Annotated in this window: 46 protein-coding genes; 17 read left to right on the top strand and 29 right to left on the bottom strand. The window is 74.9% G+C overall.

Annotated features, from left to right (window positions below; genetic code table 11):
* Positions 1 to 219: 219 nt before the first annotated feature.
* The 3 genes from ACFCY1_RS10905 (at position 220) to ACFCY1_RS10895 (ending at position 2,778) form a co-directional block, all read left to right on the top strand.
* The gene (locus ACFCY1_RS10905; protein ID WP_074006278.1) at positions 220 to 753 is read left to right on the top strand and encodes a pyridoxamine 5'-phosphate oxidase family protein; all 534 of its coding nucleotides are present in this window, start codon (positions 220 to 222) and stop codon (positions 751 to 753) included.
* Positions 754 to 873: 120 nt separating this feature from the next.
* The gene (locus ACFCY1_RS10900; protein WP_375874223.1) at positions 874 to 1,830 is read left to right on the top strand and encodes a helix-turn-helix transcriptional regulator; all 957 of its coding nucleotides are present in this window, start codon (positions 874 to 876) and stop codon (positions 1,828 to 1,830) included.
* Positions 1,831 to 1,938: 108 nt separating this feature from the next.
* On the top strand, positions 1,939 to 2,778 hold the full coding sequence (locus ACFCY1_RS10895) for an alpha/beta fold hydrolase (RefSeq protein ID WP_375874222.1): 840 nt from the start codon (positions 1,939 to 1,941) through the stop codon (positions 2,776 to 2,778).
* A gap of 43 nt (positions 2,779 to 2,821) precedes the next feature.
* Here ACFCY1_RS10895 and ACFCY1_RS10890 read toward each other — a convergent pair whose 3' ends face one another.
* On the bottom strand, positions 2,822 to 3,562 hold the full coding sequence (locus ACFCY1_RS10890) for a MarR family transcriptional regulator (protein ID WP_375874221.1): 741 nt from the start codon (positions 3,560 to 3,562) through the stop codon (positions 2,822 to 2,824).
* A 242-nt stretch (positions 3,563 to 3,804) separates the two neighbouring features.
* Between ACFCY1_RS10890 and ACFCY1_RS10885 the strand changes: the two genes are divergently transcribed.
* The 3 genes from ACFCY1_RS10885 to ACFCY1_RS10875 all read left to right on the top strand — a co-directional run bounded on the left by ACFCY1_RS10885 (position 3,805) and on the right by ACFCY1_RS10875 (position 7,325).
* The gene (locus tag ACFCY1_RS10885; protein WP_375874220.1) at positions 3,805 to 5,001 is read left to right on the top strand and encodes a serine hydrolase domain-containing protein; all 1,197 of its coding nucleotides are present in this window, start codon (positions 3,805 to 3,807) and stop codon (positions 4,999 to 5,001) included.
* A 67-nt stretch (positions 5,002 to 5,068) separates the two neighbouring features.
* Entirely contained in the window at positions 5,069 to 6,028 is a 960-nt protein-coding gene (locus ACFCY1_RS10880; RefSeq protein WP_375874219.1) for a LysR family transcriptional regulator, read from the top strand.
* A 67-nt stretch (positions 6,029 to 6,095) separates the two neighbouring features.
* A complete protein-coding gene (locus ACFCY1_RS10875) occupies positions 6,096 to 7,325 on the top strand; it encodes an MFS transporter (protein ID WP_375874218.1) in 1,230 nt (409 codons plus the stop codon).
* Between the two features lie 157 nt (positions 7,326 to 7,482).
* Here ACFCY1_RS10875 and ACFCY1_RS10870 read toward each other — a convergent pair whose 3' ends face one another.
* From ACFCY1_RS10870 to ACFCY1_RS10805, 14 genes are all read right to left on the bottom strand, one after another.
* Complete coding sequence (locus ACFCY1_RS10870) at positions 7,483 to 8,160, bottom strand: NAD(P)H-binding protein (RefSeq protein ID WP_375874217.1); 678 nt, start codon at positions 8,158 to 8,160, stop codon at positions 7,483 to 7,485.
* Between the two features lie 130 nt (positions 8,161 to 8,290).
* On the bottom strand, positions 8,291 to 9,085 hold the full coding sequence (locus ACFCY1_RS10865; RefSeq protein WP_375874216.1) for an MBL fold metallo-hydrolase: 795 nt from the start codon (positions 9,083 to 9,085) through the stop codon (positions 8,291 to 8,293).
* Positions 9,086 to 9,269: 184 nt separating this feature from the next.
* Complete coding sequence (locus ACFCY1_RS10860; RefSeq protein WP_375874215.1) at positions 9,270 to 10,202, bottom strand: alpha/beta hydrolase; 933 nt, start codon at positions 10,200 to 10,202, stop codon at positions 9,270 to 9,272.
* Positions 10,199 to 10,900, bottom strand: a complete 702-nt coding sequence (locus ACFCY1_RS10855) for an indole-3-glycerol-phosphate synthase (protein WP_375874214.1) — start codon at positions 10,898 to 10,900, stop codon at positions 10,199 to 10,201. Before ACFCY1_RS10855 ends, ACFCY1_RS10860 begins: the two co-directional genes overlap by 4 nt.
* Complete coding sequence (locus tag ACFCY1_RS10850; protein WP_375874213.1) at positions 10,897 to 11,613, bottom strand: N-(5'-phosphoribosyl)anthranilate isomerase; 717 nt, start codon at positions 11,611 to 11,613, stop codon at positions 10,897 to 10,899. The genes ACFCY1_RS10855 and ACFCY1_RS10850 overlap by 4 nt, the downstream gene beginning before the upstream one ends.
* Positions 11,610 to 12,755 (bottom strand): acyl-CoA dehydrogenase family protein, encoded by a 1,146-nt coding sequence (locus tag ACFCY1_RS10845; protein WP_049656704.1) that lies wholly within the window; start codon positions 12,753 to 12,755, stop codon positions 11,610 to 11,612. The genes ACFCY1_RS10850 and ACFCY1_RS10845 overlap by 4 nt, the downstream gene beginning before the upstream one ends.
* A 168-nt stretch (positions 12,756 to 12,923) precedes the next feature.
* Positions 12,924 to 13,298, bottom strand: coding sequence for an ectoine synthase (locus tag ACFCY1_RS10840; RefSeq protein WP_049656703.1), 375 nt, complete (start codon positions 13,296 to 13,298; stop codon positions 12,924 to 12,926).
* The gene (gene trpA / locus ACFCY1_RS10835; RefSeq protein ID WP_375874212.1) at positions 13,292 to 14,230 is read right to left on the bottom strand and encodes a tryptophan synthase subunit alpha; all 939 of its coding nucleotides are present in this window, start codon (positions 14,228 to 14,230) and stop codon (positions 13,292 to 13,294) included. Before trpA ends, ACFCY1_RS10840 begins: the two co-directional genes overlap by 7 nt.
* Positions 14,223 to 15,251 carry a hypothetical protein gene (locus ACFCY1_RS10830; RefSeq protein WP_049656702.1) on the bottom strand — a complete coding sequence of 343 codons (1,029 nt, stop codon included), beginning with the start codon at positions 15,249 to 15,251 and terminating at the stop codon, positions 14,223 to 14,225. Before ACFCY1_RS10830 ends, trpA begins: the two co-directional genes overlap by 8 nt.
* A 5-nt stretch (positions 15,252 to 15,256) precedes the next feature.
* Complete coding sequence (locus ACFCY1_RS10825; RefSeq protein WP_049656700.1) at positions 15,257 to 15,538, bottom strand: acyl carrier protein; 282 nt, start codon at positions 15,536 to 15,538, stop codon at positions 15,257 to 15,259.
* A gap of 66 nt (positions 15,539 to 15,604) precedes the next feature.
* Complete coding sequence (locus ACFCY1_RS10820; RefSeq protein ID WP_375874211.1) at positions 15,605 to 17,125, bottom strand: AMP-binding protein; 1,521 nt, start codon at positions 17,123 to 17,125, stop codon at positions 15,605 to 15,607.
* A 5-nt stretch (positions 17,126 to 17,130) separates the two neighbouring features.
* Positions 17,131 to 18,051: a MaoC family dehydratase gene (locus tag ACFCY1_RS10815; protein WP_375874210.1), complete on the bottom strand. Its 921-nt coding sequence runs from the start codon at positions 18,049 to 18,051 to the stop codon at positions 17,131 to 17,133.
* Complete coding sequence (locus tag ACFCY1_RS10810; RefSeq protein WP_375874209.1) at positions 18,048 to 19,283, bottom strand: beta-ketoacyl-[acyl-carrier-protein] synthase family protein; 1,236 nt, start codon at positions 19,281 to 19,283, stop codon at positions 18,048 to 18,050. Before ACFCY1_RS10810 ends, ACFCY1_RS10815 begins: the two co-directional genes overlap by 4 nt.
* 122 nt (positions 19,284 to 19,405) lie before the next feature.
* Positions 19,406 to 20,617, bottom strand: a complete 1,212-nt coding sequence (locus ACFCY1_RS10805; protein WP_049659474.1) for an aminotransferase class I/II-fold pyridoxal phosphate-dependent enzyme — start codon at positions 20,615 to 20,617, stop codon at positions 19,406 to 19,408.
* 485 nt (positions 20,618 to 21,102) lie between these two features.
* Here ACFCY1_RS10805 and ACFCY1_RS10800 point away from each other — a divergent pair, with 485 nt between their 5' ends.
* Positions 21,103 to 21,975, top strand: a complete 873-nt coding sequence (locus ACFCY1_RS10800; RefSeq protein ID WP_049659476.1) for a bacterial transcriptional activator domain-containing protein — start codon at positions 21,103 to 21,105, stop codon at positions 21,973 to 21,975.
* A gap of 585 nt (positions 21,976 to 22,560) precedes the next feature.
* On the top strand, positions 22,561 to 22,860 hold the full coding sequence (locus ACFCY1_RS10795) for an ArsR/SmtB family transcription factor (protein WP_375874208.1): 300 nt from the start codon (positions 22,561 to 22,563) through the stop codon (positions 22,858 to 22,860).
* A 46-nt stretch (positions 22,861 to 22,906) separates the two neighbouring features.
* On the opposite strand, the gene ACFCY1_RS10790 is transcribed toward ACFCY1_RS10795, so the two are convergent.
* A complete protein-coding gene (locus ACFCY1_RS10790) occupies positions 22,907 to 23,902 on the bottom strand; it encodes a zinc-dependent alcohol dehydrogenase family protein (RefSeq protein WP_375874207.1) in 996 nt (331 codons plus the stop codon).
* A 182-nt stretch (positions 23,903 to 24,084) separates the two neighbouring features.
* Here ACFCY1_RS10790 and ACFCY1_RS10785 point away from each other — a divergent pair, with 182 nt between their 5' ends.
* Positions 24,085 to 25,053, top strand: coding sequence for a phosphotransferase family protein (locus tag ACFCY1_RS10785; RefSeq protein WP_375874206.1), 969 nt, complete (start codon positions 24,085 to 24,087; stop codon positions 25,051 to 25,053).
* 104 nt (positions 25,054 to 25,157) lie between these two features.
* Here the strand turns inward: ACFCY1_RS10785 and ACFCY1_RS10780 are convergent, their stop codons facing one another.
* The 5 genes from ACFCY1_RS10780 to ACFCY1_RS10760 form a co-directional block, all read right to left on the bottom strand.
* Positions 25,158 to 25,991 (bottom strand): SUKH-3 domain-containing protein, encoded by an 834-nt coding sequence (locus ACFCY1_RS10780; protein ID WP_375874357.1) that lies wholly within the window; start codon positions 25,989 to 25,991, stop codon positions 25,158 to 25,160.
* Complete coding sequence (locus tag ACFCY1_RS10775) at positions 25,897 to 26,319, bottom strand: YwqJ-related putative deaminase (protein WP_375874205.1); 423 nt, start codon at positions 26,317 to 26,319, stop codon at positions 25,897 to 25,899. The genes ACFCY1_RS10780 and ACFCY1_RS10775 overlap by 95 nt, the downstream gene beginning before the upstream one ends.
* Positions 26,320 to 26,542: 223 nt before the next feature.
* Positions 26,543 to 27,805 (bottom strand): MFS transporter, encoded by a 1,263-nt coding sequence (locus tag ACFCY1_RS10770; protein ID WP_375874204.1) that lies wholly within the window; start codon positions 27,803 to 27,805, stop codon positions 26,543 to 26,545.
* Between the two features lie 101 nt (positions 27,806 to 27,906).
* Positions 27,907 to 28,224, bottom strand: a complete 318-nt coding sequence (locus ACFCY1_RS10765; RefSeq protein ID WP_198959518.1) for a helix-turn-helix transcriptional regulator — start codon at positions 28,222 to 28,224, stop codon at positions 27,907 to 27,909.
* A 106-nt stretch (positions 28,225 to 28,330) separates the two neighbouring features.
* Positions 28,331 to 28,717 carry a VOC family protein gene (locus ACFCY1_RS10760; protein WP_375874203.1) on the bottom strand — a complete coding sequence of 129 codons (387 nt, stop codon included), beginning with the start codon at positions 28,715 to 28,717 and terminating at the stop codon, positions 28,331 to 28,333.
* A 380-nt stretch (positions 28,718 to 29,097) separates the two neighbouring features.
* Here ACFCY1_RS10760 and ACFCY1_RS10755 point away from each other — a divergent pair, with 380 nt between their 5' ends.
* Positions 29,098 to 29,460, top strand: coding sequence for a hypothetical protein (locus tag ACFCY1_RS10755; protein WP_049661667.1), 363 nt, complete (start codon positions 29,098 to 29,100; stop codon positions 29,458 to 29,460).
* Positions 29,461 to 29,625: 165 nt separating this feature from the next.
* Here the strand turns inward: ACFCY1_RS10755 and ACFCY1_RS10750 are convergent, their stop codons facing one another.
* The gene (locus ACFCY1_RS10750; RefSeq protein WP_375874202.1) at positions 29,626 to 30,294 is read right to left on the bottom strand and encodes a TetR family transcriptional regulator; all 669 of its coding nucleotides are present in this window, start codon (positions 30,292 to 30,294) and stop codon (positions 29,626 to 29,628) included.
* Between the two features lie 82 nt (positions 30,295 to 30,376).
* Between ACFCY1_RS10750 and ACFCY1_RS10745 the strand changes: the two genes are divergently transcribed.
* The gene (locus tag ACFCY1_RS10745) at positions 30,377 to 31,360 is read left to right on the top strand and encodes an oxidoreductase (protein WP_375874201.1); all 984 of its coding nucleotides are present in this window, start codon (positions 30,377 to 30,379) and stop codon (positions 31,358 to 31,360) included.
* A gap of 460 nt (positions 31,361 to 31,820) precedes the next feature.
* Entirely contained in the window at positions 31,821 to 32,321 is a 501-nt protein-coding gene (gene tpx, locus ACFCY1_RS10740; protein ID WP_375874200.1) for a thiol peroxidase, read from the top strand.
* A 225-nt stretch (positions 32,322 to 32,546) separates the two neighbouring features.
* Here the strand turns inward: tpx and ACFCY1_RS10735 are convergent, their stop codons facing one another.
* Positions 32,547 to 33,599, bottom strand: coding sequence for an alpha/beta fold hydrolase (locus ACFCY1_RS10735; protein ID WP_375874199.1), 1,053 nt, complete (start codon positions 33,597 to 33,599; stop codon positions 32,547 to 32,549).
* A gap of 122 nt (positions 33,600 to 33,721) precedes the next feature.
* Between ACFCY1_RS10735 and ACFCY1_RS10730 the strand changes: the two genes are divergently transcribed.
* Positions 33,722 to 34,390: a TetR/AcrR family transcriptional regulator gene (locus ACFCY1_RS10730; RefSeq protein WP_375874198.1), complete on the top strand. Its 669-nt coding sequence runs from the start codon at positions 33,722 to 33,724 to the stop codon at positions 34,388 to 34,390.
* Between the two features lie 473 nt (positions 34,391 to 34,863).
* Here ACFCY1_RS10730 and ACFCY1_RS10725 read toward each other — a convergent pair whose 3' ends face one another.
* The 3 genes from ACFCY1_RS10725 to ACFCY1_RS10715 form a co-directional block, all read right to left on the bottom strand.
* Positions 34,864 to 35,409 carry an SMI1/KNR4 family protein gene (locus ACFCY1_RS10725; RefSeq protein ID WP_375874197.1) on the bottom strand — a complete coding sequence of 182 codons (546 nt, stop codon included), beginning with the start codon at positions 35,407 to 35,409 and terminating at the stop codon, positions 34,864 to 34,866.
* A 369-nt stretch (positions 35,410 to 35,778) separates the two neighbouring features.
* Positions 35,779 to 36,216 (bottom strand): VOC family protein, encoded by a 438-nt coding sequence (locus tag ACFCY1_RS10720; protein WP_375874196.1) that lies wholly within the window; start codon positions 36,214 to 36,216, stop codon positions 35,779 to 35,781.
* A 258-nt stretch (positions 36,217 to 36,474) separates the two neighbouring features.
* A complete protein-coding gene (locus tag ACFCY1_RS10715; RefSeq protein ID WP_375874195.1) occupies positions 36,475 to 38,163 on the bottom strand; it encodes an alpha/beta hydrolase in 1,689 nt (562 codons plus the stop codon).
* Between the two features lie 269 nt (positions 38,164 to 38,432).
* Between ACFCY1_RS10715 and ACFCY1_RS10710 the strand changes: the two genes are divergently transcribed.
* Positions 38,433 to 38,834 carry an Imm7 family immunity protein gene (locus ACFCY1_RS10710; RefSeq protein WP_375874194.1) on the top strand — a complete coding sequence of 134 codons (402 nt, stop codon included), beginning with the start codon at positions 38,433 to 38,435 and terminating at the stop codon, positions 38,832 to 38,834.
* A gap of 414 nt (positions 38,835 to 39,248) precedes the next feature.
* Here ACFCY1_RS10710 and ACFCY1_RS10705 read toward each other — a convergent pair whose 3' ends face one another.
* Genes ACFCY1_RS10705 through ACFCY1_RS10695 form a run of 3 tightly spaced genes read right to left on the bottom strand, consistent with a single transcriptional unit; the run spans position 39,249 to position 41,289 of the window.
* Positions 39,249 to 40,004, bottom strand: a complete 756-nt coding sequence (locus ACFCY1_RS10705; protein ID WP_049656301.1) for an SDR family NAD(P)-dependent oxidoreductase — start codon at positions 40,002 to 40,004, stop codon at positions 39,249 to 39,251.
* Entirely contained in the window at positions 40,001 to 40,987 is a 987-nt protein-coding gene (locus ACFCY1_RS10700; RefSeq protein ID WP_049656304.1) for a 3-oxoacyl-ACP synthase III family protein, read from the bottom strand. The genes ACFCY1_RS10705 and ACFCY1_RS10700 overlap by 4 nt, the downstream gene beginning before the upstream one ends.
* Before the next feature lie 41 nt (positions 40,988 to 41,028).
* A complete protein-coding gene (locus tag ACFCY1_RS10695) occupies positions 41,029 to 41,289 on the bottom strand; it encodes a hypothetical protein (RefSeq protein WP_049656300.1) in 261 nt (86 codons plus the stop codon).
* A gap of 1,396 nt (positions 41,290 to 42,685) precedes the next feature.
* Here ACFCY1_RS10695 and ACFCY1_RS10690 point away from each other — a divergent pair.
* The 3 genes from ACFCY1_RS10690 (at position 42,686) to ACFCY1_RS10680 (ending at position 49,157) form a co-directional block, all read left to right on the top strand.
* Complete coding sequence (locus ACFCY1_RS10690; protein WP_074006253.1) at positions 42,686 to 43,579, top strand: class I SAM-dependent methyltransferase; 894 nt, start codon at positions 42,686 to 42,688, stop codon at positions 43,577 to 43,579.
* A gap of 44 nt (positions 43,580 to 43,623) precedes the next feature.
* Positions 43,624 to 45,615 carry a flavin-containing monooxygenase gene (locus ACFCY1_RS10685; protein WP_375874193.1) on the top strand — a complete coding sequence of 664 codons (1,992 nt, stop codon included), beginning with the start codon at positions 43,624 to 43,626 and terminating at the stop codon, positions 45,613 to 45,615.
* A 2,066-nt stretch (positions 45,616 to 47,681) separates the two neighbouring features.
* Positions 47,682 to 49,157 carry an FAD-binding protein gene (locus ACFCY1_RS10680; RefSeq protein WP_117485437.1) on the top strand — a complete coding sequence of 492 codons (1,476 nt, stop codon included), beginning with the start codon at positions 47,682 to 47,684 and terminating at the stop codon, positions 49,155 to 49,157.
* Positions 49,158 to 49,170: the final 13 nt, after the last annotated feature.

Genomic DNA, 49,170 nt, shown 5'->3' with positions numbered 1-49,170 from the left:
GCCGGGGGGGGGGGCGCCGCCCCCCCCGGGGCGGGGCGGGGGTGTGGTTACGCCCCCCCCCCCCCCCCCCCACTCCCCCACCAGCGGCCGGGCGCGCGGAAACCGCAGGACACCGCGGGAAATCACGACAGAAGGTGTCGGGTTTCGCGGGGACAGTAGGGGGCGCCGGTCGGTGTCGTGGTGGCACGGGCCGGGACGACGGACAGACAAGGACCCCCCATGCGCGAAACACCCGACGAGCTCCACCGGCTCCAGGCCCTCCTCGACGCCTCGCTCGCCCGCTCCACCGCGCACCTGCGGTCGATCATCAACAGCGAGCGCTCGCTCACCGCCGACCAGCTCACCGGTGTGCTCACCGGCATGTGCACGCTCGCGCTGTCCACGGTGACGGCGAAGGGCGAGCCGCGGATCAGCGGCGTGGACGGGCACTTCCTGCACGGCATGTGGCACTTCGGCACCGCGCGCGGCGCCGCCAAGGCCCGGCACCTCGCCGCCCGGCCCGCCGTCAGCGCCGCGCATCTGCGCGGGGAGGACCTGGGCGTGTTCACCCACGGCACCGCGGAGGTCCTCAACCCGCACGGCGGCGAGCCGGCCGCCGACTGGCCGGAACTGCTCGCCTACTTCCGGGACTTCTACGGCCCCGACGCCTTCGACTGGGACAACGACGTCGTCTACTACCGGCTGCACCCGCAGTGGATGACCGCGTTCGCCCCCGACCCCGCCAAGCTCGACGCGGCGGCCGACGAGGCCTGACCCCGCCCGCACCGGGCCCGGCGACAATGGAGCCGGGCCACCGCACCGCGCAGCCGGCACACACGGGCGGGCCCACCAGGCAACACCAGGCAACACCAGGCAGGCGACGGAAGGGGCGACGTGCGGGCGAGCCGGGCCATCGCACTGCTGCTGCTCCTGCAGAGCCGGCGGACGATGACCGCCACGGAGCTCTCGGCCGAGCTGGAGGTCTCCGAGCGCACCGTGCAGCGCGACGTCGCCGCGCTGGTGGAGGCCGGGGTGCCGGTGTACGCGGAGCGCGGCCGCGGCGGCGGCTACCGGCTCGTCGACGGCTACCGCACCCGCCTCACCGGCCTCGAACGCGCCGAGGCCGAGGTCCTGCACCTGGCCGGGCTGCCGGGCCCGCTGCGTGACATGGGCCTGGCGGGGCAGGCCCTCGCCGCCCGGCTGAAGGTCGCCGCCGCCCTGGGCGACGCCCCCGCGGCCGCCGCCCGGCGCTTCCACCTCGACGCGCCGGCCTGGTTCCGCGACGCCCCGACCCCCGCGCTGCTCGCCGAGGTGTCGCGCGCCGTGTGGGAGGACCGCGTCCTGCACGCCCGCTACGCGGCGCGCTCCGGCACCCGGGAGCGGCGGCTGGAGCCGTACGGCCTGGTCCTGAAGGCCGGGCAGTGGTACCTCGCGGCGCGCGGCCCCTCCGGCCGGGTCGGCTCGTACCGCGTCGACCGCTTCGAGAGCGCCGAGGCCGGCGACGAACGGTTCGAGCGCGACCCGGAGTTCGACCTCGCCGCCTACTGGGCCGCGGCGGCCCGGGAGTTCACCCGCGCCATGCTGCGCGAGCGGGCGGTGGTGCGGCTGAGCCCGTTCGCCGTCGAGAACCTCGCCGCCCTGCTGGAGCCGACCGCCGCCGCCGACGCGCTGGCCACCGCGGGCCCGGCGGACGCCGACGGCTGGGTCACCGCGACCCTGCCGGTCGAGAGCTGGGACATCGGCTACCTCGAACTGCTGCGCCTGGGCCCGGAGGCCGAGGTCCTCCACCCGCCCGAACTGCGCTCCCGCCTGGCCGAGGCGACCCGCCGCGCCGCCGCCCTCTACACCTGACCGCCCCGCCCCCCGACCGGCCCCCGGAGCGGGCCCGCCGCCGTCCGCGCCGCCCGGGATAGGTTTCCCCCTGCCGCACACGGCACTTCGCGAGAGGGCGCGTACGGGATGACGGACGGACCCGCGGACCGGCCCGCCGAGTCGTTCGTCCGGCTCGGCGGACGCCGGTTCGCCTACCTGGACTTCGGCGGCCCCGGGCCGGCCGTGCTCGCCCTGCACGGGCACTTCGGGCGGGGCCGGATCTTCGCGCCGCTGGCCGCCGCGCTCGCCGGCCGCTACCGGGTCCTCGCCCTCGACCAGCGCGGGCACGGACTGTCCGACAACGGGGGCGAGTTCACCCCGGACGCCTACGCGGCCGACGCGGCGGCGTTCCTGGAGGCGCTCGGCCCGGCACCGGCCGCCGTGCTGGGGCACTCGATGGGCGGCGCGGTCGCCTTCCACCTCGCCCGCCGGCGCCCCGACCTCGTGGCGGCGCTCGTGGTCGCCGACATGACGACGCTCAACCGGGAGCCCGAGACCAGCCCCGTCCTGGACGTGTCCGGCTGGCCCCGCCGGGCCCCGACCCGCCGCGCCCTGGCCCGGGCGCTGGCGGAACGCGGCGTCCCGGCCGGCTACTTCATGGACAGCGCCGCCGAGTTCCCCGACGGCTGGGGCTTCCTCTTCGACACCGCCGACATGACGGCCTCCCAGGCCGCCCTCACCGGCGACTTCACGGCCGTCTGGAACGCCTCCGCCCAGCCCGCCCTGCTCCTACGGGCCGCCGACAGCTTCCTCCTCACCCCCGCCACCGCACGCCGGATGGCCCGCGAACGCCCGAACACCCGCCTGGCGGAGATCCCGCACAGCGGGCACTGGCTCTACGCGGACGCCCCCGACGCCTTCGCCCACCAGGTCCGCGCCTTCCTCGACCACGCCCACCCGACGGGCCCCGCGACCGCGGCCGGATGACCCGCACCACCCGGCCGCTCCCCGGCCGGGGCCGGGAGGCCGCTCACCCCGGGGAGGCCGCGCCCGCGTCCTCCCGGCCGCGTCGGCTCTCCTCGTGCCACTGCCGGATGCCGCGGACGATGTCCTGGCCGATCCGGTCCAGCAGCGTGGCCGCGCCGTCCATCCGGGCCCCGGCCGCGGTGGCCGGGCCGAGCAGTTCGGCGCCGTGGCGGGTGATCCCGGCGAGCACCGCGTTGCGCTCGGCACTGGCCAGCAGCGCGCGGTGCCAGACGTCGTCGTCGATGACGTACCGCTCGCGGCGGTTGCGCCCGTCGCGCTCCCGGCGGACCAGGGCCTGGACCTCCAGGTAGCCGACCGCCTTCGAGACGGACGCCGGGCTGACCCGCAGGCGCCGCACCAGCTCACCCGCCGTCAGGGCGCCGTCCTCGGTGAGCTGGAGGCAGACCAGCACCCGCGCCGTCATCCGGGGCATGCCGCCGAGCGCCAGGAACTCGGCCAGCCGGTCACCGAACTGGCGGACCTCCTCCGTGTCGCGCCCGGGCACCGCCGGCTCCGGCACCGCCTCCCGGCCGGCCGCCGCCCGCCCGCGCCGGGAGCGCTGGACGGTGGCCCGCTGCGCCCGGTCGGCGCGGTAGCCGGACGGACCGCCGTTGCGGGCGATCTCCCGGGTGACGGTCGACGTCGGCCGCCCGAGCTGCCGGGCGATCTCGCCGTACCCCCACCCCTCGGCCAGCCCGGTGGCGATCCGGTGGCGCTCCTGCTGGGTCAGCCTGGCTCCGGGCATCCGTCCCCGCCCCTCCTCGCTCGGACTCGTCGGACTCGGTCGGCCCAGTATCGGCCGCCCCCGGCGACTGTTGCAATGGAACGCGGGCAGCTGTTGCATTCGTCGGCACGACCATTGCAAGGATGTCCCCGCTCCCACCTGCACAGACCGTGCACGGCAATGGAGTTGACGTTGACCCGACCGTGAAGCGGCTCCTAGTTTCTTCCCAGGCCACGAACACCACGCCGAGGGGGAACACCAGCATGGGAATCACCAGGCGCGCCACCGCGCTGACCGCCACCGCCCTGACCGCCGCCCTGATCGCGGGCGGCACCGCCACCGCCGCACCGGCGCCCGCGACCCCGGACGCCCGGAACGGACACCCCGGCGTCCAGCGGGTCCTGGAGCGCGCCGTGACCGAGGGCGGCGTGCCCGGCATCGTCGCCGAGGTCCGCGACGGGCACCGCGCCTGGTTCGGCACCGCGGGCGTCGCCGACCTGGCCACCGGGCGCCCCCGCCACGCCCAGGAGCGGTTCCGCATCGGCAGCACCACCAAGACCTTCGTCGCCACCGTCGTCCTCCAACTCGCCGCCGAGGGCCGGCTGGACCTGGACGACAGCGTGGAACGGTGGCTGCCCGGCCTCGTCGACGGGCCCGGCTACGAGCCGGACCGGATCACCGTCCGGCAGCTGCTCGGCATGACGAGCGGGGTCTACAACTACGCGATGGACGCGAAGGTCCGCACCGAGAACGAGGGCACCGGCTTCCTGCTCCACCGCTTCGACACCTACACGCCCGAACAGCTCGTCCGCACCGGCACCGCCAACCGCCCGGACTTCGCCCCCGGCGCCGGCTGGACGTACTCCGACACCGGCTACGTCCTCGCCGGGCTGATCGTCGAACGGGCCACCGGGACCAGCCTGGCCGAACAGGTCGACCAGCGCGTCATCACCCCGCTCGGCCTGAGCGGCACCTACACCCCCGACCCCGACGACACCGCCCTGCGCGGCCCGCACGCACGCGCCTACTCCCGCCTGGGCGACCCCTCCCCCACCGCCCCCGTCCACGACGTGACCGAGCTCAGCCCCTCCTGGGGCTACGCCGCCGGCGACATGGTCTCCACCGCCCGCGACCTCGACACCTTCTTCGCCGCCCTGCTGGGCGGACGGCTGCTGCCGCCCGCCCAGCAGCGGGAGTTGTTCACGACGGTCCCCACACCGCCCGGCGCGTGGATCCCGAACGCCGCGTACGGCCTCGGCGTCGGCTCCGTCACCCTGGCCTGCGGACCGACCCTCTGGGGCATGGGCGGCGCCATCAACGGCTCCTGGACCTACACCTTCGGCACCCGCGACGGCGGCCACCTGCTCACCACCAACATCAACGGCGACTGGACCAACGGCAGTTGGCCGATCGCGGTGTTCACCTCCGAGCTGGAGGCCGAGTTCTGCCCCCGGCCCTGACCCGCACCGGGCCCCCGGCCGGTACGGCCCAGGGGGACGGCCGGGGGCCGGGCGTAGCATCGGGCGGGTGTGGGAGCGACTGGAGATCGAGGGTTTCGTGGTCCTGGCCGAGGAGTTGCACTTCGGGCGGACGGCCGAGCGGCTGGGGGTCTCCAGGGCGCGGGTGAGCCAGACGATCCAGCGGCTGGAGCGCCGGGTGGGCGCGCCGCTGTTCGAGCGGACCAGTCGGCGGGTGCGGCTGACGGAGCTGGGGCGGCGGCTGCTGGAGGACGTCGGGCCGGCGTACCGGCGCATCGGGGACGGGCTGGAGCGGGCGCGGGCCGCGGCCCGGGGCGTCGAGGGGGTGCTCACGGTCGGCTACCTCGGCGGGGCGGCCGGGGAGTTCGTGATGGAGGTGATCGGCGCCTTCGCCCGCCGGCACCCGGGCATCGACGTGCGCATCCACGAGACGCAGGTGGCGTCCATGTTCGAGCCGCTGCGCGGCGGCGGGGCGCAGGTGCTGGTCACCCAGTTCCCGGTGGAGGAGGAGGACCTCGTGCGGGGCCCGGTGGTGCTGCGGGTGCCGCGGATGCTGGCGGTGCCGGCCAACCACGTGCTGGCCAGGCGGGAGTCGGTCGGGGTGGAGGACCTGGCGCGGGACCGGGTGTTCGCCTGTACGGGGCACGTCCCCGGGTACTGGCAGGAGTGGTTGGCGCCGTCCGTGACGCCCGGGGGGCGGGTGGTGGAGCGCGGGCGGTCGGCGGCGACGCTGGCGGAGACCCTGGCGATGGTCGGGGCGGGGCAGGGCATCTCGCCGGTGGGGGCGGACGTGGCGGTGCACTCGGCGCCGCCGGGGGTGGTGTTCGTGCCGTTCGTGGACGCCGAGCCGCTCGAGTACGGGCTGGTGTGGCGGGCGGGCGGGGACAGTGCGCGGGTGCGGGCGTTCGCGGCGGTCGCGGTGGAGCGGGCCCGGGGGTGGACCCGGGAGTGGGCGGAGCCCCCGACGGCGGCGGTGGGGGCGGTGGGGGCGGCGGGCCGGGACCGGTAAGCCTGGCTTACCGGTCGTTGCGCGTTCGGGGGCTGATCAGCGGGTCGGCGGCGGCCAGGCTGGTGCCATGACCAGCGATCTCTCGGCGCGCCGCGCCCCCTGCCTCGCGTCCGCCCCCTCCCCCACCAACGCCCGTGCGCCTGAACTTCCGGCCGGGGCCGCCCTGTTCGCGCTCGCCCTCGGCGCGTTCGCGGTGGGCTCCGCCGAGGTGGTGGTCGCCGGGCTGCTGCCGCGGATCGCCGAGGACACGGGGGTGTCCCTGCCGACGGCGGGGGTGCTGGTGTCCGGGTACGCGGTGGGCATGGTCGTGGGGGCTCCCCTGCTGACCGCGCTCGGGGTCCGTGTCGCCCGCCGGCGGATGCTGCTGTACCTGGTCGGCCTGTTCATCGCGGCCGGCCTGGTCACCGCGCTCGCGCCGGGCTTCGGCGCGCTGCTGGCGGGGCGGGTGCTGTCCGCGCTGGCCGGCGGGGCGTACGTGGGGATCGCCTCCGCGGTGGCGACCTCGCTGGTGCCCGCGCGGCGCAGGGCCGGCGCGATCGCCGCCGTGTTCACGGGGCTCGGCCTCGCCAACGTGCTCGGGGTGCCCGGCGGTACCGCGCTCGGGCAGGCGCTGGGCTGGCGGGCCACGTTCTGGGCGGTGACCGCGCTGGGCGTGGTGCTGCTGGTCGCGCTGGCCGTCCTGCTGCCGCGCGGGCCGGCGGCCCCGCGGGCCGGACTGCGGGCCGAGCTGCGGGTGTTCCGGCGTGCGGGGGTGTGGCTCGCCCTGGCCGCGACGGCCTTCGGCTGGGCGCCCTTCCTGACCGTCCTCACCTACGTCTCGCCGCTGCTGACCGAGGTCACGGGCTTCGGGTCCGGCGCGGTGCCGGTGGTGCTGATGCTGGTCGGCGTGGGCATGGTGGTCGGCACCCCGCTGGCGGGCCGGCTGGCCGACCGGGCGCCGGCGGCCGCGCTGTACGCGGCGCTGGCCGGGGTGACGGCCGTTCCGCTGCTGCTGCTCGCCGCCGTGCACAGCCGGGCCGCCGTGGCCGCCGCCTTCCTGCTGTTCGGCCTGGCCGGCGGGGCGGTCATCCCGCCGTTGCAGGCCCGGGTGCTGGCGCGGGCGAGCGGCGCGGACAACCTCGCCTCGGCCGCGAACATCTCCGCCTTCAACATCGGCAACGCGGGCGGCCCCCTGCTGGCGGGCGCGGCCCTGTCCGCCGGGGCCGGGTACACCGCACCGCTGGGGATCGCCGCCGCACTCGGCGCGGTGGGGCTGGCGCTGGCCTGGGCGGCGCAGCGCAGCGACCGGCGCGGGTAGCGCCCGGGCCGGCGGGCGGACCGGCCCGTCTGCGGGGTGTGATGCGACCGGTGGGCCCGAGCGGTCGCGTCACGCCGCCGCGCGTGCCCGACACCGGCGCCGTCGATCGCGGGCCGGCGGGCTCGGCGGCCGGGTGGCTCAGTGGTCGGGGGGGGGTTCAGTGGTCGGCGACGAGGCGCAGGGCGGTGCGTGCGACGGCCTCGTGGACGGGGACGGTGCCGGAGACGAGTTCCAGGACGCGCGGGGCCGTGGCGGGTGTGGTGAGCAGGTCCGCGAGGACGGCCGCGACGTCGGCCCGGTCGATCTCGCCGGGGCCGGTGTGTTCGGCGAGGTGGACCAGGCCGGTGCCGGGCCCGTCGCGGAACCAGGCGGGGCGCAGCACGGTGCAGTCGAGGGCGGGGCGGGAGAGCAGGTCCTGGTCGGCTCTGCCCTTGGCCTGGAGGAAGGTCTCGACGAGGGGGTCGGGCGGGTAGTGGATGGCGGGGTCGGCGCCCATGGTGGAGAGCATGACGAAGCGTCGGACTCCGGCGAGTTGGGTGGCGTCGGCGAGGGTGAGGGCGGCGTCGTGGTCGACGGGGTCGGCCTGTCCGGGGGCGTTGCCGCGGCCGGCGCCGGCGGCGAAGAGCACCGCCTGGGCGCCGGTGAGCAGGTGTGCGAGGTGGTGGGGGGTGGTGTGGGCCAGGTCGGTGACGGCGGGTTGGGCGCCGGCGGCGCGTACGGTGGCGGCTTGTTCCGGGCGCCGGATGATCCCGGTGACCGGTAGGCCCCGGGTGGTGAGGAGACGGGTCGTCAGGAGTGCGACCCTGCCGTGGCCGCCCGCGATCACAACCGACATGCCGGTACCTTACGGGGCCGGTGCCCGCCCGACCGCGACCGGCGCGCGTCTCGGGGCGGGGCGGGCGAGGCGTGGCGGCGGCGCGCGGGGCGGGCGGAGCGCAACGGCGGCGGGCGGGGCGGGTGGTGTGTCAGACGGCGACGAAGCGGCGGTGGCCGTCGGCGGTGAGGATGCGGCCGAAGCGCATGCCGGGGAAGTGGGCGGCGACGAGGAGGTCGTCGGTGTCGGCGGCTTCGTCGGCGATGCGGTTGCGGACGGCGGAGGCGGCGGCGGGGTCGAGGTCCCAGATCACCTGCCAGTCGCGTTCGCCGAACTGGACGACGGAGTGGGCGATGTCGCCGAGCAGCAGGGCGCGGCGTGCCCCGGAGGACAGGACGTAGGCGGTGGTGCCGGGGGTGTGGCCGGGCAGGTGGAGGGCGTCGATGCCGGGGGCGATGGTGAAGTCGGTGTCGAAGAGCTCGAGTCGGTCTTCGACGGGGGTGAGTTTGGCGACGGCTTCGGGGGTGGCGGCGGGGCCGGTGACGAAGTGCTGCCAGTCGGCGCGGTGGGCGCGGTAGACGGCGTTCGGGAAGACGGGGCGGCCGTCGACGGCGGCCCAGCCGACGTGGTCGAAGTGCAGGTGGGTGAAGAGCACGTCGGTGACGTCGGCGGGGGTGACACCGTGGGCGGCGAGGGAGTCGAGCAGGGCGCCGCCGTGGTAGCGGCCGTGGTCGTGGGGGCCGACGCCGGCGTCGACGAGGACGGTGCGTGCGCCGCTGCGGACCAGGAAGCCGCCGAGGGGCAGGTGGAGGGTGCCGTGCGGGTCGAGGTGGTGGGCGTGGCAGGCCCAGGGGTCGTCGGTGCCGGGGCGGGTGAGGATCTCGGCGGCGGTCTCGGTGCCTTCTCCGTCCATGACCGCCAGGACCTCGATGTCGCCGATCCTCATGTGCTGCCCCTCTCGTGACGGTGCGTCGTGGGGCCCGTGGGGAACGGGGGTCCGTTCGTGGGCCATCGGTGGCAACCGTGCCGGGCGGGCGGGGATTCCCGCCGGTGGGGGGCCGGGCCCCGCCGCCCCTTGCCCGAGGGGGCGGCGGGGCCCTTCCACCCGCGCCAGATGGTCTGTGGGGCCGTCAGACGGCCGCGAGGAGGGGCCCCGGAGCCGCGTCGGCCGGGGCGGCGGCGGGTGCGGCCGCGCCGGGGGCGGGGGCGGGGCGGGTGAGGCAGTCGTCGGTGAAGGCGAGGGCCCGCAGGTGGTAGGGGCGGGCGGCGTGGCCCAGGGAGAGGTTGTGGCCGGCGCGGCGGGCGGTGGCCAGGTGGGCGAGGCCGTCGGGGAAGGCGGCGGTCAGGGCGGCGCGGTGGGCCGGGTCCAGGCGCCACCAGTGCTCGTGGTCGGCGAGGGTGAGGCGTACGGGGACGCGTACGCGGGCGGCGAGGGCGTTGTAGCGGGCGGGCCAGGTGGCCAGTTCGCGGGATTCGAGGGCGGGGACGGGGGTGAGCAGGGTGCGGGCGGCGTGGAAGGTGCCGGGCGGGTAGAGGTGGAGGGGGCCCCAGTTGAGGCGGCCGCCGCCGGCGAGGTCGTCGGGGCGGTCCCAGGCGCCGGGGGCGTAGTGCTGGGCGAGGCCGGAGATGTCGCAGCCGAGCAGGGGCAGGCGGGGGTCGTCGGGCCAGTGGGCGGCGAGTTGGAGGGCTATTTTGCCGCCGAAGGAGTGGGCGAGGAGTTGGACGCCGGCGCCGGTGGGGTGGGCGCGGGCGTAGTCGGTGAGGGCGGCGTGGAGGGTGGCGGCCTGGTCGGCGATGAGCTGGCCGTGCGGCAGGCGGTGGGCGGAGGCGCCGTGGCCGGGGCGGTCGACGGCGAGGACGGTGTAGCCGAGGTCGGCGGCGAGGGTGAGCAGGCTGGTGTCGGGGTGGGCGGGGCCGGCGAAGTAGGCGGCGCGCATGCCGCGGCCGTGGATGGCGAGGACGACGGCCTTGGGGGCGTGGTGTTCGGGTTCGGCGACCAGGGCGGAGACGGGGATGCCGGCGGCGTCCAGGACCAGGGAGCGGGTGCGCAGGTCGTTCTTCACGCGGCGACCCCCGCTCTGGCGGCGTCGAGGTCGGCGAGCCAGCCGGTGAGGTCGCCGGTGCGCATCAGGGAGGTGCCGATGAGCAGGGCGGCGTAGCCGGCGTCGAGGAGGCGGGCGGCGTCGTGGGGGTCGGTGATGGCGGAGGCGGAGACGGGGGCGCGGCAGCCGGCGGCGCGTAGGGCGGGTAGCAGGCGCAGGCTGCGGCCGAGGTCGCCGCGGTCGCGTTCGCGGGTGCGGATGTCCTTGTTGTTGACGGCGACGACGCATTCGGCGATGCGGGGCAGGGTGTCGAGTTCGCGTTCCTCGGTGATCTCGACGAAGGGGGTCAGGCCGAGGTCGAGGGCGGTGGTGACGAGGCGGGTGAGGGAGGTGGCGGGCAGCAGGGCGGCGGTGAGCAGGACGGCGGAGGCGCCGAGGGCTCGGGCGGCTTCGAGTTGGGCGGGGCGGGTGAGGAAGTCCTTCTGGAGGACGGGGAGTCGGGTGGCGGTGGTGACCTCGCGCAGGAGGCGGGGGGTGCCGCCGAACCAGCGGCCGGTGACGACGGACAGGCAGGGGGCGCCGGCCTGTTCGTAGCGGGTGACGAGGTCGGTGACGGTGCGGGGGCCCAGGAGGTCGGCGCCGTGGGGGTCGCGGAGTTTGACCTCCATGACCAGGGGGCGGGGGGCGGCCAGCAGGGCGTCGATGAAGCTCGGGCTCATGCGGGGGTCTCCTGGAGGCGCGGGTGCCAGGCGCGGGTGAGGGCGGTGACGGCTTCGTGGGTGAAGCGGCCGGTGCGGTCGCGGGCGGCGGTGTCGATGTCGGCGCCGGCGTACAGGGGGTGGTCGGTGACGGTGCGGTAGGTGTCGCGGTTGGTGGTGTTGAGGCCGCCGGCGAGGAGGAAGGGGATGGTGAGGCGGGGCAGCAGGGCGTGGACGTGGGCGGGGTCCAGGGCCTGGCCGGTGGAGCCGACGCGGCCGTCGTCGGTGACGGTGTCCAGGAGGAACAGGTCGCAGCCGGCGCGTTCGAAGGCGCCGGTGAAGGCGCGTTCCAGGCAGCGGCCGCGGGAGAGGTGGAGGACTTTGACGAGGACGGCGTACGGGAGCTGTTCGCGCAGGTCGGCGACGAGGGCGGGGCTCTGGTAGGCGTGGAGCTGGATCCAGCGGATGCCGGTGGCGCGGGCGAGGGCGGCGATCTTTCGGGCGTCGTCGAGGAAGGTGACGAGGACGGGTTCCAGGCCCAGGCGGATGGCGGTGGCGGCGAGGTCGGCGAGGCGGTCGGCTTCGAGGTCGGCGGGGCCGCCGGGTACGCCGTGCCACAGGCCCACCAGGGTGGGGCCGGTGTCGGCGAGGAGGGTGAGGTCGGCGCGGGTGCGGGCGCCGCAGACCTTGAGGTGGCCGGCGCGCCGGGGGGCCAGCAGGGCGGGGGCGGTCATTTGCCGAGTCCGAGCATGGCGGCGATGCGGTTGTACTGGATCTCGTTGCTGCCGGAGTAGATGGTGCCGGCGACCGCGTTGCGCACGTCCTTCTCCAGTCCGTACTCGGACATGTAGCCGTTGCCGCCGAAGACCTGGACGGCGGCCAGCGAGGTGGCGAGGTTGGATTCGCTGGTGAGGAGTTTGGCGATGGCCATGTCGACGGTGACGTTGTCGCCGGCCTCCAGGCGCTGGGCGGTGTCGTACAGCCACTTGCGGGCGGTCTCGAGGCGGATCTTGGTGTCGACGATCTTGTTGGCGACCGACTGGTAGGAGCCGATGGGCTTGCCGAAGGACATGCGGGTCTTGGCGTAGTCCAGGCAGCGGGTGAGGCGGTGCTGCATCTCGCCGGTGTTGACGATGAAGGTGTAGAGGATCTCGCGTTTCATGACGTGGTCGAGGACGAGGAAGCCGCCGCCGACGCGGCCCAGGACGCGGTCGGCGGGGACGCGGACGTCGTCGAAGTAGAGCTCGGAGAGCGGGGAGGTGCGCAGGCCCATCTTCTTGATGGGGTTTCCGGTGGTCAGGCCGGGGGTGTCGGCGTCGACGAGGAAGGCGGTGACGCCGAGGGCGCCGCCCTGGGGGTGGGTGCGGGCGTAGACGACGACGACGTCGGCGACGGGGCCGTTGGAGACGAAGGTCTTGGCGCCGTTGAGGACGAAGTGGTCGCCGTCGCGTACGGCGCGGGTGCGCATCTGCATGGCGTCGGAGCCGGACTCGGACTCGGTGATGGCGTGGGCGCCGATGGCCTCGCCGGAGGCGATGCGGGGCAGGTAGGCGTCCTTGAGGGCGGGTGAGCCGAAGGCCTGCAGGGGGACGCCGGTGGAGGCCATGGAGGTGGTGACGGAGAAGTTGAGGCCGCCGTCGCGGCAGGTGTGGCCGAGGCCTTCGAGGACGTACATGGTGGTGAGCAGGGACTGGCCCAGGCCGCCGTAGCGTTCCTCGAAGGGCAGGGAGAGGATGCCGGTCTTCTGGATCATGCGCCACTTGTCGTGGGAGAAGGCGGCCTGTTCGTCGCCTTCGATGTGGCCGGCGCTGAGGTCGTCGCCGAAGCGGGCCAGGCCCTCGCGCAGGGCCGTCTGGTCGGCGTTCCAGCGGATCATGGGATGTGCCGCCTTCCTCCCGGGCCGCCGGTGCGGGGCGCGGGGTGGCAGGCCGGCGCCCGGTGGCGCCGGCTCACGTCGGTTCCTGGGGCCCGTCCCGGGGGCCCGGGCCCCCGGGGGTGCGGGGGCGGCGGGCCCCGGTGGGGGCGCGGGGTGCCTCTGGTGCCTCTAGTAGGCGGAGGAGGAGTGGGCGTCGAGCTGGTGGACCTCGTCGCCGCGCAGGGCCGGGGAGAAGACGCACACCAGGCGCAGGTCCTCCTCGGGGCTGGCGACGAGGTAGTGGGCGTCGTGCTCGTCGAGGGCGTAGAGGCGTCCGGGGGTGATGGGGTGGGAGGTGCCGTCCATGTCGATGACCTCGCCGGAGCCGGCGATGCAGTAGCAGGCCTCGAGGTGGTTGCGGTACTCCAGGCGGGACTTGGTGCCGGCGTTGACGACGGTGTCGGTGAGGCTGTAGCCGAGGCCGTCGCTCTCCACCAGGAAGCGGCGGGACAGGCCGTTGCCCCACTCGACGGTCTTCACGTCGGCCAGGTCGCGGATCAGCATGCGGGTTGTTCCTCTCGGGTCGTGGTGCCGGCGGGGGTGGTGCGGGTGCCGGTGGTGCCGGGGGTGGTGCCGGTGGTGCTGATGGTGGTGCCGGGGGTGGTGCGTGGGGTGGTGCGGGGTCCGCCGGGCCGCTCCGGGAGGGCGGGGCGGGGGCGGAGGTCGGTGAGGTAGGCGCGCAACTCCGCCACGGGGTCGAGGCGTTCGGTCAGCGCGTGCTCGACGCGGGCGACGGCGGCGGAGCCGACGATCGCGGCGTCGGCTCCGGCGGCGGCGACGGCGGCCAGGTCGGCGGCGGCCTTGACGCCGAAGCCGACGGCGACGGGGGTCGCGGGGGCGGCGGTGCGCAGCGCGGTGACGGTGTCGGCGAGGGCGCGGTGGCCGTGTGCGGGGGTGGTGCCGGAGCGGCCGTAGTGGGCGACGAGGTAGACGTAGGCGTCGGTGGCGCCGTGGGCGGCGGCGGTGAGGACCTCGGGGGTGGAGGCGGGGTAGCAGGTGGTGACCTGGGGCAGGCCGGTGTGGTGCAGGGCGTGCTGCCAGGCGGGGCGCAGGCGCGGGGGCAGGGCGTGGACGAGCAGGGCGCGGGCTCCGGCGTCGCGGATGGCGGTGGCGGTGGCGGTGGGGTCGCGGTGGCGCAGGCTGTGGCTCCAGTCGGCGAGCAGGGCGACCTTGAGGTGGGTCAGGCGGGGGGTGAGGTCGGCGAGTTCGGCGAGGACGGTGTCCAGGGTGGTGCCGGCCTGGAGGGCTCGGGTGGCGGAGCGGCGGATGACGGGGCCGTCGGTGGGTGAATTGGGGAAGGGGACGGCGAGTTCGAGGACGTCGACGCGCTGGTCGTCGAGCATGAGCGCGAGGTCGGTGAGGCGGCCGGCGGGGTCGCCGGCGTTGAGGAAGAGCGCCAGGCCCAGGTCGTCGCGGGGGAAGAGGGGTTCAGACACCGGCGGTCTCCCTGGGGCGGGTGGCCAGGCGCGTGGCCAGGGCGTGGGGGGCGCCGTCGGCGAGGGCGTCCAGGGCGGTGGTGTAGGCGGTGTGCCAGCGGGTGTGGCGGCCGGAGGCGAGGGCGAGGGCGGCGGCGTTGAGGGCGATGGTGTGGGTGGCGGTGGTTCCGGCGCGGCCGGCGAGGGCGCGTAGGAAGTGGCCGGTGAGGTCGTGGGGGTGGGGGGCGAGGTCGGCGAGGGTGCCTTCGGCGGGGGCGACGGCGCCGGCGGGCAGGTGGATGTCGCCGTCGGGGGTGTGGAGGGTGTTGTCGGCGAAGGGCAGGAGTTCGTCGGCGCCGGCGCTGTTGTGGGCGAGCCACACGGTGCGGGTGGTGGTGTTGGCGGCCAGGGGGCGCAGGGCGGCGAGGGCGGTGGGGGTGGCGGTGCCGGTGAGCTGGGCGGTGACGGGGACGGTGGCGAGCAGGGGGCCGAGGGTGTTGAGGAACGCGCCGAAGGGTTTGAGGGTGAGCGGGTAGAGGGTGCGGGCGAGGCGGGTGAGGGCGGGCGGGTAGACGTGGGGGCCGGCGAAGGCGATGTTGTGGCGGGCGAGGTGGTCGGCGGTGGCGGTGTGGCTGGAGGTGAGGGTGATGCCGAGGCGTTCGAGGAGGTCGACGGAGCCGGCGGCGCTGGTGTAGGCGCGGGAGCCGGTCTTGACGACGGGGATGCCGATGGCGGCGGCGGTGAGGGCGGCGGCGGTGGAGAGGTTGAAGGTGGCGGGTCCGCCGCCGGTGCCGACGATGTTGACGCTGCCGGGGTGGGCGGGGCCGGGGTCGGGGGTGCGTTCGGTGAGCGAGGTGTGCAGGGCGGTGAGGGTGTCGGGGTCGGGCAGGCGGGTGGTGAGGGCGGCCAGCAGGGCCGCTGCCTGGGCCCGGTCGCTGTCGGCCGGGCCCAGGGTGCGGTGTTCGAGCTGGTCCCACCACGAGCGCCAGGCCGCCAGGTCGACGGGGCGGGCGGCGAGGAGCGCGGTGAGGGCCTGGTGCATGGCTGTCAGCCGCCCACGGTGACGCCGGCCGCGGTGGCGGCGGTGGTGCGGCGTTCGGTGATGAAGGCGTCGATGGCGGCGACGGAGCGGAAGTTGTTGGGGTCGAGGTCGGTGTCGTCGACGGGGAGGGTGAAGTGGTCCTCGACCCAGGCGATGAGTTTGAGGACGCCGAGGCTGTCGATGACGCCGTCGGAGAGCAGGTCGTGGTCGTCGGCGAGCTGGTCGGGGGTGATGTCGGGCAGGAACTCGTCGATGAGGAACCGCTTGATCTGGGCGATGTTGCTCATGTCGGCAACTCCCTTGCGTCGGTGGCCTGGTGGCCGCTGGATGGGGTTGGGTGGTGGTGCGGGGTGTTACGGGGCGGGCAGGACGGCCTTGCGGTCGACCTTGCCGGTGGCGGTCTTGGGCAGAGGGGCGTCGTGGATGGCGAGCTTCTCGGGGACGGCGGCGCGTGGCAGGTTGCGGGCCAGGTACTCGCGCAGGACGAGGCTGTTGAGGGTGGAGCCGGGGGTGCGCTGGACGGCGGCGTGCAGGCGTTTGCCGGTGAGCGGGTCGCTGGCGGCGGCGACGGCGGCTTCGCGCACGTCGGGGTGGGCGAGCAGGACGCGTTCGATCTCGGCGGTGTTGACGGCGACGCCGCGGACCTTGACCTGGAAGTCGGCGCGGCCGGTGAGGTGGACGCGTCCGGCCTCGTCGCGGGTGACGAGGTCGCCGGTGCGGAACCAGCGGCGGCCTTCGCCGGCGCCTTCGGGCTGGGTGGTGAAGCGTCCGGTGTCGCGGGAGCGGTCGAGGTAGCCGGCGGCCTGGAAGGGGGTGGAGACGTAGAGTTCGCCGCTGCCGGGGCCGTCCAGGGGGGTGCCGTCGGCGGTGGCGACCAGGGTGCGCACGCCGGGCAGCGGGGTGCCGATGGGCACGGGCAGGGCGGCGGCGGCGTCCAGGCGGTCCAGGCGGTGCAGGAAGCTGTCGTTGGTCTCGGTGCAGCCGTAGATGTTGTACAGCTCGGCGCCGGGCAGCAGGGCGGGCAGGGCGGCGAGGGTGCGGGCGTCGATGGCGTCGCCGGTGAACGCGGCGTGCTCGACGCTGTCCAGGACGTGGGCGCCGGCGGCGGCCTGGACGAGCAGGGCGTAGGCGAGGGGGACGGCCTGCAGGACGTGGGGGCGGTGGCGGATGAGCTGGGCGAGCAGGTGGCGGGCGTTGAGGGCGTGGGCGGGGTCGATGAGCAGGCAGGTGCCGCCGGCGGCGAGGGTGGCCCACACGTCGAGCAGGGCGAGGTCGAAGTTGAGGGGCGCGTAGTTGGCGACGGTGCGGCCGGGGCCGAGGTCGAAGGTGTCGTGGGCCCAGGCGGTGAAGCGGTCGACGGCGCCCTGCGCGAGGGGGACGATCTTGGGCAGGTCGGTGGAGCCGGAGGTGGTGAGCATGAAGGAGGTGCCGGCCGCGAGGGTGGGCACCGGGGCGGGGTGGGGCAGGGCGGGCAGCCGGGGGGCGTCCTGGCCCAGGGGGGCGAGCAGGCGCCGCGCGCCGGCCTGGGCGAAGAGCGCGGCCAGCAGGGCGGGGGCGAGCTGCGGGGAGGGCAGCAGGAAGGGGCGGCGCTCCATCAGGCAGGCCAGCACCAGGGCGACCGCGGCGGGTGACTTGACGGCGTACAGGCCCACCGGTTCGCCCGGTGCCAGGTCGAGGGCGTTCAGGCGGGCGCGTTCGGCGTCGGCGGCCTCGGCGAGCTCCCGGTAGCTGACGCTCTGGTCGTGCCAGAGCAGGGCGGGGGCGTCGGGGCGGGTGCGGGCGTGGGCGGTGAACGCGTCGGGCAGGGCGAGCGGCGGCAGCGCGGTGTCCTGGACGGGGCGGCCGAACGGGGCGCTGCTGGGGGTGGTGGTCACGGCGTTCACTCCCCCACCGGTGCGATGCGCGCCCAGCCGGCCTTGACGGCGGTGCCGGCCTCGGTGGCGATGGTGAAGCGCACCACGGTGCCCCGGTCGTGGGGCTGGAGGGTCAGGCGCAGTTCGGTGCCGGGGCGGGTGGGGGCGGCGAAGCGGGCGCCGAGCGCGGTGACGCGGGCGGGGTCGCCGCCGGCGTGGCGGTCGGTGATCTCCTCGGCGGCCAGGGCGACGAGGTGCATGCCGTGGGCGATGACGCCGGGGAAGCCGGCCGCGCGGGCGGCGTCGTCGTCGAGGTGGATGGGGTTGAGGTCGCCGGAGGCGTGGGCGTAGGCGCGGGTGTCGCCGGCGTCCAGCACGTGGGTGAGGACCTGGGGCGGGCCGTCGGGCACGGAGCCGGGGTGGGCGGCCGGCGGCAGGGCGCCGTACGGCTCGGCGCCGGTGGCGCCCAGCAGGAGCGCGGCGGTGGCGAGGTCGGCGAGCGGGGCGCCGGTGGCCGCGTCGGTGAGGCGGGTGGTCAGGGCCAGGCGGGTGCCGCGGGCCTCGCGGCGCACGGCGGCGACCTCGACGGCGACGTCGACGTCCCCCGCCGTGAGCGGGGCGTGGGTGCGGATCTCCTGGGCGAGGTGGACCACGCCGGTGAACCCGTGGTCGCCGGCGGTCAGCGCGCTGACGGTGTGCTGGGCGAGGGCGTGGGCGGCGACGAAGGGGTGCGCGGGGCCGGCCCCGGCGCGGGCGGGGGCGCCCAGGCGGGCCCGGGCCGCGGCCCGGTAGGCGGCCAGGTCCCGGTCGGTGACGTGCAGGCGGGTGCGCGACACCGGACCGGCGGGCGCGGTCACGGCGGGTACGGCCTGTCCGGCGGGTGCGGCGGGTGCGGCTTGTGCGGCGGGGGCGGCTTGTGCGGCGGGTGTGGTCGTGGGTGCGGTCATAGCGGGGTCACCACCAGGGTCGTGTTGTGGCCGCCGAAGCCGAACGAGTTGGACAGGGCCGCGCCGGCGCGCACCGGGCGCGGCGCGGTGTGCACGACGTCGAGGTCCAGGCCCTCTTCGGTCTTCTCGTGGTTGGCGGTGGGAGGGACGGTGCGGGCGTTCATGGCCTCGATGGCGGCGATCAGCTCGACGGCGCCGGCGGCGCCGATCAGGTGGCCGATGGCGCCCTTGGTGGAGGTGACCGGCACGCCGTGGGGGCCGAACACGGCGCGCAGGGCGGCGGCCTCGGCCCGGTCGTTGTGCACGGTGGAGGTGCCGTGGGCGTTGACGTGGGCGATGTCGCCGGGCGCGAGGGCCGCGTCGGCGAGGGCGGCGCGCATCGCGGCCACCGCGCCGGCGCCGTCGGGGCGCGGGTTGGACAGGTGGTAGGCGTCCGCGCTCGCGCCGTACCCGGCGAGCAGCGCGTACGGGGTGCGGCCGCGGGCCCGGGCGTCGTCCAGGCGTTCCAGGACGAGGAAGCCGGCGCCCTCGCCCATCACGAAGCCGTCGCGGTCGGTGTCGAAGGGCCGTGAGGCGCGCCCGGGTTCGTCGTTGCGCAGGGAGTGCGCGCCGAGGTTGCCGAACGCGGCCAGGGTGACGGGGGTGAGGGTGGCCTCGCAGCCGCCGGCGATCACCACGTCGGCGCGCCCGGTCTCCAGCAGCAGGGCGCCGTGGCCGATCGCGTCCGCGCCGGAGGCGCAGGTGGTGGCGATCGTCAGGGCGGGCCCGTTCCAGTGCAGGCGCATCGCGATCTGGGCGGCGGCCGCGTTGGGCATGGTGACCAGCGGCATCAGCGGGGAGACCCGCAGCGGCCCGTGCTCGGTGTACAGCGCGGACTCGCGGTCGCTGGTGGTGCGTCCGCCCACCGCGGTGCCCACCACGATGGCGCTGCGCCCGGGTTCGGGTTCGGGGCGTCCGGCGTCGGCGTGGGCGGCGAGTGCGGCGAGGGTGCCGTAGTGGGCGAACGGGTCGAGGCGGCGGGCGTCCTTGGCGGGGACGAGGTCGTTGTCGGGCAGGTCGGTGACCTTGCAGCCCAGGCGCACCCGGTGGCGGGCCAGGGCGGGGTCGGTGAGGGCGGTGGCGGTGGAGCGCCCGGAGGCGACGGTGCGCCAGAGGTCCTCGACGGTGTGGCCGGCGGGGCTGACCACGCCGAGGCCGGTGACGGCGATCGGCGGCCGGTGGTGGGGGGCCATGGCTTCGTCTCCTTAGCGCGGTCGCGCGGGCGGCCCGGCGGTGGCGGCGGGGGCGGGGCGGGCTGGTCCGGGCCGGCCGGATCAGGCGGGCGGGGCGGGCCGGATCGGGCGGGCCGGGCGGGTCAGATCAGGCCGGTCTGGGCGGCGGCGGTCAGGAACGCCTCGGCGGCGAAGTCGATGTCGGCGGCGGTGTGGCGGGCGGTGACGGCGATGCGCAGCCGGGCGAGGTCGTTGGGCACGGCGGGGGTGACGACGGGCAGGCCGATGACGCCGGCCTTGCGGCAGGCGGTGGCGTAGTCGTAGGCGGCGTCGTCGCTGCCGGCGATGACGGGCAGGACGGCGGTGGTGGAGTCCATGGTGGAGATGCCGGCGTCGTTGAGGCGGGTGCGCAGGCGCTGGGCCTGGGTCTGGGTGTGGGTGACGCGCTCGGGTTCGCGGCGCAGGATGCGCAGGGACTCCAGGGCGGCGCCGGTCTGGGCGGGGCCGAGGGCGGCGGAGAACAGGAACGGGCGGGCGGCGTAGCGCAGGTGGCCGATGAGGTCGTGGCTGCCGGCGATCCAGCCGCCCATGGAGGGGATGGCCTTGGAGAGGGTGCCGAGTTTGACGTCGACGCGGACCTTGTGGTCGAAGTGCTCCTCGATGCCGCCGCCGGTCTTGCCGATGACGCCCAGGGCGTGGGCCTCGTCGACCATGAGGAGGGCGTCGTAGCGGTCGCAGACCTCGCGCAGTTCGGGCAGCGGGGCGATGTCGCCGTCCATGGAGTAGACGCTGTCGACGATGACCAGGCGCACGCCGGTGGGGGCGGCGGCCTTGAGGCGGCGCTCGAGGTGGTCGACGTCGTTGTGGCGGAAGCGGGTGACGGTGGCACCCGACAGGCGGCAGCCGTCGACGATGGAGGCGTGGTCGTACTTGTCGATCAGGACGGTGTCGCCCTGGCCGACGAGGGCGCCGACGGTGCCGACGTTGGCGGCGTAGCCGGAGCCGAAGACCAGGGCGCGTTCGCGGCCGGCGAAGCGGGCGACCTCGGCTTCGAGTTCCTCGTGCAGGGGGATGGTGCCGGCCAGGGCGCGCACGCCGTGGTTGCCGGTGCCGTAGACGTCGACGGCGGCCTTGGCGGCGGCCACGACGCGTTCGTCGCCGGCCAGGCCGAGGTAGCTGTAGCCGGACATCATGAGCAGGCGCTCGCCGTCGAGGTCGCAGTAGGCGCTGTCGCGTTCCATGGTGTAGGCGACGAAGCTGTTGCGCCGGGAGGGGTCGGACTCCAGTGCGGCCACGCGGGCGTTCGTTGCGGCGAGCTTCGGCTCCAGGCGGTCCCATGCTCCGGTGGCGTTCACGGGTTTCTCCTTCACGGCGTCACGGTGTTCACGGCTTTTCACGGTTGTTCGCGGCTGTTTCGCGGTTGCGTGCGGCTGTTTCGCGGTTGTTCGGGGCTTTTCGCGGCTCGGGGTGTTTCTCGAAGCCTTCACGCGGGGTGCTCAAGGATGGCTACATTTCTACGGCAGGATGCGCAAGGCGTCCGCAATAGGCGCTTTCCTGGCCTGCGGGAACGCTCTGACGTGCGGAAACCTTGCGTCCACGACGCATTGACCGGCCGGTGGGTATGTTTCCGCAACCGGTGTTGACACCGCGCGATGCGGCGAATGTATGGTCGAAATCCGCCGAAACCGAACGGCTGGTCGGCGGTTTATTGTTCCGATCCGCAATTTCCCACGCCGACGGCCGGAACGGGCCGTCACTTCCGCTTTGGCTCGAGGGGGTTGGAGCTCGTGTTGAAAGGCTTCAGGGAAGACGGTCCGTCCGGTAGATCGGGGGCCCGCGCATGCTGATCCGCCTGACCGGTCTGGTGGCCGTCGAGCACGAGGACGGCGCCCCGCAGCACCTGTCCAGCGCCCAGGCCCAGGTGGCGTTCGCCCGCCTGGTGCTGGAGCGCTCCAGCGGCACCAGCCGCGACCAGCTGGCCGACACCATCTGGCCCGACGGGCTGCCCGACACCTGGGCCTCCGCGCTGCGCAGCGTGGTGAGCCGGGTGCGGGCGTTCGTCACCGATCCGGGGCAGGGGCCCGGTGCGACCCCGCTGATCTCCCAGGGCGGGCGGTACGTGCTGCGGCTGCCCGCGGACGCGGCGGTGGACCTGGAGGCGGCGGCCTCGGCGGTCGGCGAGGCCGGCGAGGCGCTGGCCGCGGGCGGCCACGCGGTGGCGCAGCAGCTGGCCGCGGGGGCGCTGGCGAACCTGCGCGGGGCGTTCCTGCCCGACCACGAGGGCGAGTGGGCGCAGGGGGTGCGCGAGCACGTGGAGGAGCTGCGCATCAGCGCGTTGGAGACCGCGAGCCTGGCGGCGTCGGCGCTGGGCGAGGAGCACCACGCGCTGCGCTGGGCGGACGAGGCGGTGCGCCGGGCGCCGTTCCGGGAGAGCGCCTACCGCTGCCGGATGGAGGCGCTGGCCGCCTCCGGCAACCGGGCGGAGGCGCTGCGCTGCTACCAGCAGCTGCGCCAGGTGCTGGCCGAGGAGCTGGGCATCGACCCGGCCGCCGAGACCCAGGAGCTCTACCTGGCGATGCTGCGCTCCCCCGTGCCGGCGGCGCCGGCGCCGGCGGCGGTGCGGGCGGTGGACCCGGTGCTGATGGGGATCTTCGAGCCGCTGGCGCTGACCCGCCTGGCCCGGGCGGCGCCGGCGCCGGTGCGCGCGGCCTGAGCCCGGGGCCCCGCGCCTGCGCCCGCGCCTGCCGCTGCCGTTGTGCCGCTGCGGCGTGCCCCGCCGGTCCCCGGTCCGGCGGGGCGCGCCGCCTGTCTTCGCGGGCCCTCTCCTTCCGGCCGCCGCCCCGGGCCTCGCGCCGCCGTGCCCGGCGGTCTTCGGCGGTCCCCGGTCGTCCTCGGCGGTCCGTCACGGGGCCCTCCCCGGCGCCGCGTCCCTCCCCCGCCGTGCCGCGCCGCGCATCCCCTCTTTCCGGCCGTCCTCGGCCGCGCGCCGTCGTGCCCGGCGCTCCCGCGCGGTCCGCGGCCGGCCCCCGTGCCGGGCGGCGGGGCGTGTTGCGCGGGTGTTGCGGTGGGTGTGGGCGGCGGGTGGGGCGCGGGGGCGGTCCGGGGGTCCGGCGCGCCTCCCGGGGGCGGAGGCCGGGGGCCGGGCGATCGTCCCTGGTAGCGTCGTGCTCGTGAAGTCGCGCACACGGCGCGGTTTTTGACTGTCGGACAGACGGGGGTCGAGTGTTGGGAAGGGGTGGTGGGTGTGGGGCGGGCACGCGTGGCGGCGCGGGTGATCGTGCACCCTGGTGTGGAGGACGTGAGCGTCCAGCAGGTGCTGGAGGCGCTCGCTGATCCGGCCCGCAGGACGGTGGTGCGCACGCTCGCGCACTCGGGAGCCGATCTCAGCTGCGGTTCCTTCGACCTGCCGGTGGGGCGTTCGACCTCCAGCCACCACTTCAGCGTGCTGCGCGAGGCGGGGCTGCTGCGCCAGTACTACGTGGGCACCACCAAGATGAACGCGCTGCGCAGCGAGGAGTTGGAGCGGCGGTTCCCGGGGCTGCTGGCGGCGGTGGTGGCCGCCGCCGACGCGGAGGCCCGCCGGGCCCCGGGGGCCTGAGGGCCCGCCGGCCCCCGGCGGCGGCGGTTCGGCCTCCGGTGGTGGTTCAGTCGCCGACGGCCAGGACGATCTTGCCGATCTGGGTGCCGGCCTCCAGGTAGCGGTGGGCCTCGGCGACGGTGTCGAGGCCTTCGAAGACGCGGTCGACGGCGGGGGTGAAGGAGCCGTCGGCCAGGCCGGCGGTGACGAACGCGTGGGCGCGGCGCAGGCGTTCGTCGTCCCGGGTGACCTCGTGCATGGAGAAGAAGCGGCTGGTGACGGGGGCGAAGGTGTCCTGGCCAGGCATCGGGGTGTCGCGGGGGTCGAGGCGGCCGTAGACGGTCAGGCGTCCGCCGGGGGCCAGGGTGCGGGCGAGGGTCAGGACGCCGGGTCCGGCGACGGGGTCGAGGACGGTGCGCACGCCGGATCCGCCGGTGGCCGCGTCGACGCGGGCGAGGAGGTCGTCCTCGCCGGTGACGACGACCTCGGCGGCGCCGGCGTCCAGCAGGTGCCGGGCCTTGGCGCGGGTGCGGGTGGTGGCGATCGGGTGGGCGCCCAGGCGGCGGGCGGTGCGGATGGCGGCCAGGCCCACGCCGGAGGCGGCGGCGGTGATCAGCACGTGGTCGCCGGGGCGCAGGTGGCCGTCCTCGGCGAGGGCGCCGTAGGCGGTGAGGTAGGGCATCCACACGGCGGCGCCCTGGGCGGGGGTGAGGCCGGCGGGGTGGGGGACGGCGGCGCGGGCGGGGACCAGGACGTGGGTGCCGTAGACGCCGTAGTCGTTCTGGGAGAACGCGGGCACGGTGTCGACGCGGTCGCCGGGCGTGAAGGCGGTGACGCCCTCGCCGACGGCCTCCACGGTGCCGCTGGCCTCGTAGCCGAGGGTGGCGGGCAGGCGCGGCCGCTCCAGGTAGGTGCCGGCGCGGAAGAGGGCCTCGGCGCGGTTGAGGCCGATCGCGGCCACGCGCAGGCGCAGTTCGCCGGGCCCGGGTTCGGGCAGGGCGCGCTCGCGTACGGCCAGTACCTCCGGTCCTCCGGTGGTCTCGAAGACGACGGTCCTGGGCATGGCGGGCCCCTCCCCCTGGTGCGGTGCGGATCGGCGTCCAGCCAACCCCGGGCGCGCCCCGCCTGTCAAACTTCGACACCTGTCGGAATAGAGGCCTTCTTTCCCTGGTTGTACGGGAGTTGACTCTTCGTCAGGCCTGCCCGGGGCGGGTCGGGCGGGGGCGGGGCGTAGGCTTGCCGTCCATGATCGACGGTGGGGACTGGGGCCAGGGGTGGGACGGCACGCGCCGGTGGGTGGAGGGGCTCCTCGCGCCCGGTGAGCGCGTCACGGCGGTGAGCGCGCTCACGGGCGGGTGGACCTCGCGGATGCGCCGCGTGGACGTGGAGCGCCCGGGTGGCGCGGGCCCGTACGCGCTGGTGCTGCGCTCCTTCGTCAAGCCGTTCTACCGCCGCCACGCCCCGGGGCTGCTGGCCCGCGAGGCGGCGGTGCTGCGCCTGCTGGAGGGCGGCGGCGTCCCGGCGGCGCGCCTGCGCGCGGTGGACGGGTCGGGGGCGGTGTGCGAGCACCCGTCGCTGCTGATGACGCACCTGCCCGGCACCGTGCGGGTGGCCGAGGACGGCGGGGCGGGGCGGCGCGCGGGCCTGCTGGCCGCGCAGCTGGCCGCCGTGCACGCCCTCGACGTCGCCGAGGAGGACCGGCCGCGCGCCTGGCAGGCGTGGACGGCCCCCGAGCGCGTGGAGGTGCCCGGGGGCACCGCCCGCGCCGGGCTGTGGCGGCGGGCGGTGGAGGTGATCGGCGGCGCGGTGCCCGCGCACCGCTCCTGCTTCCTGCACCGCGACTTCCACCCCGGCAACGTGCTGTTCACCGGCGCGGGCGCCGACCTGGCCGTCAGCGGGGTCGTCGACTGGGTGGAGACGTCCTGGGGGCCGGCCGACCTGGACGTCGCCCACTGCTCCACCGCCCTGGCCCTGCTGCACGGCCCCGAGGCGGGCCTGGCCTTCGCCGACCGCTACACCGCCGCCGGCGGCCGCACCCTCGCCGGCGGCCGCGACCACCTGTACTGGCGGCTGCTGGACGCCCTCGTCTTCGCCCCGGACGCGCGGAAGGTCGCCGAGCCCTGGCGCGAGCTGGGACGCGCCGACCTGACGCCGGCCGTGCTGACGGGACGCCTGGAGGACTACCTGCAGGCCCTGTTCGACCGCTACGCCTGAACCCGGCCCCGCGCCCCGGATCCCCGGGGGTCCGGGGCGCGGGGTGCCCGGGCGGGTGCCGCGGTGCCGCCGCGACGCGGGCGGCGGGACGTGCCGCCGGCGCGTCAGCGGGCCGGGTACCACGCGCGGTACATGTCCAGGACGCGGTCGGCGGGCAGGGCGGGCATCTGCGTGACGAGGCCGTTGCGGCGGTCCACGACCAGGCAGCCCGCGCCCACGTTCACGAGCGGGTCCGGGTCGGCGAAGACCGGGAAGGCCGGCCAGCCGAGCTCGAACTCCCGGAGCACGACGTCCACCGCGCCGAGGGGGCCGCCCCGGACGGCGCGGTGGCGGGCCAGGTCGCGGGCCCTGGCCTCGTCCGCCGGTTCGCCGGGGGGAAGCGGGGCCGGCGCGGCCGGGTCGAGGCGCCTCGGGCGCCGGCCCTCGACCAGGGCGACCAGGGCGCCGTCGAAGGAGTCGGCGACCTTCCACAGGTCGCCCCAGAACAGGTGGACGGCGCCCTCGGCGTCCATCGCGAGCCGCCCGCGTCCCAGGTCGTACTCCCCGACGGGCACCAGGTCCGGGCCGTACCTCGCGCCGTAGGCGCGCAGGCTCCGGTCCGCGTGGAGCCCGACCCCGGGATCGATCCGAAACGGCATCCGGGACATGTCCGCACCCGGCCCGTACTGGTGGACGGTCATGCCGCCGAACTCCCGCAGCACGGCCGTCACGGGGGGCGGGAAGTACGCGGCCGGGTCTCCCCACGAGCGCAGCCGGGCCCGCAGTTCGTGCTCGGGCAGGCGGACGCCCTCGTACCAGCCGGCCGCGGTCAGGGCGTGGAGGACGGGGCGGGGAAACGGGACGTCACAGCGCGGGCGCCTCCACGACCCGCACGCCGAGCGCGTCGAGCGCGGGTGCGCACGACGAGCAGGGCGGGATCGGGCGCTCGTGCGCCGGATCGCCGGGCTCGAGCAGCAGGATGCCCGCGATCACCGCCCCGGACAGCAGCAGGCCCATGCGCTCGATGACCCGGTCGTGCCCGGGGTCATGGACGCCTTCGGCGACGAGCGCCGCCCGCGCCTCGGCGGCGACCCGCGACAGCAGGACGACCTCCGGGCAGCGCCCGTGGAACAGCGAGCGCATCGCGGGCGCGGTCCGGTCCAGCAGGCTCCGCACGGCCGGGTGCGCGTCCGTCGTGGCGGTGTGCGTGCTGGTCGCCGTCACCGCCTCGGCCCCGGGGCGCAGCAGTGCGGCGCCGACGCCCGGCGGTATGTCGTCGTCGGACATGGTGCGGCATCAACTCGTCTCGTGTCGTGGCCGGGTGCGGCGCGCGGGAGCGCCGCGACGGCCGGTGGCGGGGGCCGGTGACACGGTAGCGGCGGGCCGCCGGGGTTCCCGCGTGCGGGCCGCGCGGGCGGTGCGGGTACGGCCAGGGGTCGGGGGTCGGGGGCCGGCGGGCGGGTGCGCCCCCTGCCCGGGGCGGGGCAGGGGGCGCGGGCCGGCTGGGCGGTCAGGGGGCCGGGACGGGCCGGGGCTCCTCGTGCCGCGGCTCGTCCTGCCGCGGCTCGTCGTGCCGCGACTGCTGGTCGGGCTGCGGCTGGTCGGGCTGCCGGGGCGGGTCCAGGCGGCGGCGCAGGAGGACGGCGGCCAGGGCGGCGGCGGCGAGGGCGGCGCCGGCCAGGGGCAGGTGGCGGGGGCCGGCGGTGGTGACGACGGCTCCGCCGAGGGTGGTGCCCAGGGTGATGCCGAGGTTGGAGAAGGAGATGAAGAGGCTGTTGCCGAACTCGGGGGCGTCGGTGGCGTCGCGGGCGAGCCAGGCCTGGGCGACGGCGAGGCCGCCGGAGTGGACGGCGCCCCAGGCCAGGACGGCGGCGAGCATGGGCAGGGGGTGGGGGCCGGCGGCGTCGATCAGGAGGTAGAGGGCGAGGTAGAGGAGCGGGTAGGCGGTGACGGTGCGTACGAGGCCGCGTTCCAGCAGGCGGCCGAAGAGGATGTTGCCGGCGGTCATGACGACGCCGAAGGCCATCAGGACGGGGCCGGTGAGGGAGGGGGCGAGGCCGGTGACGCTCCCCAGGTACTCGGCGATGTAGCCGTAGCCGCTGAACATCGCGGCGAACACCAGGGTGACGGCGGCGACGGCCAGCCACAGCCGGGGCCGGCGCAGGATGCCCAGCTGTCCGGCGTAGGTGGGCGGCGCGGTGTCGGGCAGGTCGGGGAAGAAGGCGAGGACCCCGGCGCAGGCGAGGAGGTTGACGGCGCCGGCGGCCCAGAACGCGGCGGGCAGGGAGATGTGCTCGGCGAGGTAGGAGGTGACGGGCACGCCGAACGCGAAGCCGGCGCTGACGCCGGCGAAGACGGTGGTGGCGGCGCGGGCGGCCTTGCCGGGCGCGGCCAGGCGGGTGGCGGCGGTCAGGGCGAGGGCGAAGAAGACGGGGTGGAGCAGCGCGGGCAGGATCCGGAACGCCAGGACGAGCGGGAAGGAGTGGCCGAGCGCGTAGACGGCGTTGGAGACGGCGAAGAGGGCGAGCGCCGCGGCCAGGACGGTCTTGCGGCGCAGCCGGGAGGCGAGCAGGACGCCGACGGGGCCGGTGGCGGCGACGGTGAGGGCGAAGGCGCCGACCAGCCATCCGGCGGCGGCGGGGGTGACGTGCAGGCGTTCGGCCAGGGAGGGCAGGACGCCGACGACGCCCATCTCGGTGGTGATGATGCCGAACACGCCCAGTGCCAGGACCGGGACGGCCAGGGCGTTTCGGGCGGGAGCGGTGCGTGGCACGACAGCCTCCATTGGATATACAAATCTAGATAGTTGGATGCGTTTGGGTCGAAGAAAAGGGGGCGCCGGGCGGGCGCCCCCCGAAGCGGGGTGGGGCGGGGTCAGAGTTCGTCGCGCACGTACGCGGCGAAGGCGGCGATGGTCTCCTCGTCGCGCCGGTAGAACGTCCACTTGCCGACGCGCTCGGACACCAGCAGCCCGGCCTCGCGCAGGATCTGGAGGTAGCCGGAGACCACCGACTGGGACAGCCCCGAGCGCTCCTGGATGTCGGTGACGCACACGCCGATGTGGAAGCCGACGCCGCGCTCGCGGTAGTACGGCTCGTCGAAGTAGCGCTCGGGCGTCTTGAGCCAGCGCAGGAAGTCCGCGCGCGCCGGGTTGGCGAGCGCCTTGTGCACGGCCAGCGGGTCCAGGTCCACCGCACACGCTCCTTCCGCCGTCCGGCCCCTCGGGGACGTATCTAATATTCTGGATACGATCCGGGGTGTCAAGGCGGGGCGCCCTCGGGGGCCGTGCGGGGCGGGGTCAGTGGTACTGGGCGATCTGGAGGAGGTTGCCGCAGGTGTCGTCCAGGACGGCGGTGGTCACCGGCCCCATGGCCAGCGGCGCCCGGGTGAAGCGCACGCCCAGGGCGCGCAGGCGCTCGTACTCGGCGTGCACGTCGTCCACGGCGAAGGAGGTGGCGGGGATGCCGTCGGCGGCCAGGGCCGCGACGTAGGCCCTGGCGGCGGGGTGCCGGTCGGGCTCCAGGAGCAGCTCGGTGCCGTCGGGCTGTTCGGGCGACACGACGGTGAGCCAGCTGTGGTCGCCGAGCGGGACGTCGGCCTTCTTCACGAACCCCAGCACGTCGGTGTAGAAGCGCAGGGCCTTGTCCTGGTCGTCGACGAAGACGCTGGCCAGGTTGATCCTCACGGGGGGCTCCCTCGGGTGGTCCGGGCCCGGGCGGGCGGGTGGGCGGCGGTGCGCGCGGGCGGGCGGGGCCGCGCGGCGCGTTTCGCACTCCACCGTCGGCCACCGCCCGGCCGCGGGCAAGCCGCGCGGGACACGGGGCGGGGTGGGACGGGCCGCGGACTGACGGGTCGCCAGCCGGCGGGCGGTGCGCGCCGGGCGACAGGCGGGTGGCGGGCGGTGCGCGCCGGGCGGCGCGCGGCCCGGGGCCGTGGTGGCGCGGGTGGCACGGCGACGCGCCGGTGGTTCACTCGCACGAGTGATTGTGACGCTGTGCGCAACGGCGGACACTCTGGGTATCCGGAGGGCTCGTGGGGGGCTCTCCCGGCGCAGGGAGTGCCGCCATGGCCGCAGTCGAACCTTCCGCCTCCGAGGTCCCGCAGATCACGCACAGCTCGCTGCCCGCCGGCCGGGACGAGGGCCTCGCGGCCATCGGCGGCAACGTCGGCTCCGTGAACCGGGCCTGGTGGACGTGGAGCCCGGGCAACGGGACCTTCAACCTCCAGCTGTCCTGGAACGTCATCGGGATCGACTCGACGGTCGTCATCACGGCCTCCGAGATCGACTCCAACGGCAACCGGTTCGTCGGCGCCGCGGCCTTCCAGGTCTCGAGCATCGCCCCGGGCAACGGCGTGGTGACCTTCAAGATCAGCATCGGGTGGAACAGCCCGCTGCCGATGCGCACCGACGTCGTGGTCTTCAACTGAACCGGCCGCCCGGACCGGCGCCCGCACCCGTACGGTGACGGCCCGTCCGGCAGGCGCCCGCCCCGTGGCACCCGCGGACCCCTCCGCGGGCACCGCGGGGCGGGCGCCTTGCCGGATACCGCGGGGCGACCGGGAGGGCGGCGCGGCCCGACGGCGCCGCAGGGGTCAGGCCGTGGCGGGGGCGCCGCCGGGGGCGGGGGTGCGCACGACGGCGTCCAGGGCCGGGGCGATGACGGCGAAGCAGCTCCCGGTCAGCGCGGCGGGGTCCACCGCCGCGCCGCCGCCGGAAGCGCCGGCGTCGTCGTCGGCGCTCCAGCGCTGGAGCACCGTGTGGAAGGCCGCCAGCGCCATGTCCGCGGCCAGCCGCGGGTACAGCTCGCGTCCGGCGTCCAGGCCGAGGCGGGCGGCGAGCTCCTCGGCGAGGTCGTCGCGCCACTGCGCCTGGCGCTCCAGGAAGCGCGCGAGCAGGGCGGGGGTGGACAGGACCAGCCGCACCACCTGGCGGGCTCGCTCCTCGTGGCCGGCGCAGTCCTCGACACTGCGCCACACCGCGTGCCGCAGCGCCACCGAGGGCGCCTCCCCCGCCGGGCGGCGGGCCAGCTCCTCGCGCATCGCCGCGCCGAGCGCGCCCAGGAACCGGACGACCACGTCCTCCTTGGACGCGAAGTAGCGGAAGAACGTCCGCTTGGACACCCCCGCGGCGGTGGCGATCTCGTCCACCGTGACGGCGTCGAACCCGCCGCCCGCCAGCAGCTCCAGCGCCGCCCGCGTCAGCTCGTCGGCCACGAGCTGGCGTTTGCGCTGGGCCAGGGTGGCGGCGGGTCGGGAGGTCACCGCCCCATCCTAGCCCCCACGCCACACACGACGCCCAATGCCCACCTTGACACTTGGTGACAGGAAGGGCACCTTGAGCCGTATGAGTCGTACGCCCCGAAGCAACCACGCCCCCGACCACAGCCCCGCCCCCGCCCCGGGCCCCGGCCCGGAGCCGCAACCGGACCTGGACGGGCGGGTGTTCGTCGTCACCGGCGCCGCGAGCGGCCTGGGCCTGGCCACCACCGACGCCCTCGCCCGCCGCGGCGCCCGCGTCGTACTCGCCGTACGCGACGAGGACAAGGGCCGGCGCGCCGCGGCCCGCGTGAGCGCCGCCCACCCCGCCGCCCGCCTGGAGGTACGCCGCCTGGACCTCGGCGACCCCCGCTCCGTGCACGCCTTCGCCACCCGCCTGCGCGCCGACGGCGTCCACCCCGACGTCCTGGTCAACAACGCCGGCGTCATGGCACCCCCGCGCACCCTCACCCCGCACGGCCACGAGCTCCAGTTCGCCGTCAACCACCTCGGCCACTTCGCCCTCACCGCCCACCTGATCGACCTGCTCGCCCAGGGCCGCGACCCGCGCGTCGTCACCGTCACCTCCGCCAACCACCGCCGCGCCCGCATCGACTTCGACGACCTCACCGGCGAACGCGCCTACTCCCCCATGGGCCACTACAACCAGTCCAAACTCGCCAACGCCCTCTTCGCCCTCGAACTCCACCGCCGCCTGAGCGCCGCCCGCAGCCCCGTGCGCAGCGTGCTCGCCCACCCCGGCTACGCCGCCACCGCCCTGCCCCGCGCCGGCGCCGTCGCACCGGTACGGCTGCTGTTCGGGCACCTGCTGCGCCCGCTCGCGCAGACGCCCGCCCGCGGGGCGCTGGCACAGCTGCACGCGGCGACCGCCCCCGGGGTGCGCGGCGGGGAGCTGTACGGGCCGGGCGGGCCTGGCGAACTGCGCGGGGCCCCGGCGCTGACCTCGCCCGCCCCTCGCGCCCAGGACCCGCGGGCGGGGCGGCGGTTGTGGGAGGTGTCGCAGGAACTGACCGGGCTGCGGTTCACCGTGCCCGCGGCGGACGGCGCCTGACCCCGGAGCGGGAGGGGGCGAGGGGAGGTCACCGCCCCCGGGGTGCGCGGCGGGGCGCAGCGGGGCAGGGGGGACCGCGCTACGGCAGCGGACACGGCCCGACGGCGACGGCGGCCGCCCGGCCCGCCCGGCACCCCGCCCGCGTCCGCCGGGAACGCCGGACCGGTCCCGGCCAGGGGAGCGGCCGGACACCGCCGGCGCAGGGCGCGGCCGTACGGCGGGCGGGCGGGGGCGTGTGGTGGGCGGGTTGACGGTCTGTGCGGCGGGGCCTGCGGGGTGGGTCCCGTGCGGGCCGGTTCGCCGCTTCCCTGTCCGGGTCCCTGTTCCCGCTTCCCGCTGCCGTTTCCTGTTCCGGCCGGTCGGGGTGTCCGGTATTGGTGGTCGCCCCGGGCGGGGGTGGGGGCGGGCAGTAGGATCGGCGGCGTTGCATCCCGTACACACTGCTGGTAGGAGGCTTTTCATGGCTCAGGTCACGCTGAAGGGGAACCCGGTGCAGGTCGGTGGCGCGCTGCCGGCCGCCGGCAGCCAGGCGCCGGCGTTCACGCTGGTCGGCGAGGGGCTCGCGGACGTGTCGCTGAAGGACTTCGCGGGTCGGCGCAAGGTCCTGAACATCTTCCCCAGCATCGACACCCCGACCTGCGCGACCTCGGTGCGCACGTTCAACGCCAAGGCGGGTTCGCTGGAGAACACCGTGGTGCTGTGCGTGTCGGCGGACCTGCCGTTCGCGCAGGCCCGGTTCTGCGGCGCGGAGGGCCTGGAGAACGTCAAGACGCTGTCCACCCTGCGCGGGCGGGACTTCCACGACGTCTACGGTGTGGCGATCGCCGACGGTCCGCTGGCCGGGCTGACGGCGCGCGCGGTCGTCGTCCTGGACGAGAACGACACCGTCCTGCACACCGAGCTGGTCGCGGAGATCGCCGACGAGCCGAACTACGAGGCCGCGCTCGCCGCCCTCGTCTGACCGGCCGGCACCGCGCCCGCGGTGCCGACCCCTTTTGTGGTGCGGCGGCCCGCCCCCCGCGTCCCGCCCGTCCCCGCTCCGGCGGGACGGGCAGGACGGGGGGCGGGCCGCCGTCGCTTTTGCCCGTCCCGGACGCGCCGGGCGGAGGACGACCGCCGTGGCGGGCGTCTCGTGGCGGGCGTCTCGTGGCGGGCGTCTCGTGGCGGGGGCGCCGGGGCAGCCGGTTCAGGCGGCCAGGGTGTCCTTCAGCCAGGGGGCGATCAGGGCCATCGCCTCGTCGAAGCGGGAGACGGCGCAGTGGCCGGTGTCCGGGATCAGTTCGACGCGGGTGTCGCGGCGGCCCTCGAACACCAGGGTGTCGGCCTGGGGGACGTGGACGTCCTCGGTGCCGTTGACGACCAGCATCGGCCCGTTGGCGTCCCGGTCCAGCAGCGGGCGCAGGTCGAATCCGGCGAAGGCCGCGTCGAGTTCGGCCCTGGTGGGCGCGGTGTCGAAGCCCAGGGCGTTGCCGACGATGCCGTCCATGCCGAAGGCGAAGCCGCGGCCGGGGGCGAAGGCGCGCTCGACCGGGCCGCCGAGCACCACGGAGGCGTCCACCGCCCCGGTCAGCCCGGTGCGGGCGGAGTAGTAGCCGCCCATCGAGATGCCGAAGTGGCCGACCCTCCCGTTGCCGGCCGCGCGGGCGAAGGCGACCAGTGCGGCGATCACCTCGTCCCCGCCGTGCGGGGTCATCGGCAGGTGGGCGCTCTCGCCGGTGCCGGGGAGGTCGAACAGCAGCAGCCGCGCCGGCAGGGCGAACGCGAGCTGCTCCCACATGCCGTGCAGGTCGGTCTTCCAGGAGTCCACGCCGCCGCTGGCCAGGACGAGGGGCGCGTCGGCGGGCAGGCCGGGGGCGGCCATCAGGTGGACCGGCACGGCGGCCTCGCCGCCGCGGTGGGGGACGGTGAGGATACGGCGCTCGAACTCCACCGGGAAGCCGGGGGCGGCGAGGACGTACTGCTCGACCTGGCGGGCGAGCGCGGTGCGCTTGGGCCCGTCGGCGAGGGAGGGGAACTTGGCCCAGCCGTACGCCTGCGCGGCCTCGCGGTGGCGCCCGGCGGCGGCGTGGCGGGCGGCGAGGGCGGACCACTCGTACACCCAGCCGCCGGGCCGGTCGGGCCACATCACGGTGACGGCGGCGCGGACCGCGTCCACCTCGCCGGCGGGCAGGCCGAGGGTCATCTGCGGGTAGCGCTCGACGAACAGGTCCCGCGGGTCCAGGGGCCAGGTGAAGGACATGGTGGTGCCTCCTGTCGCACTCAAGCTTCTTAAAGCCGGAACACTTGCGTTAACGACTATGCGCCCGCACCGACGCCTAACGCAAGCGGCCCTGCGTTAGTGTGGTGGCCGAGGTGATCGACATGACCGAACACGAGCCGCACCCGGAGTCGGAGCCGCAGCCGCACCCGGAGTCGGAGCCGCAGCCGGTGCGCCGCCGCCCGGGCGGGCGCGCCGCGCGCGTACGCCAGGCCGTCCTGGACGCCGCCGCGCAGGTACTGGCCGAGGAGGGCGTCGACCGGCTCACCGTCGCCGGGGTCGCGGCCCGCGCCGGCGTCAACGAGACCACCGTGTACCGGCGTTGGGGCACCCGGGAGAAACTCGTCCTGGACGCCATGCTCACCGGCAGCAACGAGGGCGTCCCCGTCCCCGACACCGGGGCCGTCCGCACCGACCTGGCCGCCTTCGCCCGCGCCCTGGCCCGCTACCTCGCCACCCCCACCGGCCGCTCCGTCGCCCGGGCCGCCGCCCTCAGCGCCGACGACCCCGACCTCGCCGAGGCCTGGCAGACCTTCTGGCACTCCCGCCTCGACCAGGCCGGCGCCATCATCGCCCGGGCCGTGGACCGCGGGGAACTCCCCCCGGACACCGACACCGCCCTGGCACTGGAACTGCTCTGCGCCCCCCTCCAGACCCGCTGCCTGCTCGGCCACCGCCCCGACGAACCGGACCTGCCCGAACGCCTGACGGACCTGGTCCTCGACGGCCTGACGGGCGGGAACCGGGCCACCGCCCCCCGGCACCGCCCCTGACACCGGCCGCCCCTCCCCCGGCCCCGGCCCGGCGAAGGGGGCGCCGTCAGGTCGACGGCATGCCCGCGCACACCGGGCAGGACGACCACTCCCCCGGAACCGGACGAGCGGCCCCGGAACAAGGCCCTGGCCCACGCTCTGCGACCGGTGACGGTACGCAACGGGTCACGTGTTCCCACCGGGCCCGTAGCGGGTTCCGGCGGCCAGCAGCCGGCGGCCGCGACGCAACCACGCTCCCTGTTCAGGGAGTTGCCGTTCCCGTCGGCACCGGAGGCGACCGTCGCCGGGGGTGGGACCGGACGCCGGGAGGCGGCGGGCGCGGTGAGCGGGATGCGGCGGCCGGCCCCGATCGTGGCCGCCCGCCGCCGAGCGGACCCGGGAAAGCCAACGGGGCCGGGAGGAAGGACCGTTGACCACCGGCAGCCCCGCTCAGGCCACCGGCAGCCGGCGGCCGCGTGCGGACGCCGTGCGGGTCACAGCGGCCGGCGCCAGTGGCGGTAGGTGTGCGGGGTCCTGGTGAAGCCGCTGTCGCCGAAGGGGTTCGGCAGCGTGCCGTCGAGGGTTCCGGCCAGGAAGTCGCCGAAGCCCGCCGCGAAGCGGACCCAGCGTTCCTCCCGGTATGCGGGCTGGCGCTTGAAGACGACGACGTCCCAGCCGTCCGGGTCACGGGTGTCGCAGAGCCAGAAGACCACATCGCCATTGGCGCTGCCCGCGAAGGGCAGGAGCCTGCCCTTCTCCAGGTCCTCCGGGGCGGCGCCGGTGGGTGCGGCCGGCTCCTGCCGGGGGTCGAAGTCCAGTGCGTCGAGGAGGTCGCCGTACGGGGAGCCGTCCACCGGCGGCGTGCTGACGCCGAGGTACTCGTCCAGCTCGCCGCCGCCGTAGAGCGCGACGAAGTCGCGGTAGTCGGCGGGCAGGCGCAGGCCCGTGGTGCGGGCCAGTTCGTCCCAGTCGACGCTGTCGCCCGGGGTTCCCGGCTCCCCGATCAGGGCCGAGAGGCGGGTGACGGCCGGGTGGACCATGGCGGTGTCCCCTTTCGTGGGTGGCGGGTTCCGGTCGGTCACCGTACTGCCCGGCGTCCCGCCCGGTGAAGGTCGAGCGGGCTGTCGGACCAGCGCCCGTCGCGCCGGGCCCCGACCGCCCAGGGCAGCGGACCGGCGGACTTCCGGGCACCCGCAGAGCGCGCCATACCGCGCGTCGTGAACCGCGAAGACCTGACGGCCGCCCTCGAACGACACGGGACCGACGGCACCGGCCGGGGCCTCCTTCCGGGTGTGGTCCGCACCTCGACGTCTCAAGAGCTCTGGTCGCCGCAGGCCGCGGCCATGCCCGCGGACCAGGTCCTTCGAGACGGGAGAGCCGCGACCGGGCCGGGAGGGGAATCCCCGCGGTCAGACCACGCAGAACTCGTTGCCCTCCGGATCGGCCAGCACCACATGGTCGGGCCTGCCCCGCAGCTCCTCCTCACGGACCACCGTCGCCCCCGCGGCGGTCAGCCGCTCCACCGCCTCGACCACGCGCGGCCACCGCACCTCCCACGGCGTCCCACGGCCGCCGCCGGCCTGCACGTCCACGTGCACCCGGTTCTTCACCGCCTTCGGCTCCGGCACCTTCAGGAAGGACAGGGCGGGACCCGTCCCCTCGGGATCGCAGAGGTACGCGCCGTCGTCCCACTCCTCCCGCGGGACCCCGTGACGGGAGAACCACTCCTCCCAGCTCCCGAACCCCGCCGGCGCGGGCCTGTGCACGTAGCCCAGCGCCAGCGCCCAGAACCCGGCCGGCCTCGCCGGGTGCGCGCAGTCGATCGTCAGGCTCCACCCGGTCGCCATGCGGCCCTCCTCACTCGGATGCCGCGACCGTACCGCCCGCCGCCGACACCACCGCCGACACCACGGCCACACCACCGGCGGGCGCCCCGCACGACGCGGCCCGCGACCCGCAACGACCCGCCCGGGCCCCGGAACCGACACGCCCTCGGCAGGGGGCGGGCCCGCGCCGCGCAAAGGAGGGGAACGGGCACCGCCCCGACCGCGACCGCGACGGCGGCGACGGCCCGTGCAGCCGCCACCGCCGCCGTCCCCGGAGCGCTACGCGCCCTGCGGGGCGAACGGCCGGCGGTCCGGCGCGCAGACCGTCCCGGGCGCCGGCAGCCGCCCCTCCACCAGGTAGCGCTCCTGCGCCCCGGCCGCGCAGGCGCTCGGGTTGCCCAGGACCGTGTGCCCGTAGCCGTCGACGGTCAGCAGACGGGCCCCGGCGAGGGTGTCCGCCATCGCGCGCGAGCCCTCGTAGGGCCAGGCCGGGTCACCGGTGTTCGCGACGACCAGCACGGGCGCGGCGGTGCGGCGGTCCCACGGCCCGTCGTACCGGTCCCGGGCGGCCTGGGAGGGCCAGGACGCGCAGCGCTGGGTCTGCCACACCCAGTACGGGCCGACGGCGCCGGAGCGCGTCTCGGCGAGGGCGGCCAGGGCCGGGTAGTCGGCGCCGGCGGGCGGGTTGACGGTGTCCGCGCACAGGGCGCCCAGGGTCTGCGCCTGCCCCGACAGCGCGCCCGGCGCCGGTGCCGGGGCGGGGGTGGGGGCGGGGGCGGGCGGTGCGTCGGGGGCGGTCCACAGCTGCTGCAGCCACGCGCCCAGGGCCGCCCAGCCGCTGTCGGGGACGCCCGGCAGCGGCGCGGCCGTGTACAGCATCGACGCCACGGTGGACACCGCAAAGGCGTAGGTCACCTCCCGCGCCGGCGTGCCGGGCGCGAGCGGCCCGCGCCGCAGCCGCTCCAGGAGGGCGGCGAACCTGGCGCGGGTCGCGTCCGCGTCGCCCGCCGCGAACGCGCACGCCGCGGGGCCGGCCGCGGCGCAGCGGTCGAGGAAGGCGTCCAGGGTGCGGGCGGAGGCGAGGTCGCTGCCGGTGCGCAGGAACGGGGGCAGGGCGCGCTGCTGGGGGGTGCGGCCGGTGGACCAGGCGCGCGGGTCCAGGGCGCTGTCCAGGACCATCGCGCGTACCCGGTCGGGGAAGAGGTTGGCGTAGACGGCGCCGAGCAGGGTCCCGTACGAGGTGCCCCAGTAGGTGAGGCGCCGGTCGCCGACGGCCTGGCGCAGCACGTCGAGGTCGCGGGCGGTGTCGGCGGTGGACAGGTGGGCGAGCAGGCCGGTGGTGTCGTTGTCGGCGCAGTGGCGGGCGAGGCCGGTGTAGGCGCGGGTCCAGGCGCTCTGCTGGTCGGCGGCGGTCGGGAAGCCGGCGGGCAGGCCGTCGAGGAGGGCCTGTTCGGCGGCGGGGTCGGGGAAGCAGTGGAGGGTGGTGGAGGCGCCGGTGCCGCGCGGGTCGAAGCTGACGATGTCGAAGCGCCGGCGGACCTGTTCGGGGAAGAGGCCGTAGACGGCGGGCAGGGCCGCGGTGCCGGGGATGCCCGGGCCGCCGGGGTTGAAGAACAGCGAGCCGATGCGGTGGGCCGGGTCGGTGGCGCGGTGGCGGATCAGGGCCAGGTCCAGCGGTGTTCCCCGCGGGTCGCGGTAGTCCGTCGGCACGGCGGCGGTGGCGCACTCGAAGCCCTGGGCGCAGGGCCCGTCCCAGTGCAGGCGCGGCACGGGCGCGGCGGGCGCGGCGGTGTCAGCGGGCGCGGCGGGGTTGTCGGCGGTCGCGGCGGTGTCGGCGGGCGCGGCGGTCGCGGTGTGGGCCGGGGCCAGGGCCGCCAGCACGAGCACGGCCGTGGCGGCACGGAACGCGGTACGCGAAGCGGTACGCAAGGCGGTGCGGAAGGCGGTGGCGGGCCGGGGTCGGGGCACGGGCGGCTCCCTCGTCGTCGTGTGTTCCTGATCGGGCGTCACCGAGTCTTGCGTCGACCGCTGTCGGCACACCGGCAGGACGCTGTCCCGCCACCGACACACCACCGTCACCACCGGCACCACCGACAGCACGGGCGGCGCGCGGGGACGGCGGGCGGCCGCGGGTGCGGACCTGCGCTCCTCACGCGGCTGACGGCTGGACACCGCGGGCCCCCGGGTGGACGGGAATCGAGTGGGGCGCCGGTCGACCGCTCAGTAGGCTGCGGCCCATGTTCGAGTACCACGGCTGGATCAAGGTTCTGGAGAGCGCCGGCGCCGACGACGAGGAGTACGACGACGACCGTCTCCGGCTGATCGTCGGGGGTATCGAGGAGCGCATCCGGGAGATCGGCAGCCCGTACCTGCTCGATCTGCGGTGGATGAACGGGGAGGTGTTCGTCCACTTCGGCGGCTTCTCGAACCACCGTGACGCGCGGATCCCGGCGTTCTTCCGCGAGGTCGGTGAACGGGCGCCGGGCTCCTACGGCCTGCTGCACGTACGCGACGACGAGGACCCCGGCCGTGAGAACGAGGTCCTCGTCCACAGGATGGCCCGCGGACGGGTGAGCGAGCACGCGGATCCGCTGCTGTCACCCTGCATCCCCGTCCTGGAGGACCCATTCCAGGGGTAGGACGCGAGGCCGGCCGGACCCTCCGCGAGGGGAACGACGCCGCCGGCCGCGGGACGGCCAGGCGGGCGGGCGGCTTCCGGAGCGGCCGGCGGGCGGTAGCGGGCGGGGCGGGGCTGCCGCTGCCGCGTGCCCGGCCGGGGCCTGCCGCGACACCCCCGAGCGGGAACGCGGGTGCGCCCCCTCGGCCCCCTGTCCGGCACGGGGCCGGACAGGAGGCCGAGAGGGCGCGGCACGAGGCGACCCGCGGACCGGGAACCGGCCACCGGCCACCGGCCACCGGCCACCGGCCACCGGCCACCGGCCACCGGCCCGGAGCGGACCCGGGCGGACGGACCCGGGTACCCGGACGGACGGGTCCGGCGGCCCGGTCCCGGGCGGACACACCCGGGGCGGCCGGGTGCCCGGGGCACCGGGTCAGGTGATGGAGGCTCCCGAGTCGATGCTGATGACCTGGCCGGTCATGCAGTCCTGGTCGAGGAACAGCGTGATCGAGCGGGCGACCTCGCGCGGGGTGACGAACCGCGGCACCGGGACCTTCTCCCGCATGCCCGCCACCACGTGCTCGGGCAGGGTGTCCGTCATGCCGGTGATCATGAAGCCGGGTGACAGGGCGTTGACGGTCACCCCCCGGCGGCCGCACTCCGCCGCGAGCGTGCGGGTCAGCCCGATCAGGCCGGCCTTGGACGCCGAGTAGGCGGTCTGCCCGGCGGTGGCGATCAGCGCCGACGGGGAGACGATGTTCACCACCCGCCCCCAGCGGGCGCGCAGCATCGCCGGCACGCACGCCCTGGCGGTGTGGAAGGAGCCGACGAGGTTCGTGTCGATCACCTGCCGCCACTCGGCGGGGTTCTGCATCGCCATCAGCGCGTCCTTGCGGACCGCCCCGTTGTTGACGAGCACGTCCACCGGCCCCAGCGCGGCCTTGACCTGCTCGTACATCGCGGTGACCGCGTCCCAGTCGGCGACCGAGCCGCTCACCAGCACGTGGTCGTTGACCAGCTGGGCGGCGACCTTCTCCGCCCCGGCCCGGGAGCTGTTGTAGTGCACCGCGACCCGGCAGCCCGCCGCGTCCAGCGCCAGCGCCAGCTCGCTGCCCAGCCCCCCGGAGGCGCCGGTGACCAGCGCCACCGGGGAGTCGGGCCTGGCGCCGAAGGCGTCCTTGCCGCTCACCGCGCCACCCCTCCCCACGTCAGCAGGACCGAACCCCACGTCATGCCCGCGCCGAACCCGGCCAAAAGCACCGTGTCGCCGTCCTTGACCCGACCCGAGTCCAGGGCCTCCGCCAGCGCGATCGGGATCGACGCCGACGCGGTGTTCCCGTAGCGCTCCAGGTTCGTCACCAGCCGGTCCGCGGGGATCCCCGTGTGGGAGAGCACCGAGTTGATGATCCGGATGTTCGCCTGGTGCGGGATGACGTGGTCGACGTCCTGCGGTGTGATCTTCGCCTGCTCCAGCGTCTCGCGGATCGTGCGCACCGTGTAGCGCACGGCGTTCAGGTAGATCTCGTTGCCGTTGATCTGCGCGTAGTGCAGGCCCTCGGCGACGGTCCGCTCGGTGGTGGGCATCCGCGAGCCCCCGGCGAGGACCTTCAGGCTGTTCTTGCACGAGCCGTCCGCGCCCAGGTTCCACGCCCGGATGCGGTCCACCGCGCCCGGCCGCAGGACTACCGCGCCCGCGCCGTCGCCGACCAGGATCGACAGGTCCCGGTCCCGCGGGTTCGCGGTCAGCGTGTGGGTGTCCGAGCCGATCAGCAGGATCGGGCGCGGGTCCATGCGCAGCAGGCCCGCCGCGGTCACCAGCCCGTACACGAAGCCGGCGCACTCGGAGTTCACGTCGTGGGCGCTGCCCGCGATGCCCAGCTCGTCGTGGACGAACGCCGACGTCGCCGGCGAGGGCTGCTCCGGGGTCGCCGTCGCCACGATCAGGTGCGCGATGTCCGCGCCCGTCAGGCCCGCGCGTTCCAGGGCCCGGCGCCCGGCCTCCACGGCCATCGACGCCGTGGTCTGCCCCGGGCCCACCGCCCTGCGCTCACGGATCCCGCACCGCGAGACGATCCAGTGCTCGTCCACGCCGAAACGCTCCGCGAGCTCGGCACTGGTCACCACCCGTTCGGGCACCGACATGCCCCAGCCGGTGACGTCGAAACCGCTCACCACCCGACCCCTCTCCTCGTCCGCCCGCCCGCGCCGGGTTCTCAGTTGGCCTCGGCCGGCACGAGCGCCAGGATCCGCTCGTGGACCACCCGCAGCGTCGTCGTGTCGTCGATGTCCGCGAACAGCGACTCGTCCGCCGGGATGTGCGGGTACTGGTTCTGGAAGCCGTACAGCCACTCCATCAGGTCCAGCGAGTCGACGTCCGCGATGTGCTGCAGCGCGGCGTCCGCGTCGATCTCCTGCGCGCCGGAGACCGCCTGGAGCTGCTGGGCCAGGTCCTCGATCGTGGGAATCTGAGACATCAGTGATCGTTCCTCTCCTCGCCCACCCCCGTTTCCCGGGTGATGGGCACGTCAACGCGTCGAATGAACATGCCAGGAACAACCGCCGCCACCCCGCCCCGCACCCGTACCCCGACCACCCCACCCACCGGCCGGCCGACAAACACGGACGGGCGGGCAGGCGAACTGGCGGACGAACGGACACAAGCGGGCCGGCAGACGGGCAGACGGAACCGGGCGCCTCGGCGACACCCCGCACAGGGCCCGGGCGAACCCGTACAGGGCTCGGGCGAACCCGTACCCGCGGACCCGCACCGCACCGCTCCGGAAAACCCTCCCGGCCACCCGCACCACCGCACCACCACCCGCACCACCGCACCGCCACCCCCGGCCGGCCGGCCCCCGCACCCCGCCCCCGCACCCGCACCCCGCCCCCGGGAACACACCACACACGGCACCGAGGGGACGGACGAACGAGCGGACACACGGCCACGACGAACGGACGGACGGACAACAAGCAGGCGGAACAGACGCAACGGGCGGAACTGGTGGGACAGCCGGCGGGAGAACCCTCCGGAACAACACGGCACGACCCCCCGGGAACAGCGGTCGACACCACCCGGGAACCGAAGCACCCCCCGCGACAGGCCGTGGGGGCCGCGTGTCTTGCCGAAACCGCATGAAACCCGCCCCCACGCAACCGGCCCGCAACCCACCCACCCCCCGCCCCCTTGCGCACCGCTTGCGAGACACACGCTTACCTGACCCACAACACACCGCACCCGCACGCACACCACCCCGAGCCCCGCCCCCGCACCACCCCGCCCGTACCGGCCCGCACGGCGACCACCGCGCACCACCGGCCCGGCACCGCACCAGGCGCCACCGACCACCCGGCCGGACACCGCACCCGCCACCCCGGACGGCACCAACCACCCGGGGACACGGCCGAGTTCAGCAAGACCACCCGGGCGTCACCCAGCCGCCCGACACGGCAGACACCGAAGAACCGCGAACGGCCGCACCGCCCGCCCCGGACGACACCAACCACCCGGGACAGCGGCCGAGTTCAGCCGGAACCACCGCCGCACACCGGACGGCACCCAGCCGCCCTGAACGACGGCCGGCCCAGCACCACACCACGCGGCACCGAACGGCCCGACCGTTCTCCCGGACGGCACCAACCACCCGGGACAGCCGCCGAGTTCAGCAAGACCACCGTCGGACACCGGACGGCACCCAGCCGCCCACCGCCGGCACCAGGACAGCGGCCGGACCTGTCACCCCGGCCCGCACCGGGCCGACCACCACGGAAACGGCCCGACCGGGCCGCCCACCCGCCCACCCCACCCCGGCCGACCCACCACCGTCCGACAACCCCACACACCCACAACCGTCAACCGAGGGGCCCCATCCCATGACCACCGTCGAAGCCCGCACCATCAACCCCGACGTCGAGGCCATCCGCCACCACTACGAGGTCCCCAACGAGCTCTACCGGCTCATCCTCGGCCCCACCATGATGTACTCCGGCGGCTACTGGGAGGACGGCGAGGACCTCGTCGCCGTCCTCGACGAGGCCCAGGAACGCAAACTCGACGCCTTCACCGACCTCGCCCGCGCCGCCCACACCGACACCGTCCTGGACATCGGCTGCGGCTGGGGCACCATGCTCAACCGCCTCACCACCGTCCACGGCGTCAAGAAGGCCGTCGGCGTCACCCTCTCCCGCACCCAGGCCGACTTCGTCGACGCCCTGAACAACCCCGCCATCGAAGCCCGCGTCGAAAGCTGGGAAGACCACCGCCTCGCCGACGGCCAGGCCCCCTACGACGCCGCGTTCTGCATCAACGCCCTCGAACACTTCGTCCTGTCCTCCCTCACCCCCAAAGAGCGCACCCAGCGCTACCGCGTCTTCTTCAAGCAGGTCCACTCCCTCCTCAAACCCGGCGCCCGCTTCGTCCTGCACACCATGACCGTCGAGAACCCCCCACTGCGCCGCCAGCTCCTCGACGACCTCAAATTCCTCCAGCGCGAAGAGTTCGAAGGCTGCCACATCCCCCGCCTGCCCGAACTCGCCGCCGGCCTCGACGGCCTCTTCGAGGTCACCGAGATCCGCAACGAACCCGAGTCCTTCGCCCGCGCCTGCCGCGCCTGGCTCCAACTCCTCGCCGCCCGCCGCGACGAAGCCGTCACCATGACCGACGAGACCACCGTCGCCCGCTTCGAGCGCTACCTCGACATCTTCGCCTACACCCTCGAAGACCACATCTTCAACAACTTCCGCGTCACCCTCACCCGCCGCGCCTGACCCCCGGGCCCACCCAGGACACCCGAGACAAGGACACCGACGCCATGACCACCACCCCCGCCCCCAACCGCACCACCAACACCACCACCACCGGCACCGGCACACCCACCGACGCCAGCACCGGCACAGCCCCGGCGGCGGGGGTGGCCCCCACCCCCACCACCAACAACACGGGCACCAACACCGCCAACACCGCCACCGGCACCGGTAGGGCCGGCACCGGTACCGGTACGGGCACGGCCGCCTCCGGCACGGCCACCGGCAGCGGCACCGCCAGCACCGGAAAGGCCGGCACCGGCGCGGGCACGGCCACCGGAAGCAGCAGCAGCACGGCCACCGGCAACGGTACGGCCACCGGTACGGGAACCAGCACGGGCACGACCGGCAGTGCCTCCGCCTCCGGCACGGGCGCCACCACGACCGCCCCCCGCACCCCGGCCCGCACCACCGGCACGGGCACCCGTACGGCCACCGCCGCGGCCATCACCGTCGCCGCCGCCGGCACCACCGCCGGCACCGAGCACGCCACCGCCCCCCACCCCACCGGCGACCTCGCCGTCCGCCACCTCAAAGTCGCCGTCATCGGCGCCGGCATCTCCGGCCTCGGCACCGCCATCGGCCTCCTCAAAGCCGGCATCGACGACTTCCTCGTCTTCGAACGCGCCACCGACCTCGGCGGCACCTGGCGCGACAACACCTACCCCGGCTGCGCCTGCGACGTCCAGGCCCACCTCTACTCCTACTCCTTCGCCCGCAACCCCGACTGGAAGTCCACCTTCGCCACCCAGGCCGAAGTCCACGCCTACCTCAAGGACTGCGCCACCCGACACGGCGTCGACCCCCACCTGCGCTACGACCACGAACTCCTCGACGCCACCTGGAACGACACCCACCACCACTGGGACATCCGCACCAAACACGGCCGCTACACCGCCCAAGCCCTCATCACCGGCACCGGCTACCTCTCCGACCCCGCCATCCCCAACATCCCCGGCCTCGACACCTTCACCGGAACCGTCTTCCACTCCTCACGCTGGAACCACGACCACGACCTGACCGGCCGCAACGTCGCCGTCATCGGCACCGGCGCCTCCGCCATCCAGTTCGTCCCCGCCATCCAACCCGACGTCAACCGCCTCGACCTCTACCAGCGCACACCCCCCTGGGTCGCCGCCAAACCCGACAAACCCAACACCCCCCGCCACACCTGGATGCTCCGCCACCTCCCCGGCTACCAGCGCTTCCGCCGCACCTTCAACAAACACGGCCGCGAAATCGTCGCGTTCTTCATGTCCCGCCCCTCCCGCACCACCGGCATGAAGAACATGGCCGCCGGCCACCTCAAGAAATCCGTCACCGACCCCGCCCTGCGCAAGCGCCTCACCCCCGACTACACCGTCGGCTGCAAACGCCTCCTCTTCTCCAACACCTGGTACCCCGCCATCCAGCAACCCAACGTCGACATCGTCTCCGACACCATCACCCGCATCGGCCCCACCCACATCACCACCACCGACGGCACCACCCGCCACATCGACACCATCATCCTCGCCACCGGCTTCACCGCCACCGACCGCCCCGTCGCCCACCTCATCCACGGCCGAAACGGACACACCCTCGCCGACACCTGGAACCGCGACGGCATGACCGCCCACCGCGGCACCACCATCCACGGCTTCCCCAACCTCTTCATGCTCCTCGGCCCCAACACCACCCTCGGCCACTCCTCCCAAACCGTCATGATCGAAGCGCAGATCACCTACATCCTCGCCGCCCTCAAAACCCTCCACACCCACCACCTCACCACCCTCGACGTCCACCCCCACGCCCAGACCACCTACAACAACACCCTCCAAAACCGCCTCAAAAACACCGTCTGGAACACCGGCGGCTGCACCAGCTGGTACACCGACACCAAAGGCAACAACCCCTCCATCTGGCCCACCTACACCTGGCGCTTCCGCCACCAAACCCGCACCTTCGACCTCACCAACTACCAAACCACCACCCACACCAACCACACCCCCAACCCCTAACCCACCCCCACCCCCGGCACCCGCGCACGCCAACGGCCCACACGCGCCCACACCCGCACGCACGCGCCCACGGCCCGAACCCACACGCCCACACCCGCACACGGCCACGGCCCGCCCGAACAAGGACGAGGACACGCGGACAGGGACACAGGACAGAGACAACCGGCACCGGGAACAAGAACAACGGGCAAGGGACAACGAGCAAGGGGACAAGGGGAACAACGGACAGGCCGGCCCACACCACGGACCGGCCACCCACCCCACAACAACACACAGCACCGGGCACGGGCCCAGCGGGCAGCGGCAGCGGCAGCGGCAGCGGCAGCGGCAGCGGCAGCGGCAAAAGCCAGCACGGCCAGGACCAACGAAGCCAAATGCGCTGAGACCCGAAGACCCGCAGGAACACCCAGCACGGCCAGCTGAAGCACAACAGCAACAAAGCTGGCCCCCCGCCACCACAACCAGTACGACCAGCGAACAGGCAGCGCCGGGACAACCGGGCCAGCAGCGCCAACCGGGCAGCTGCCAGGACCAAGCCGGTGACGCCGACAAGGCCGGTAACACCAGCAGGAACCAGCACGGACGCAAGCACTCACAGCACGGCACGACCGACCGGAAGGGCCGGTCCACCTGGGCGACAGGACCGGCAGGAACCACCGGCGACACCCGCAAAACCAGAGCACCAGGACCAGTACCGACAGCAGGAACGGCCGGCAAGGACCAGAGCGCTGGAAGCGGTCAGCACGGGCCAGCAGGAACGGCACAGCAGGAGAGCCGGTACAACCACTACGGCCGGACCAACAAGACCGGCCGGCGCGACCAGCTGGAGCAGAACAGCAAGAGAACCAGCCCCGCACCCCTCAACCAGCAGGACCGGCAAGCAGGTAGGACCGGCAGGACCGGGCCAGCAGGGCCGACGAGGCGGCCGGCAAGAGCGGAACGGCGGGGCCAGCAGGACCGGTAGCCCCAGCAGGAACCAGTACGGACAGACGCACTCACAGCACGGCAAGACCGAGAAGGGCCGGTCCACCTGAACGACGGGACCGGCAGGAACAACCGGCGACACCCGCAAAACCAGAGCACCAGGACCAGTACCGACAGCAGGAACAGCCGGCAAGGACCAGAACGCTGGAAACGGTCGGCACGGGCCAGCAGGAACGGCACAGCAGGAGAGCCGGTACAGCCACTACGGCCGGACCAACAAGACCGGCCGGCAGAACCCGAAGACCAGCACGACCCGAACCGACGAAGCCCGTGCACTGGCAACAACGACGCCAGTAGAAGCAGTCGGCAGAAGCAACCGGTACGACCACCGCGGTGAGACCGGCAGGAACGGCCAGTACGACCGGCTGAAGCAGGACAGCAAGAGCGAAACGGCAGAACCAGCAAGGCCGGTAGCCCCAGCAGGAACCAGTACGGACGCCGTCGCAGCACAGCAACACCAGAGAAACCGACAGGGGGCCGGACAGGACCGGCAGGCAGGCAAGCAAGCAAGACCGAGGTCCCATACCAGCATCAACAGGCCCAACACGAAGGGGACTTCACTCCCCCGCCCGCCCCAAGAGCCCGGTCGGACACCCCTCTCCCGCACCACCCCGGACCAACAGGGCCCCCGCGACCCGCCCGCCCAAGGACACCACCCAGCGCACCCGGACACCACCAGGCCGCCGGCGGAACCACCCCGGGCACCACCCCGGACAGCCACAACCAGCCCGCCGCGAACGGGACTTCAGGAATCAACCGCCCCGGGACGCCGCCCCCGAAGCCCCCGCAGCAACCGGGCAGCACCACCGAACACCGACCACCCGGGACCAGCCGCGAACCGAAGACCGGCAACCAGACCGACCACGGCCAGGACCCCGACAACCACCCGCACCACCGGGCACCGCCACCCGGCCGCCCGGCCAGGACGCCACCACCACCGGCCCGGACACCACACCGAACCACCCCGGCACTAAAGAGACTTAACACCCACCAGGGCACCCGCCCCGCAAGCCCCGCACCAACCAGGCCCGCCCACCACCCCCCACCACCAACCACCCACACCACCAAGGAGACCACCCCGCATGACCCACCCCGACCTCACCCGACGCACCCTCCTCACCGCGGCAGCCGCCACCATCATCGGCTTCAACACCACCACCCGCACCTGGGCCACCACCAACACCCCCACACCCCCCGGACACATCGCCCCCCTACCCCCCCTCCAAGGCACCCTCACCACCAACCCCACCACCACCACCGCCCACGCCCACGACTTCGGCCGCCTCACCACCACCACCCCCTACGCCGTCCTCAACCCCGCCGGCCCCCACGACATCGCCAACATCATCAACTACGCCCGCCACAACGGCCTCAAAGTCGCCATGAACGGCCAAAGCGGCACCGGCAACGACCTCGAATCACACTCCAACTACGGCCAAGCCGGCGCCGCCGGCGGCATCAGCATCAACGCCCGCGCCCTCAACCGCATCCACACCATCACCCCCACCAACGCCACCGTCGACGCCGGCGTCACCTGGGCCCAACTCACCGACGCCGCCCTCGCCCAAAACCTCACACCCCCCTGCCTCACCGACTACCTCCACCTCTCCATCGGCGGCACCATCAGCATCGGCGGCATCGGCTCCACCGTCCACAAACACGGCCTCCAAGCCGACACCGTCGAATCCATCGAAATCGTCACCGGCACCGGCCGCATCCTCACCGCCACCCCCACCCGCAACCCCGACCTCTTCCACACCGCCCTCGCCGGCGCCGGCCAAGTCGGCATCATCACCCGCGCCACCGTCAAACTCATCCCCGCCCCCACACGCGCCCTCGTCCTCACCCTCACCTACAACGACCAACACACCTTCCTCACCGACCAACAAACCATCCTCAACGACGGCCGCTTCCCCTCCCAAGTCGGCGAAATCCTCATCCAACCCAACGGACAACCCCCCCGCTACAAAATCGAAGCCGTCGCCCACTACAACACCACACCCCCCAACCCCCAAACCCTCCTCACCGGACTCAACCCCACCACCACCGAAACCAACGACACCACCTACCGCGACTACACCTACCGCGCCGACACCTTCGCCGACACCATCAAAAACCTCGGCTACTGGAACGCCCCCAAACCCTGGCTCTCCCTCTTCCTCCCCGCCACCACCACCCCCACCTTCCTCAACCAAGCCCTCCCCCACATCACCCCCGACGACATCGGCGCCGGCCTCCTCCTCTGCTACCCCTTCCACACCAACAAACTCACCCACCCCCTCGCCATCACCCCCAACGAACCCACCACCTACCTCTTCGACTTCCTCGCCTTCCCCCACCCCAACACCAACCCCCAACCCGCCCTCACCCGCAACCGCACCCTCTACAACACCGCCACCCAACTCGGCGCCAAACGCTACCTCGTCGGCGCCATCCCCAACATGACCCAAACCGACTGGCAAAACCACTACGGCCCCCACTGGACCACCCTCACCAACGCCAAAAACACCTACGACCCCACCCACACCCTCACCCCCGGCCAAAACATCTTCCCCTAACACACAAAAAACA

Source organism: Kitasatospora sp. NPDC056273 (genome assembly GCF_042268845.1).
Classification (GTDB): Bacteria; Actinomycetota; Actinomycetes; order Streptomycetales; family Streptomycetaceae; genus Kitasatospora.
The sequence above is the reverse complement of the archived record's forward strand: the minus strand, read 5'-3'. Positions and strand labels throughout refer to the sequence as shown.

What these genes read in the sequence shown, in the direction of transcription:
- ACFCY1_RS10680 (WP_117485437.1), top strand. Translation starts at nt 47,682, where the DNA reads ATGACCCACCCCGACCTCACCCGACGCACCCTCCTCACCGCGGCAGCC.
- ACFCY1_RS10735 (WP_375874199.1), bottom strand. Translation starts at nt 33,599, where the DNA reads ATGTCCTTCACCTGGCCCCTGGACCCGCGGGACCTGTTCGTCGAGCGC.
- ACFCY1_RS10855 (WP_375874214.1), bottom strand. Translation starts at nt 10,900, where the DNA reads ATGAGCCCGAGCTTCATCGACGCCCTGCTGGCCGCCCCCCGCCCCCTG.
- ACFCY1_RS10790 (WP_375874207.1), bottom strand. Translation starts at nt 23,902, where the DNA reads ATGCCCAGGACCGTCGTCTTCGAGACCACCGGAGGACCGGAGGTACTG.
- tpx (WP_375874200.1), top strand. Translation starts at nt 31,821, where the DNA reads ATGGCTCAGGTCACGCTGAAGGGGAACCCGGTGCAGGTCGGTGGCGCG.
- ACFCY1_RS10810 (WP_375874209.1), bottom strand. Translation starts at nt 19,283, where the DNA reads ATGGCCCCCCACCACCGGCCGCCGATCGCCGTCACCGGCCTCGGCGTG.
- ACFCY1_RS10690 (WP_074006253.1), top strand. Translation starts at nt 42,686, where the DNA reads ATGACCACCGTCGAAGCCCGCACCATCAACCCCGACGTCGAGGCCATC.
- ACFCY1_RS10725 (WP_375874197.1), bottom strand. Translation starts at nt 35,409, where the DNA reads ATGGTCCACCCGGCCGTCACCCGCCTCTCGGCCCTGATCGGGGAGCCG.
- ACFCY1_RS10895 (WP_375874222.1), top strand. Translation starts at nt 1,939, where the DNA reads ATGACGGACGGACCCGCGGACCGGCCCGCCGAGTCGTTCGTCCGGCTC.
- ACFCY1_RS10825 (WP_049656700.1), bottom strand. Translation starts at nt 15,538, where the DNA reads ATGAGCAACATCGCCCAGATCAAGCGGTTCCTCATCGACGAGTTCCTG.
- ACFCY1_RS10870 (WP_375874217.1), bottom strand. Translation starts at nt 8,160, where the DNA reads ATGTCGGTTGTGATCGCGGGCGGCCACGGCAGGGTCGCACTCCTGACG.
- ACFCY1_RS10865 (WP_375874216.1), bottom strand. Translation starts at nt 9,085, where the DNA reads ATGAGGATCGGCGACATCGAGGTCCTGGCGGTCATGGACGGAGAAGGC.
- ACFCY1_RS10815 (WP_375874210.1), bottom strand. Translation starts at nt 18,051, where the DNA reads ATGACCGCACCCACGACCACACCCGCCGCACAAGCCGCCCCCGCCGCA.
- ACFCY1_RS10720 (WP_375874196.1), bottom strand. Translation starts at nt 36,216, where the DNA reads ATGGCGACCGGGTGGAGCCTGACGATCGACTGCGCGCACCCGGCGAGG.
- ACFCY1_RS10755 (WP_049661667.1), top strand. Translation starts at nt 29,098, where the DNA reads ATGGCCGCAGTCGAACCTTCCGCCTCCGAGGTCCCGCAGATCACGCAC.
- ACFCY1_RS10800 (WP_049659476.1), top strand. Translation starts at nt 21,103, where the DNA reads ATGCTGATCCGCCTGACCGGTCTGGTGGCCGTCGAGCACGAGGACGGC.
- ACFCY1_RS10745 (WP_375874201.1), top strand. Translation starts at nt 30,377, where the DNA reads ATGAGTCGTACGCCCCGAAGCAACCACGCCCCCGACCACAGCCCCGCC.
- ACFCY1_RS10850 (WP_375874213.1), bottom strand. Translation starts at nt 11,613, where the DNA reads ATGACCGCCCCCGCCCTGCTGGCCCCCCGGCGCGCCGGCCACCTCAAG.
- ACFCY1_RS10905 (WP_074006278.1), top strand. Translation starts at nt 220, where the DNA reads ATGCGCGAAACACCCGACGAGCTCCACCGGCTCCAGGCCCTCCTCGAC.
- ACFCY1_RS10710 (WP_375874194.1), top strand. Translation starts at nt 38,433, where the DNA reads ATGTTCGAGTACCACGGCTGGATCAAGGTTCTGGAGAGCGCCGGCGCC.
- ACFCY1_RS10840 (WP_049656703.1), bottom strand. Translation starts at nt 13,298, where the DNA reads ATGCTGATCCGCGACCTGGCCGACGTGAAGACCGTCGAGTGGGGCAAC.
- ACFCY1_RS10775 (WP_375874205.1), bottom strand. Translation starts at nt 26,319, where the DNA reads ATGTCCGACGACGACATACCGCCGGGCGTCGGCGCCGCACTGCTGCGC.
- ACFCY1_RS10830 (WP_049656702.1), bottom strand. Translation starts at nt 15,251, where the DNA reads ATGCACCAGGCCCTCACCGCGCTCCTCGCCGCCCGCCCCGTCGACCTG.
- ACFCY1_RS10685 (WP_375874193.1), top strand. Translation starts at nt 43,624, where the DNA reads ATGACCACCACCCCCGCCCCCAACCGCACCACCAACACCACCACCACC.
- ACFCY1_RS10885 (WP_375874220.1), top strand. Translation starts at nt 3,805, where the DNA reads ATGGGAATCACCAGGCGCGCCACCGCGCTGACCGCCACCGCCCTGACC.
- ACFCY1_RS10785 (WP_375874206.1), top strand. Translation starts at nt 24,085, where the DNA reads ATGATCGACGGTGGGGACTGGGGCCAGGGGTGGGACGGCACGCGCCGG.
- ACFCY1_RS10875 (WP_375874218.1), top strand. Translation starts at nt 6,096, where the DNA reads ATGACCAGCGATCTCTCGGCGCGCCGCGCCCCCTGCCTCGCGTCCGCC.
- ACFCY1_RS10845 (WP_049656704.1), bottom strand. Translation starts at nt 12,755, where the DNA reads ATGATCCGCTGGAACGCCGACCAGACGGCCCTGCGCGAGGGCCTGGCC.
- ACFCY1_RS10890 (WP_375874221.1), bottom strand. Translation starts at nt 3,562, where the DNA reads ATGCCCGGAGCCAGGCTGACCCAGCAGGAGCGCCACCGGATCGCCACC.
- ACFCY1_RS10730 (WP_375874198.1), top strand. Translation starts at nt 33,722, where the DNA reads ATGACCGAACACGAGCCGCACCCGGAGTCGGAGCCGCAGCCGCACCCG.
- ACFCY1_RS10695 (WP_049656300.1), bottom strand. Translation starts at nt 41,289, where the DNA reads ATGTCTCAGATTCCCACGATCGAGGACCTGGCCCAGCAGCTCCAGGCG.